This is a genomic window from Paenibacillus polymyxa (assembly GCF_001719045.1).
GTDB classification, from domain to species: domain Bacteria; phylum Bacillota; class Bacilli; order Paenibacillales; family Paenibacillaceae; genus Paenibacillus; species Paenibacillus polymyxa_B.
On sequence record NZ_CP015423.1, the window covers coordinates 4,198,186 to 4,255,856 of the forward strand.

General features: G+C 46.4%; 58 protein-coding genes (2 of these 58 only partly in view). 46 read left to right on the forward strand and 12 right to left on the reverse strand.

Features of this window, described 5'->3' with window-relative positions; all coding sequences use genetic code 11:
* The 12 genes from gmd to AOU00_RS18825 all read left to right on the forward strand — a co-directional run.
* On the forward strand, nucleotides 1-274 hold the end of the coding sequence (gene gmd / locus AOU00_RS18770; protein ID WP_069291332.1) for a GDP-mannose 4,6-dehydratase. 716 nt of this gene lie to the left of the window's left edge; only the last 274 of its 990 coding nucleotides appear in the window; the start codon falls outside the window, past its left edge; it ends in the stop codon at nucleotides 272-274.
* A gap of 123 nt (nucleotides 275-397) precedes the next feature.
* Nucleotides 398-1,741: a flippase gene (locus tag AOU00_RS18775; protein WP_069291333.1), complete on the forward strand. Its 1,344-nt coding sequence runs from the start codon at nucleotides 398-400 to the stop codon at nucleotides 1,739-1,741.
* On the forward strand, nucleotides 1,728-2,990 hold the full coding sequence (locus AOU00_RS18780) for a hypothetical protein (RefSeq protein ID WP_061830266.1): 1,263 nt from the start codon (nucleotides 1,728-1,730) through the stop codon (nucleotides 2,988-2,990). The genes AOU00_RS18775 and AOU00_RS18780 overlap by 14 nt, the downstream gene beginning before the upstream one ends.
* 746 nt (nucleotides 2,991-3,736) lie before the next feature.
* Nucleotides 3,737-4,969, forward strand: a complete 1,233-nt coding sequence (locus tag AOU00_RS18785; RefSeq protein WP_069291334.1) for a glycosyltransferase family 4 protein — start codon at nucleotides 3,737-3,739, stop codon at nucleotides 4,967-4,969.
* Nucleotides 4,966-6,207, forward strand: a complete 1,242-nt coding sequence (locus AOU00_RS18790; RefSeq protein ID WP_069291335.1) for a glycosyltransferase family 4 protein — start codon at nucleotides 4,966-4,968, stop codon at nucleotides 6,205-6,207. Before AOU00_RS18785 ends, AOU00_RS18790 begins: the two co-directional genes overlap by 4 nt.
* Nucleotides 6,185-6,994 carry a WecB/TagA/CpsF family glycosyltransferase gene (locus tag AOU00_RS18795; protein ID WP_028543099.1) on the forward strand — a complete coding sequence of 270 codons (810 nt, stop codon included), beginning with the start codon at nucleotides 6,185-6,187 and terminating at the stop codon, nucleotides 6,992-6,994. The genes AOU00_RS18790 and AOU00_RS18795 overlap by 23 nt, the downstream gene beginning before the upstream one ends.
* 50 nt (nucleotides 6,995-7,044) lie before the next feature.
* Nucleotides 7,045-8,385, forward strand: a complete 1,341-nt coding sequence (locus AOU00_RS18800; protein ID WP_069292087.1) for a UDP-glucose dehydrogenase family protein — start codon at nucleotides 7,045-7,047, stop codon at nucleotides 8,383-8,385.
* Nucleotides 8,386-8,399: 14 nt separating this feature from the next.
* Nucleotides 8,400-9,377: an LCP family glycopolymer transferase gene (locus AOU00_RS18805; RefSeq protein ID WP_061830261.1), complete on the forward strand. Its 978-nt coding sequence runs from the start codon at nucleotides 8,400-8,402 to the stop codon at nucleotides 9,375-9,377.
* A gap of 132 nt (nucleotides 9,378-9,509) precedes the next feature.
* A complete protein-coding gene (locus tag AOU00_RS18810; protein ID WP_069291336.1) occupies nucleotides 9,510-10,001 on the forward strand; it encodes a hypothetical protein in 492 nt (163 codons plus the stop codon).
* A gap of 109 nt (nucleotides 10,002-10,110) precedes the next feature.
* Nucleotides 10,111-11,031, forward strand: a complete 921-nt coding sequence (locus tag AOU00_RS18815; protein WP_069291337.1) for an ABC transporter ATP-binding protein — start codon at nucleotides 10,111-10,113, stop codon at nucleotides 11,029-11,031.
* Nucleotides 11,024-11,806, forward strand: coding sequence for an ABC transporter permease (locus AOU00_RS18820; RefSeq protein WP_061830258.1), 783 nt, complete (start codon nucleotides 11,024-11,026; stop codon nucleotides 11,804-11,806). The genes AOU00_RS18815 and AOU00_RS18820 overlap by 8 nt, the downstream gene beginning before the upstream one ends.
* Nucleotides 11,807-12,048: 242 nt before the next feature.
* The gene (locus tag AOU00_RS18825; protein WP_061830257.1) at nucleotides 12,049-13,134 is read left to right on the forward strand and encodes an AI-2E family transporter; all 1,086 of its coding nucleotides are present in this window, start codon (nucleotides 12,049-12,051) and stop codon (nucleotides 13,132-13,134) included.
* 18 nt (nucleotides 13,135-13,152) lie between these two features.
* Here AOU00_RS18825 and AOU00_RS18830 read toward each other — a convergent pair whose 3' ends face one another.
* Both AOU00_RS18830 and AOU00_RS18835 read right to left on the reverse strand, forming a co-directional pair.
* Nucleotides 13,153-13,614 carry a bactofilin family protein gene (locus AOU00_RS18830; RefSeq protein ID WP_061830256.1) on the reverse strand — a complete coding sequence of 154 codons (462 nt, stop codon included), beginning with the start codon at nucleotides 13,612-13,614 and terminating at the stop codon, nucleotides 13,153-13,155.
* Nucleotides 13,615-13,659: 45 nt separating this feature from the next.
* On the reverse strand, nucleotides 13,660-14,691 hold the full coding sequence (locus tag AOU00_RS18835; RefSeq protein WP_023987449.1) for a M23 family metallopeptidase: 1,032 nt from the start codon (nucleotides 14,689-14,691) through the stop codon (nucleotides 13,660-13,662).
* A 146-nt stretch (nucleotides 14,692-14,837) separates the two neighbouring features.
* Between AOU00_RS18835 and cls the strand changes: the two genes are divergently transcribed.
* Both cls and AOU00_RS18845 read left to right on the forward strand, forming a co-directional pair.
* Nucleotides 14,838-16,268, forward strand: coding sequence for a cardiolipin synthase (gene cls, locus AOU00_RS18840; RefSeq protein WP_069291338.1), 1,431 nt, complete (start codon nucleotides 14,838-14,840; stop codon nucleotides 16,266-16,268).
* Nucleotides 16,269-16,463: 195 nt separating this feature from the next.
* Nucleotides 16,464-17,408 (forward strand): YitT family protein, encoded by a 945-nt coding sequence (locus AOU00_RS18845; RefSeq protein ID WP_081276708.1) that lies wholly within the window; start codon nucleotides 16,464-16,466, stop codon nucleotides 17,406-17,408.
* Nucleotides 17,409-17,477: 69 nt separating this feature from the next.
* Here the strand turns inward: AOU00_RS18845 and ligD are convergent, their stop codons facing one another.
* A complete protein-coding gene (gene ligD / locus AOU00_RS18850; RefSeq protein ID WP_013309189.1) occupies nucleotides 17,478-18,380 on the reverse strand; it encodes a non-homologous end-joining DNA ligase in 903 nt (300 codons plus the stop codon).
* Nucleotides 18,381-18,593: 213 nt separating this feature from the next.
* On the opposite strand from ligD, the gene AOU00_RS18855 reads away from it, so the two are divergent.
* The 8 genes from AOU00_RS18855 to AOU00_RS18885 all read left to right on the forward strand — a co-directional run bounded on the left by AOU00_RS18855 (nucleotide 18,594) and on the right by AOU00_RS18885 (nucleotide 27,351).
* Nucleotides 18,594-19,862 (forward strand): sulfotransferase family protein, encoded by a 1,269-nt coding sequence (locus AOU00_RS18855; RefSeq protein ID WP_155765249.1) that lies wholly within the window; start codon nucleotides 18,594-18,596, stop codon nucleotides 19,860-19,862.
* A complete protein-coding gene (locus tag AOU00_RS18860) occupies nucleotides 19,859-21,784 on the forward strand; it encodes an asparagine synthase-related protein (RefSeq protein WP_069291339.1) in 1,926 nt (641 codons plus the stop codon). The genes AOU00_RS18855 and AOU00_RS18860 overlap by 4 nt, the downstream gene beginning before the upstream one ends.
* A gap of 53 nt (nucleotides 21,785-21,837) precedes the next feature.
* Nucleotides 21,838-21,966 carry a paeninodin family lasso peptide gene (locus AOU00_RS26345; RefSeq protein ID WP_134902123.1) on the forward strand — a complete coding sequence of 43 codons (129 nt, stop codon included), beginning with the start codon at nucleotides 21,838-21,840 and terminating at the stop codon, nucleotides 21,964-21,966.
* Between the two features lie 191 nt (nucleotides 21,967-22,157).
* On the forward strand, nucleotides 22,158-23,201 hold the full coding sequence (locus tag AOU00_RS18865) for a dephospho-CoA kinase (RefSeq protein WP_069291340.1): 1,044 nt from the start codon (nucleotides 22,158-22,160) through the stop codon (nucleotides 23,199-23,201).
* Nucleotides 23,188-23,490, forward strand: a complete 303-nt coding sequence (locus AOU00_RS18870) for a lasso peptide biosynthesis PqqD family chaperone (RefSeq protein WP_025720436.1) — start codon at nucleotides 23,188-23,190, stop codon at nucleotides 23,488-23,490. The genes AOU00_RS18865 and AOU00_RS18870 overlap by 14 nt, the downstream gene beginning before the upstream one ends.
* 1 nt (nucleotide 23,491) lies before the next feature.
* The gene (locus tag AOU00_RS18875) at nucleotides 23,492-23,977 is read left to right on the forward strand and encodes a lasso peptide biosynthesis B2 protein (RefSeq protein WP_069291341.1); all 486 of its coding nucleotides are present in this window, start codon (nucleotides 23,492-23,494) and stop codon (nucleotides 23,975-23,977) included.
* Nucleotides 23,978-24,022: 45 nt separating this feature from the next.
* On the forward strand, nucleotides 24,023-25,519 hold the full coding sequence (locus AOU00_RS18880; RefSeq protein WP_069291342.1) for a nucleotidyltransferase domain-containing protein: 1,497 nt from the start codon (nucleotides 24,023-24,025) through the stop codon (nucleotides 25,517-25,519).
* A 20-nt stretch (nucleotides 25,520-25,539) separates the two neighbouring features.
* Nucleotides 25,540-27,351 (forward strand): ABC transporter ATP-binding protein, encoded by a 1,812-nt coding sequence (locus AOU00_RS18885; protein WP_069291343.1) that lies wholly within the window; start codon nucleotides 25,540-25,542, stop codon nucleotides 27,349-27,351.
* Nucleotides 27,352-27,373: 22 nt separating this feature from the next.
* Here AOU00_RS18885 and AOU00_RS18890 read toward each other — a convergent pair whose 3' ends face one another.
* Nucleotides 27,374-28,288 carry a non-homologous end joining protein Ku gene (locus AOU00_RS18890; RefSeq protein WP_069291344.1) on the reverse strand — a complete coding sequence of 305 codons (915 nt, stop codon included), beginning with the start codon at nucleotides 28,286-28,288 and terminating at the stop codon, nucleotides 27,374-27,376.
* Between the two features lie 210 nt (nucleotides 28,289-28,498).
* Here AOU00_RS18890 and AOU00_RS18895 point away from each other — a divergent pair, with 210 nt between their 5' ends.
* Both AOU00_RS18895 and AOU00_RS18900 read left to right on the forward strand, forming a co-directional pair.
* Nucleotides 28,499-28,738 (forward strand): hypothetical protein, encoded by a 240-nt coding sequence (locus AOU00_RS18895; protein WP_069291345.1) that lies wholly within the window; start codon nucleotides 28,499-28,501, stop codon nucleotides 28,736-28,738.
* Between the two features lie 57 nt (nucleotides 28,739-28,795).
* A complete protein-coding gene (locus tag AOU00_RS18900; RefSeq protein ID WP_069291346.1) occupies nucleotides 28,796-28,975 on the forward strand; it encodes an H-type small acid-soluble spore protein in 180 nt (59 codons plus the stop codon).
* A gap of 245 nt (nucleotides 28,976-29,220) precedes the next feature.
* Here the strand turns inward: AOU00_RS18900 and AOU00_RS18905 are convergent, their stop codons facing one another.
* From AOU00_RS18905 to AOU00_RS18925, 5 genes are all read right to left on the reverse strand, one after another.
* Complete coding sequence (locus tag AOU00_RS18905; protein ID WP_069291347.1) at nucleotides 29,221-29,877, reverse strand: 3-oxoacid CoA-transferase subunit B; 657 nt, start codon at nucleotides 29,875-29,877, stop codon at nucleotides 29,221-29,223.
* Nucleotides 29,874-30,539, reverse strand: coding sequence for a CoA transferase subunit A (locus tag AOU00_RS18910; RefSeq protein WP_069291348.1), 666 nt, complete (start codon nucleotides 30,537-30,539; stop codon nucleotides 29,874-29,876). Before AOU00_RS18910 ends, AOU00_RS18905 begins: the two co-directional genes overlap by 4 nt.
* 43 nt (nucleotides 30,540-30,582) lie before the next feature.
* On the reverse strand, nucleotides 30,583-31,323 hold the full coding sequence (locus tag AOU00_RS18915) for an acetoacetate decarboxylase (RefSeq protein ID WP_069291349.1): 741 nt from the start codon (nucleotides 31,321-31,323) through the stop codon (nucleotides 30,583-30,585).
* A gap of 55 nt (nucleotides 31,324-31,378) precedes the next feature.
* Nucleotides 31,379-32,563, reverse strand: a complete 1,185-nt coding sequence (locus AOU00_RS18920; protein WP_069291350.1) for an acetyl-CoA C-acetyltransferase — start codon at nucleotides 32,561-32,563, stop codon at nucleotides 31,379-31,381.
* A gap of 612 nt (nucleotides 32,564-33,175) precedes the next feature.
* The gene (locus tag AOU00_RS18925) at nucleotides 33,176-33,706 is read right to left on the reverse strand and encodes a cysteine hydrolase family protein (protein ID WP_069291351.1); all 531 of its coding nucleotides are present in this window, start codon (nucleotides 33,704-33,706) and stop codon (nucleotides 33,176-33,178) included.
* A gap of 133 nt (nucleotides 33,707-33,839) precedes the next feature.
* Here AOU00_RS18925 and tsaE point away from each other — a divergent pair, with 133 nt between their 5' ends.
* The 4 genes from tsaE to tsaD are packed head-to-tail and all read left to right on the forward strand — an operon-like array spanning nucleotide 33,840 to nucleotide 36,753.
* Nucleotides 33,840-34,319, forward strand: a complete 480-nt coding sequence (gene tsaE / locus AOU00_RS18930) for a tRNA (adenosine(37)-N6)-threonylcarbamoyltransferase complex ATPase subunit type 1 TsaE (RefSeq protein ID WP_069291352.1) — start codon at nucleotides 33,840-33,842, stop codon at nucleotides 34,317-34,319.
* A 3-nt stretch (nucleotides 34,320-34,322) separates the two neighbouring features.
* Nucleotides 34,323-35,159: a tRNA (adenosine(37)-N6)-threonylcarbamoyltransferase complex dimerization subunit type 1 TsaB gene (gene tsaB, locus AOU00_RS18935; RefSeq protein ID WP_069291353.1), complete on the forward strand. Its 837-nt coding sequence runs from the start codon at nucleotides 34,323-34,325 to the stop codon at nucleotides 35,157-35,159.
* Between the two features lie 17 nt (nucleotides 35,160-35,176).
* The gene (gene rimI, locus AOU00_RS18940; RefSeq protein ID WP_039269584.1) at nucleotides 35,177-35,692 is read left to right on the forward strand and encodes a ribosomal protein S18-alanine N-acetyltransferase; all 516 of its coding nucleotides are present in this window, start codon (nucleotides 35,177-35,179) and stop codon (nucleotides 35,690-35,692) included.
* Entirely contained in the window at nucleotides 35,689-36,753 is a 1,065-nt protein-coding gene (tsaD, locus tag AOU00_RS18945; protein ID WP_069291354.1) for a tRNA (adenosine(37)-N6)-threonylcarbamoyltransferase complex transferase subunit TsaD, read from the forward strand. The genes rimI and tsaD overlap by 4 nt, the downstream gene beginning before the upstream one ends.
* Before the next feature lie 561 nt (nucleotides 36,754-37,314).
* On the opposite strand, the gene AOU00_RS18950 is transcribed toward tsaD, so the two are convergent.
* Nucleotides 37,315-39,279, reverse strand: coding sequence for an ABC-F family ATP-binding cassette domain-containing protein (locus AOU00_RS18950; protein ID WP_069292088.1), 1,965 nt, complete (start codon nucleotides 39,277-39,279; stop codon nucleotides 37,315-37,317).
* Between the two features lie 270 nt (nucleotides 39,280-39,549).
* Between AOU00_RS18950 and AOU00_RS18955 the strand changes: the two genes are divergently transcribed.
* From AOU00_RS18955 to groL, 7 genes are all read left to right on the forward strand, one after another.
* Nucleotides 39,550-40,182, forward strand: coding sequence for a 5-formyltetrahydrofolate cyclo-ligase (locus AOU00_RS18955; RefSeq protein ID WP_061829612.1), 633 nt, complete (start codon nucleotides 39,550-39,552; stop codon nucleotides 40,180-40,182).
* A gap of 52 nt (nucleotides 40,183-40,234) precedes the next feature.
* On the forward strand, nucleotides 40,235-40,723 hold the full coding sequence (moaC, locus tag AOU00_RS18960) for a cyclic pyranopterin monophosphate synthase MoaC (protein WP_013309211.1): 489 nt from the start codon (nucleotides 40,235-40,237) through the stop codon (nucleotides 40,721-40,723).
* Nucleotides 40,724-40,836: 113 nt separating this feature from the next.
* Nucleotides 40,837-41,319: a MogA/MoaB family molybdenum cofactor biosynthesis protein gene (locus AOU00_RS18965; protein ID WP_013309212.1), complete on the forward strand. Its 483-nt coding sequence runs from the start codon at nucleotides 40,837-40,839 to the stop codon at nucleotides 41,317-41,319.
* A gap of 103 nt (nucleotides 41,320-41,422) precedes the next feature.
* Nucleotides 41,423-41,674, forward strand: a complete 252-nt coding sequence (locus AOU00_RS18970; protein ID WP_061829611.1) for a twin-arginine translocase TatA/TatE family subunit — start codon at nucleotides 41,423-41,425, stop codon at nucleotides 41,672-41,674.
* Nucleotides 41,675-41,785: 111 nt separating this feature from the next.
* On the forward strand, nucleotides 41,786-42,553 hold the full coding sequence (gene tatC / locus AOU00_RS18975) for a twin-arginine translocase subunit TatC (protein ID WP_061829610.1): 768 nt from the start codon (nucleotides 41,786-41,788) through the stop codon (nucleotides 42,551-42,553).
* A gap of 358 nt (nucleotides 42,554-42,911) precedes the next feature.
* Nucleotides 42,912-43,193 (forward strand): co-chaperone GroES, encoded by a 282-nt coding sequence (gene groES, locus AOU00_RS18980; protein ID WP_007429271.1) that lies wholly within the window; start codon nucleotides 42,912-42,914, stop codon nucleotides 43,191-43,193.
* A gap of 73 nt (nucleotides 43,194-43,266) precedes the next feature.
* Entirely contained in the window at nucleotides 43,267-44,895 is a 1,629-nt protein-coding gene (gene groL, locus AOU00_RS18985) for a chaperonin GroEL (protein WP_013369880.1), read from the forward strand.
* Nucleotides 44,896-45,054: 159 nt separating this feature from the next.
* On the opposite strand, the gene AOU00_RS18990 is transcribed toward groL, so the two are convergent.
* On the reverse strand, nucleotides 45,055-46,035 hold the full coding sequence (locus AOU00_RS18990) for a tyrosine-type recombinase/integrase (RefSeq protein ID WP_237166208.1): 981 nt from the start codon (nucleotides 46,033-46,035) through the stop codon (nucleotides 45,055-45,057).
* Between the two features lie 82 nt (nucleotides 46,036-46,117).
* On the opposite strand from AOU00_RS18990, the gene AOU00_RS18995 reads away from it, so the two are divergent.
* The 8 genes from AOU00_RS18995 to AOU00_RS19030 all read left to right on the forward strand — a co-directional run bounded on the left by AOU00_RS18995 (nucleotide 46,118) and on the right by AOU00_RS19030 (nucleotide 53,346).
* Complete coding sequence (locus AOU00_RS18995; RefSeq protein ID WP_231109421.1) at nucleotides 46,118-47,128, forward strand: DNA-methyltransferase; 1,011 nt, start codon at nucleotides 46,118-46,120, stop codon at nucleotides 47,126-47,128.
* 274 nt (nucleotides 47,129-47,402) lie between these two features.
* Nucleotides 47,403-47,909 carry a hypothetical protein gene (locus AOU00_RS19000; protein ID WP_061829609.1) on the forward strand — a complete coding sequence of 169 codons (507 nt, stop codon included), beginning with the start codon at nucleotides 47,403-47,405 and terminating at the stop codon, nucleotides 47,907-47,909.
* Nucleotides 47,910-48,203: 294 nt separating this feature from the next.
* Complete coding sequence (locus tag AOU00_RS19005) at nucleotides 48,204-48,503, forward strand: metal-sensing transcriptional repressor (RefSeq protein WP_061829608.1); 300 nt, start codon at nucleotides 48,204-48,206, stop codon at nucleotides 48,501-48,503.
* A 19-nt stretch (nucleotides 48,504-48,522) separates the two neighbouring features.
* Complete coding sequence (locus AOU00_RS19010; RefSeq protein ID WP_061829607.1) at nucleotides 48,523-49,893, forward strand: MATE family efflux transporter; 1,371 nt, start codon at nucleotides 48,523-48,525, stop codon at nucleotides 49,891-49,893.
* 108 nt (nucleotides 49,894-50,001) lie between these two features.
* The gene (locus AOU00_RS19015) at nucleotides 50,002-50,484 is read left to right on the forward strand and encodes a phage terminase small subunit-related protein (protein ID WP_061829606.1); all 483 of its coding nucleotides are present in this window, start codon (nucleotides 50,002-50,004) and stop codon (nucleotides 50,482-50,484) included.
* A 570-nt stretch (nucleotides 50,485-51,054) separates the two neighbouring features.
* Nucleotides 51,055-52,470 carry a helix-turn-helix domain-containing protein gene (locus AOU00_RS19020; protein WP_061829605.1) on the forward strand — a complete coding sequence of 472 codons (1,416 nt, stop codon included), beginning with the start codon at nucleotides 51,055-51,057 and terminating at the stop codon, nucleotides 52,468-52,470.
* A 176-nt stretch (nucleotides 52,471-52,646) separates the two neighbouring features.
* The gene (locus AOU00_RS19025; RefSeq protein ID WP_061829604.1) at nucleotides 52,647-52,850 is read left to right on the forward strand and encodes a hypothetical protein; all 204 of its coding nucleotides are present in this window, start codon (nucleotides 52,647-52,649) and stop codon (nucleotides 52,848-52,850) included.
* Between the two features lie 76 nt (nucleotides 52,851-52,926).
* Entirely contained in the window at nucleotides 52,927-53,346 is a 420-nt protein-coding gene (locus AOU00_RS19030) for a hypothetical protein (RefSeq protein ID WP_061829603.1), read from the forward strand.
* Nucleotides 53,347-54,108: 762 nt separating this feature from the next.
* Here the strand turns inward: AOU00_RS19030 and AOU00_RS19040 are convergent.
* Nucleotides 54,109-54,516 carry a MerR family transcriptional regulator gene (locus tag AOU00_RS19040; protein ID WP_023987566.1) on the reverse strand — a complete coding sequence of 136 codons (408 nt, stop codon included), beginning with the start codon at nucleotides 54,514-54,516 and terminating at the stop codon, nucleotides 54,109-54,111.
* A 228-nt stretch (nucleotides 54,517-54,744) separates the two neighbouring features.
* On the opposite strand from AOU00_RS19040, the gene AOU00_RS19045 reads away from it, so the two are divergent.
* The 3 genes from AOU00_RS19045 to AOU00_RS19055 all read left to right on the forward strand — a co-directional run.
* Entirely contained in the window at nucleotides 54,745-55,689 is a 945-nt protein-coding gene (locus tag AOU00_RS19045; protein ID WP_061829601.1) for an MBL fold metallo-hydrolase, read from the forward strand.
* Between the two features lie 878 nt (nucleotides 55,690-56,567).
* On the forward strand, nucleotides 56,568-57,449 hold the full coding sequence (locus AOU00_RS19050; RefSeq protein ID WP_069291355.1) for an AraC family transcriptional regulator: 882 nt from the start codon (nucleotides 56,568-56,570) through the stop codon (nucleotides 57,447-57,449).
* Nucleotides 57,450-57,549: 100 nt separating this feature from the next.
* Nucleotides 57,550-57,671, forward strand: partial view of a prolyl oligopeptidase family serine peptidase gene (locus AOU00_RS19055; protein ID WP_069291356.1) — the 5' portion only. It continues 1,207 nt past the right edge of the window; the window shows 122 of its 1,329 coding nt (coding positions 1-122); its start codon is at nucleotides 57,550-57,552; its stop codon lies off the right edge, out of view.

The following is a 57,671-nucleotide window of genomic DNA, read 5'->3' on the forward strand; positions in this document are numbered from 1 at the left end:
CGTCATTTCCACAGGAGAAATGCATTCTGTACGCGAACTGCTGCAAATTGCCTTTTCCCATGTAGGTTTAAATTATGAGGATTACGTCGTGATCGATCCTCAATTTGTCCGTCCGGCAGAGGTAGATTTATTGCTCGGCGATTGTGCCAAGGCGAAAGAAAAGCTGGGCTGGCGATTGGAAGTAGGCTTCGAGCAGCTCATTCATATGATGGTGGATACAGACTTGGAGCGGGTAAAAAGGCAGGCTGCAGTTGAAGCTTCTGTTGTCGTGTAAGAGATGGAGGGGCCACCCGCCTGAGCGGGGGTCTCTTCGCTGTACATTGATTGCAGCTGCATTGACAGAACAGCAGGTTATAAGGCTGTGCGAAAGGTCATTTTTTAAGATGGAGTAAAACCTATGACATTAGTCAAAAAACGCGCCAAACCGCGCAGAAGTTTGCTGGTGAATACATCCTGGCTGTTCGGTGACAAAATGATTCGCATGGTGTTTGGCCTGGCAGTCAGCATCATCATGGCGAGAGTGTTAGGACCAGAGGAACTGGGAAAGTGGAATTATGCGGAATCCTTTTTCGGGATGTTTCTGATTTTCACGACCCTTGGCTTTGATTCTATATTAGTACGCGATCTTGTCAAAGACCCCAAGGATGAGCATGAGCTATTGGGGACGGCGGTTCTGCTGAAATTGGTAGGTACTCTGATAGCCATTGTACTGTCCTATTCCTTCATTTCACTGCTCAGACCGGAAGATAGTTCAGTGCGGTTGATCAATCTGATTCTGGCTACGGCCTCGATATTTCAATTGTTTGATATCATCGACTACTGGTTTCGTGCGCAGATGTTGTCCAAATACACGGTCGTTGCCAAGAATACCGCTTTTGTTCTCGGCTCCACCATCAAAATCATTCTTTTGTTGTCCGGTGTTCCGATATGGTTGGTGGCGTTGTGTGCTCATGGAGAGTTTCTGTTGGGAAGCCTGCTGCTGCTGTATTTCTTCCATAAGGAAGGACGACGTGTGAACCGATGGACGTTCCGCTTAACCACAGCTCGGCGAATCATGAATCACAGCTGGCCGCTTATATTGTCATCCTCCGCTGTATATGTACAGGCACGGATCGATCAAGTCATTATCGGTGAACTGCTGGGGAATGCTGCGGTCGGGCAATACTCCGTTGCACTCCGACTCATCGAAGTGCTGGGCTTCATTCCGGTCGTTCTGACGACGGCTTATGCTCCGGTGGTGACGCGTTCCAAGCAGAAAGGAAGCGACGAATACAGACAGACATTGTCCAAGGTGTATCGGCTGATGTTTATATGCTTTCTTGTGACCTCGGTACCTTTATTTTTTCTATCGCAATGGGTAGTGGTTGTGCTGTATGGGAGAGAATTTACCGAAGCAGGTTCGCTGTTGTCTCTGTTTGCAATTCGTCTGTTTTTCACCAACTTCAGTGTTGCTAAAAGCTTGTTTATTACCAATGAAAATTTGTTTAGATACACGCTGCTGACCTCGGTGGTAGGGGCGGTTACGAATATCGCTTTCAATTACGCGCTAATCCCTTTGCTTGGTGTGCGAGGGTCGTTAGTGGCGACGATCTTGTCCTTTACGATATCTGTATTTCTATTAGATTTGCTGTTTAAGGAAGTTAAATCTAATTTGGGTTGGATGATAAAGTCCATCCTGACCTTTTGGCGTGTTCAAATTACAGTACCGAAAGTTGGAGAGAACAATCATGATACCCATTAAACCGTTTGTTCGGCATGAGGAACAGTGCCCGCATTGTGGAGGTAAGGTACGTGGTGGAGAGGTGCTGTGGCAGGGAATCCATGTATGTGTCAGTACTGCGTGTGAGGGGTGCGGACGCGAATATCTCGAGGACATGAGGGTCGGTCATGCCACGTATTCACCTTATCGTGTAGAAATGCCTGACTATATTCTGACCGGTGATGCGAAATCGAGAAAATGGCTCGGAGAGCCTTTGCGGCAATCGTTGATGAATCCTTCCTATGACTTAGCAGTCGGCATGACCGTGCATAAAATGAAAGCTTCTACACGTGTAATCATCGTCAACACTATGGATTATTTGTATGGTCATGCGTTGCTCAAGCTGCTCAATGTGCAACGCGAATACGAGCAATCCCCGGACCTGGGAATTATCGTTATTGTGCAAAAGTCGCTGGAGTGGATGGTGCCAGCATATGTGTCTGAAATTTGGACGGTTGATGTGCCATTCAGCAGGGCACGTAACTTTTATCCTGTACTACATCATCGGATGATTGAGGAACTGATGCGTTTTGATGAGGTGTATGTCAGCCCGGCATATTCACATCCCAATCAGTTTGATATTGAGCAGTTTACAGGTGTCTCCCGCTATGACGAGGGGCGTGAGTCGGAGCCGCGCATTACCTTCGTATGGAGGGAAGATCGCTTGTGGAGCGGCAGCCATCATATCGCAAGAGCGGTACAGAAATTTCCGCAGCTCAAACGTGGGCTAAAACCACTAATTTATCATCAGCGCAGTAAAATCATACGGCTGTTCCGCAGGCTAAAAGAAAGCTTCCCAGATCATCGTTTTACAGTCGCTGGACTTGGGCGTACCGGGAGCTTCCCGGCATGGATTTCTGATGAGCGTGTCACACGCTTCGATCGAGAAAGTGAGCTGCGGGTCTGCGAGGTATACGCAGCCAGCCAATTAGTAATCGGTATCCACGGCTCTAATATGCTGCTGCCCTCTGCGCATGCCAGCATGACCATTGATTTGATGCCCAAGGACCGATGGGGGAATTACGCTCAGGATATTTTATTTCACGAAACGGATCATCGGCTTACAGCCTACAAATACCGCTTTGTGCCGATGGAATCGAGTGTGACTCTAGTGGCAGATATGGCAGCTGCCCAGCTCAAAGGGGCAGATCATTTTAATATGCAGATGACGGAGGAAAGGCAGCGTGAACATTCAAGTTGGAGGGGAAAGGCCGCTTCGGGGCGGGTTTGATCCTGGAGCAACTATTGTGGATGGAAGGCCGCTTCGGGACGGATTTGATCTTCCGATCGCTGTTGACGTGGGATTCCTTTGTTTGAATAAAGCCCTACAGAGGGCGGAATCCCACGTCAAAGGCGAACGCTGACGCTTCTCCAGATTCAAATCCTTACCCTCCGCTACCCACCGCCGCCAAAAAGAATTTCCCCCAGCCTATTGGGTGGGGGAGGTAAGAGCCGCCTGGCGATAGCTTCGCCTTATCGCCGCGAACTTCTCGCCGGGCATGCATGCCAGCGAAATTAATGCTCTGTACCGTTCTCTGTCAGGGTGACAGCCGTTTGGTGGATAGCAATCTTTTAGCAGGCGACAATCTAGCCATCGTTAAGGTCTTGTGTCAGCCCAGTGGTAGTAGCTCTATGCTGTTCAATCATTTATCGCTAATGTGATCGGTATACAAGGTAGCGCGAAGTCAACGCCAGCGCGCATTCGCTCTCCGCGCAGCGGGGGGCACTTCATGCCCAGCATTCCCTTTTTTGAAATGAGGTGACTTTATAGACCCGGCGGTCAGTAGCGGAGCGGTCCATTTGAATCTGAAGAAGCGCTAGCGTTCGCCTTTGCAGTGGGATTCTTACCTCGGAATGTTTTATATATCCAGGAATCCCACTGCAACAGCGATCGGAAGATCAAATGGAACGTCCAGCGTTCTCTGAACCCTCCGTGCTCCATAACTCACCCAATATGAAATGGCAGGAGCCCTGATGATGATTCAAAAAATATTGTATCTCCGCAATTTTGCCAGCAAAGTGAACGGGGACTCATACAATTTACAGGAAGTCGGTTTGGGCAAAGCACTCGTTCGAAAAGGCTATGATTGCGATATTGTTTACTACAACGATCGTAAAGAAACCCATCTGGAACAGGTCTACCGTCACGAAGGATGCACCTTGCGTATTATCTGGCTCCACGGGTTTAAGTTCTTAAGCAACAGCATCTACAGAGATGTGCTCAAAGATTCTTTTCTGGATGCCTATGGTCTAATCATTACTACAGAATACAACCAGATCATGACCTATCTGCTTTCTCGCAAATGTCCTGATAAGCTGGCGTTGTATCACGGCCCATACCGAGATAACACGCACGCGCTGATCCGCAAACTATACGATATTATGCTGCTTCCGAGGGTAGCAAAATCTCTACGCCGTACCTATGTCAAATCCGATCTTGCCAAGCGCTATTTGGAGAATAAAGGTTTTGACAACGTGGTTACGATTGGGGTCGGACTGGATCGCAGTAAAGTAGAGAGAGCATTCGATAGTGGCACCAGTAACAACAGTGAAGACATAAGCGGAGAACGTGAGGAAAACCGTGAGGTCGCGAATGAGCTGCGTCGAATCGGAGATCGTCCGGTGCTACTGTATGTTGGTGTATTGGAGGAACGGAGAAATATACGTTTTATGCTGACTACGTTCAAAAGGGTACTCCAAAAGTATCCTAGCTGCCTTTTGTTAATGGTCGGGGATGGACGGAAGGCGGACACAGACCGCTATTGGACATATGCTCATGAACTGGGAATAACGGACAGTATTATTCATTTTTCAAGAGTGGAGCAACGTCATCTGTGGCAGGTTTACGGAGCGGCGGATGTGATGCTGTTTCCGACCCAATACGATATTTTTGGTATGGTGCTGCTGGAAAGCATGCTGTTTCGCGTCCCGATTATCTCTTCGGTAAACGGGGGCTCGGTTACCTTGATTGAGGACGGAGTGAGCGGAGTGATGCTGAGAAGCTTTTCAGAAGAGGAATGGTCTGGTCGAATAGGCGATTTGCTGGATAATGCTGAGCTGAGACGAAGTATGGCGGAGAAGGCCTTCCTTACGGTCGAGCGTATGTCGTGGGATCGCATTGCGGATGAAATAGTAAGCCATCAAGGGATCAAACCTACGAGTTCGAACCACGCTATGCAATCAACGCAGGAAAGAGGGGCAACCACGTGAGCCAACAGGTCAGCAGACAGATGAGCCCTCCTGTGAGCAAGGTGCTGATCATCCATAACTTTTATCAGCAAAGCGGGGGAGAAGACAAGGTTGTCGAGCAAGAATCAGCTATGCTGCGTTCCAGAGGAATAGAGACAGAGCATTACTATGTGCACAACGACAGCATTCAAAGCAGAGGGCTAGCGAACATGGCAAAGCTGGCGGTAGAGGCGGCATGGTCCCTGCCGGAATTCAAAAGAATCAAGAAGCTGCTTTTACAGGTGAAGCCGGATGTGGTACATGTGCATAATTTTTTCCCGGTTATATCCCCTTCGGTCTATCATGCTTGTGAACGGCTGGGGATTCCGGTTGTCCAGACACTGCATAATTACAGGCTGATTTGTCCGGCGGCAACCTTTATGCGAGGGAATAAGGTTTGTGAAAAATGTCTGCACGGCACGCTGCTGCATTCCATCCGTCATGGATGCTATCGAGGTTCACAGCTTCAGACGATTCCGGTAGCGGCGATGATTAAGTTCAACGATCTGATCGGCACATGGCAGCACAAGGTAAGTCGCTATATTGCGCTGACAGAATTTGCACGGGACAAATTTGCCGAAAGCGGTATTCCACTGGATCGTATCGCGGTAAAGCCGAATTTTGTCCATCATAAAACAGTGAAAACCCAGTATGACCCGAATGATCGTTATTTATTGTTCGTGGGGCGGATTTCAGCTGAAAAAGGGGTTCGCAATCTGCTGCAAGCTTGGTCACAGTTGGAAGATCGGGGGGGATTGAGACTGGTCATCATTGGGGATGGTCCGGAAAAGGCTGAATTGACCGCTGCTTATCCGCAGGAAGATGTTCGGTTTCTCGGTAAGCAGGATGGAGACACGGTACTGGATTGCATGAGCCGGGCCATGTATGTCATGGTGCCTTCCATTTGGTATGAAGGATTTCCCATGACCATTGTAGAGTCTTTTTCTGTTGGAACTCCGGTATTATGCAGCCGGCTCGGTGCACTGGAGGAAGTCGTGGAGGACGGGGTGACGGGTTTCCATTTTCAACATGATGATTTGGAAAATATAAAGACTGTGATTCGCTGTGCAGTAGCTTATGAAAACTATGCAGCTATGAGACAGAAGGTGTCGGAAAACTACGCTGCACGCTATACGGAAGAAGTGAATGTGAAGCAGCTGATGGCGATATATAGCGAGGCGATGGAGGAGCGTGATTATGAAGCAGCTGCCCCAATATAGAGTCGGAAGGATTGCGGATGCAGATATTGCAGCACTGACGTTTCAGGAGACGGTACACATGCTGGAACAATGGGCAGTCGAACGAAAGGACGGCTATGTTTGTATTTGCAACACGCATTCCATTGTCACAGCCGGGAATCATTCCGAGTTCCACGAAGCGCTCACTCAAGCCGATTTGTGTACTCCCGATGGTATGCCGTTGGTATGGGCGCTCAAGCTGTACGGATTTGAGCGTCAGGATCGGGTAGATGGTCCCAGTCTGATGCTCAAGCTGTGCGAACGTGCGCCACAGACGAAGGTAAGTATATATTTTTACGGCAGTACGCCGGATACGCTGGATAGCTTAAAAGAAAGAGTAGAACAGGATTACCCTGGAATCCGCATCGCGGGCAGCTTTTCACCACCATTTCGTGAGCTTCATCCAGATGAGGAGGAGCGGATCATTGATGAAATCAATGCGTCCGGCGCGCATATCATATTCGTCAGCTTAGGCTGCCCGAAGCAGGAAATATGGATGCATCGAAACAAAGACCGCATTCATGGCGTGATGATTGGAGTAGGGGCGGCCTTTGACTATATCACTGGAAAGGTTCGTAGACCGCCACTAGCGATACAAAAGCTGGGGCTGGAGTGGCTGTATCGTCTGATCTGCGAACCGAAGCGATTATGGAAGAGGTATGCCTATAACAATCCGATGTATGTATACCGTTTTCTAAAATCTTATCGGCAAAACAAACGGCTTACGCTTTATCATAATCGGCTTGCAGGAAGAGATATAGAGAAGTGAAGTCGGTAAAAGCGGATGCAATAAGACCGCATGTAAAAGGGGGAGTTGCTTTGAAGTTATGTGTAATTGGTGCAGGGTATGTCGGGCTAGTGTCGGGGGTCTGTTTTGCCGCACTTGGGAATACCGTCGTCTGCGTAGATCAGAATGAGGACAAAATTCATCAGCTGCGTGCAGGTGGGGTGCCGATTTATGAACCGGGATTAAAGGCTCTTATTAAAGATAATGTAGAACAAGGCCGACTAAGCTTTACAACAGATACGGCTGCTTCGGTGGAGGCAGCCGAAATTGTTATTTTGGCGGTCGGCACGCCTTCACTGCCAGGCGGAGAAGCGAACCTGTCCTATATTGAAGAAGCCGCCTGCGAGGTGGCAGACGCCATGAATGGCTACAAAGTAATTGTCACCAAAAGCACGGTGCCTGTCGGAACGAACGAACGTATTCAAAATTGGATTGCGAGCCGCACAAATTATCCGTTTGGTGTGGCTTCGGTTCCTGAATTTTTACGCGAAGGCTCAGCAGTCATAGACACCCTACAGCCAGATCGAATCATCATCGGAGCTTCCGATCCGCATGTGTCCGCTGTGCTGACTACTCTGCACGAGCCGCTGACGACAAATATCGTAACCACGGATATCCGTTCGGCGGAGATGATCAAGTACGCGTCGAATGCTTTTTTGGCGACCAAAATTTCGTTTATTAATGAGATTGCAAATATTTGCGAAAAGGTGGGCGCAGACGTTACACGCGTGGCACACGGTATGGGACTGGATCAGCGGATCGGTTCCTCCTTTTTGTCTGCTGGTATCGGCTATGGGGGTTCCTGTTTTCCCAAGGATACACAAGCTCTGATCCAAATTGCAGGTAACGTGGACTATGAATTCAAGCTGCTGAAATCTGTGGTGGAAGTGAATCAGGGGCAACGTTTTAACGTGATTCGTAAACTGAAAGAGGCGCTGGGTGATCTGGAGGGAGCTACAATTGGTATATGGGGACTGGCCTTTAAACCGAATACAGATGACGTAAGAGATGCCCCGGCGCTGGATATCATGCAGTCGCTGCTGGAGGCAGGGGCGCAAATTCGTGCATATGACCCGATCGCGACGGCTAACTTCCGCAAACTGCTGGACAGCTCGGAAGTAACGTGGGCAGATAGCGCACGAGAAGCGGCAGAGGGATGTGACGCACTGTGTCTATTGACGGAATGGGAAGAATTTGGTGATATCGGGTTGGGTGAACTGAATGAGCTTATGAAGTATCCAATTATGATTGACGGACGCAATGTGTACAGCGAAGAGCAAATCAGACAATCCGCCTTTGCATACTATTCTGTCGGCAGGCCACAGATGAACAATCTGGATGTAGATCGTCATCAGTCTGTAGTGAATCCGTAAAGGGGAGGCTGCGTATGAAACGATGGCTGAAGGTGACATTGGGGGCTGCGGCGTTAATGGTCGTAGGGGCTACTGCCTACACCGCTTATGTGTATCATTCCTTTAAAACAGCGGCGAATGCGATGTATCATCCGCGCAGCATCGTGCAGCCTGGGGCGGTTTCTACCCTTGCAACGGGCGGAGCAGGGCGATCTGTAGGTACAGACACGGGATCAAGTACACCCAATCCGGCAGCCATCTCCCAGTTCAAGCCGTTCACCGTGCTGGTGCTGGGCGTAGATCGGCGGCCTCACGATCCAGGACGATCGGATACGATGATCGTTTTGTCTGTTAACCCTGCCGAAGGCTCTATGTTGATGTTCAACATTCCGCGTGATACGCGAACAGAGTTGATCGGCAAGGGGCGTGAGGACAAAATCAATCACGCTTTTGCTTTTGGGGGCGTGGATATGTCGATTCGTACGGTTGAGCATTTTTTGAACCATCCGATAGATTACTATGTGCAGATGAACATGGAAGGGTTTGCGAAAATGGTGGACCTTATGGGGGGAGTGGAGGTTCATAATCCACTTGATTTTCAATATGAGGGCCATCATTTTGCGCAGGGTAATTTGAACTTGAACGGGGCTGAGGCGTTGGCCTACGCTCGTATGCGATTCGATGATCCACGTGGGGATCTCGGAAGAAATGCCCGCCAGCGGGAGCTCCTCAAGCAAATTCTGGCCCAGTCCATCAGCAAGGAAGGGCTGTTGAGGGTAAAGCCGATACTGGAGGCAGCGGGGGAGCAGATTCGCACAGACATTACCTTTGACGATATGACCACTTTCCTGACCCGGATCGGTCCGTCCCTCAAGCAGATGGATACCGTTGAACTGAAGGGACAGGGGCGTAAAATCAACGGTGTATATTATTACATTGTGGAGGAGCAGGAACGCCAGCGTCTCCATGGAGTGCTGGAGAAGCACATGCTTACCACGGCCATATCGCCTTAGGTAAGCTTTATGTAGACGGGTGCCCTATTTGGGAGGTCACCCGTAATTTTCTTCTAAAGACTTCTAAACAAGGCTTGTCCCACATACATCTGTAGAGAATTCGGTATAGTCCAACAGAAGGAGGGGCAATGTGTGCTGTTTAGAAGGAGAGCGGCTTCGGCGTTCGTCCGTAAGCTATTATATTTTGCCATCATATGTGGATTGTTATGGCTACTGTGGTTGGGTCTGCGTGGGGTGATGTCTACAGGCGAGGGCGATCAAGCGGCAGAAGCACTGAACGAGTTCTACACTATGGAGCAATCGGGAAATTTCGGAGGATCATGGGAGTTTTTTCATTCGCAAATGAAAAAGAAATTCGAGAAATCTACGTATGTACAGCAGCGTGCGCACGTTTTTATGCAGGATATGGGGACGGATACGTTTACGTTTGAACTGGGGGAGCCGCAGGCTGAATATGACATTCGTACCGATCCGAATGGAGAAGAGTTAGGGAAGGTTTACCGTATTACGGTCACTCAGCATTACAAGACCCGATTCGGTAATTTTGATATCGTACAGCCTTGTTATGTGACACAGGAAGATGAGAAATGGCGGGTGCTTTGGATATACAAGGACAAGGAATAGAGGTTGCGTAGTGTTTCTAAAAGGTTAAATATGGTACAATACTTCCAAAACCGGAAATGTAAAGTAAAATGGATAACAGCTTCACTCCGGGTGGAAGGAGTTTCATAGTATGCAGCAAGCGACAGGACAGGTTCCCGTCATACGTATGGAGGGTGTGAGTAAAATCATTTCCTCAAAAGCGATCGTGGATGATCTGACGCTGGAGGTTCCGGCGGGCCAGGTATTTGGTTTCCTCGGACCCAATGGTGCGGGAAAAACGACTACCATCCGTATGATGGTTGGCCTGATTTCGATCAGCAAGGGCGATATTCATATTTGTGGAGACAGCATTAATACCGATTTTGAGAAGGCCGTTTCCCATGTCGGCGCGATTGTTGAGAACCCGGAGATGTACAAGTTTTTGACAGGCTATCAAAATTTGCAGCATTTTGCGCGAATGTCTCCTGGGGTGACCCAAGAGCGCGTGGATGAAGCGATTCGTTTGGTGGGACTCGGAAACCGAATTCATGACAAAGTAAAAACCTACTCGCTCGGGATGCGGCAGCGACTTGGGGTAGCTCAGGCAATTTTGCATCGACCGAAGCTGCTCGTGCTGGACGAGCCGACCAATGGCTTGGACCCGCAGGGTATTCGAGAACTGCGAGATTATTTGCGTCAATTGACCCGTACGGAAGGAATTACCGTGTTCGTATCAAGCCATTTGTTGTCCGAGATGGAGCTGATGTGCGACCGTGTAGCCATTATTCAGAGCGGACGGCTGGTTGATATCAAGCAGCTGAAGAATACAGGGGAGGAAGTGCAGACGGCAGAAATTGCTTTTGAGGTAAATGATGCCGAGCAAGCTTATGCGCTTGCTGGAGCAGGGCGCGTCGAAGGCAATCAACTGCTGCTTCACTTGGAGCGGGAACAGATCGCAGAGATGAACAGCCTGCTGGCTGCAAACGGAATTAAAGTATATGCGATTCGCCCGATTGCCCGTACGCTGGAAGATCAATTTTTGGAAGTGACGGGAGGCGGGTTCATTGGCTGATTTTTTCAAGTTGGTACATAACGAAAATCTGAAAATTTACCTGCGTGTGCGCACATGGATTATGCTGGGTCTGCTGGCGGTCATCACGGCTGCGATTCCGATGCTGATTTCCCTGGTTTCCGATCAGGTCAGTGTGTGGGATGGAATTGCGTTGACGACGTTGTTTACATTTTTCCTCAATACGACGTTTACGGTCATTGTAGCCGCTGATTCGGTGGCTGGTGAATTTACTTGGGGAACGATTAAGTTGTTACTCATCCGACCTTGGACTCGCAGCAAAATATTGTTGTCCAAGTATATATCCGTGATTTTGTTCAGTTTGCTCGGAACGATCATTTTGATCTTGATGGTTACGCTGTCCTCATGGCTGATGTTATCCAAAGATGCACCAGCGGGTTCTGTTCCGCTGTTCAGTGATCCGATATCTTATGTAACGCTGAACTTCTTGTATAGCTATATCGCCTTATTCGTGACGATGGCCTTTGCATTTATGCTATCCGCAGTTTTCCGTTCCAGTGCCTTGGCGATTGGGCTGTCGTTGTTCATGATGTTCACCAAAACAGTCTATAACTCTATTGGCTTGTTCAGCACAGATCGTTATGAATGGACCAAATACGTACTATTTACACATATGGATCTGAAAAAATATCTAGATATGCCGCCGGGAACAGTAAGTTCCAGTCTAACCTTTTCGCTCACCGTGCTGGCCGCCTATTATGTGATTTTTATCGCCATTGCCTGGGTGGTTTTCGTAAAACGGGATGTTTCGACCTAAATGGAAGTGCCATAGAGTAACACAAAGGACGTTCAAATGCCTAGCATTTGGACGTCCTTTTTATTATTTCAGGAATTTGCAAAATATTCATTTTACGCTATTTTATCCTGTATCTATGTTATTTTTGCTGCACATTCTGAGCGTAGGGGTATATTGTAATCTATTTTCAGCAACAATCAATCAATAGGGTCATTTTGCGTTTAAAGAGGTAGAGAGAACAGAACAGAGGGGGGCCGCATGATATGCTGCAAAATAATCGTTTTTTTCGTCTGACTACTGGTATTGTCATGCTATTACTCATCATTTACTTGGGTACCAAAGTAAGCTTTATATTCAGTCCTCTCGTATCGTTGGTCAGCTTGCTGGTTGTACCGTTGATGCTATCTTTTTTCCTCTATTATTTATTGAGGCCGATTGTAGATGTAATGGAACGTAGAAAAATCAAACGATCTATCTCCATCTTGCTGATTTATTTGGTCATTGGAGTGTTATTGTTTGTTTTCTCATGGGGTGTGTGGCCTACGCTGCGTGATCAGGTAACCAATTTATTTGAAAATGCGCCGAAGCTCATTAAAAGTCTGGTTGATCAATTGAGCCAATGGCGGCATAATCAATCCTTGAGACAAGTGCTGCCTCCGGGTGAAGACCCGCTGTCACAACTGTCAGATACGTTGAACGAAGCTTTTTCGACACTGTCTGATTACTCGGTAAAGCTGGTATCGTTCGTATCCTACTTTTTTATCGTATTGGCTACTTTTCCCATATTGCTCTATTACATGCTGAAGGAAGGAAGCAAGTTTGGCCCTAAAATGCTAAACTTCTTTCCTAAAAAATATCACAAAGACGCGTTGGAGGTCATGGAAGATATCGATAGCGCGCTCAGCAGCTTTATCGTGAGTCGGGTGCTGATCAATGTCGCGTTGGGTGTGATGATGTTCCTTGGATTTTTAATTATAGGTTTGCCTTATGCCTTGCTGCTCGCCGTTATTTCGATTTTTCTTAATTTTATTCCCTATGTGGGGGCAGTGGCTGCTTCTATACCTGTAGTTATTATTGGATTTCTCGAATCACCTTCGATGGCGCTCTGGTCGCTGGTCGTGGTGATTGCTGCACAGCAAATTCAGGATAATTGGCTGTCACCTATAGTTTTTGGCAAGCAGCTGGATATTCATCCGTTGACAGTCGTTATTTTACTGTTGGTTGGTGGCGACCTGCTCGGGATTCTGGGCATCATTTTGGTGATTCCATTGTATATGTGCGGAAAAATTGTCATACGTAAGGTGTACCAATTATTTTTGGAACGCAGAGTGGAGGATATTATGGAATGAATGGAGTGTATACTGATTTTATCCTGCTTCGGATTGCAGATCGGCTTGGCTGTCCTCCCTGTTTTTGCTGAAACTAGATTGGGTTTCGTCGTTTGACTCATCCGTAGAAGTTGACAACTCTACATCCTTTGTTCGGTTCATTTGACTTGTGCCGTCCAGTACACCGCCTTCAGATATGACCAATGCAGCGGTCGCCGTATTTCCGTACAGTTCACCTGTCGGCGTAATGGTCAGTCGTCCTTCTGTAGTAATGCTGCCGAACACCTTACCGGCAAGAATGACGTCTTGTGCGATGATGTCCGAACGTACCACAGCAGATTCTCCAATGACGACAGTACGAGTGCTGCGGATATCGCCCTGAAAATGACCGTCAATCCGAATATTGGCCTCTGCCTCAACTGTACCTTCAAAGCTGGTGCCATTAGCGAGCAGTGTATCCATAGCTGGGGCGGAGAGCTTTTTTTTGGATTCCTTGAACATGATGGTTTTCCCCCAATCTTTTATTGTAAGGATTTTGAAAAGTCCTCATTGTACATACAGTAATGGATCGACAGGTTGGTTATGCTTGACGATCTGAAAATGAAGATGAGGTCCCGTGCTTCTCCCGGTACTTCCTAACAGACCGATGGTCTGTCCTTTGTGGACACGATCTCCCGGAGCCACCTGCATGCCGCTCAGGTGCATATACCAGCTCTGGAGTCCGTCAGGATGCTGGATGATGATGCACTTGCCGCGGGCTCCGCTAGAAGCAGCCTCCAAGACGGTACCTGCTCCTGCTGCATAGACTGGATCACCGGTTTGTCCGGCAATGTCCACGCCTGAATGAAAGGCAGATCTACCCGTAAAAGGGTCGCTGCGATAGCCGAAGCTGGAGGTCATTCGCCGTGAACCTACAGGCCAAACGGAGGGATTCCCTTGTTCGGCAAGAGCCAGCCTACGGGTCTGGAGTAGCTGTGCGGCTTGTTTGCGCTCCAGATTCTGCTGTACGGCATTTGCTTGCTGAATAGAGCGGGGAACCGTACGTTCCACCGTGTCCAACAGAGATTCGATCTCCTGAAAATCATCCATTGCCTGGCGAGTTAGGAGGGCAGTATTTTCATGCACTGCGATCAGTTCACCTCCAATATGGCCGGAAGCATCCCAGGAGAGCGGCGTCATGGTCTTTTTATGGTTACTTGTGGCAGATGAGTTTCCGTGTTTACGAATGAATTGCTGCATTTGTTGTTCCAGCTCTGTTACGCGCTGAAGGCGTTCACGAATATTGGTGGCTTGATTCGTCAGCTCCATGACTTCCTGCCGTAGTCGCCCAATGGCTGCATCCTTGTCCGCTACCGTGACCTCCATCTGCAAACTCTGGACAGCAAGATTCGTTTCCATTTGGGAGATAATATGGGAAGAACGGATTTGCAGCCCGATCACGAGTGTAGAGATAGACGCGATCACAAGAGTTGGGACGAGAATGACAGCGGCTGTAGAGCATTGTAGCTGCTTGGGCGGTTGCTGTGCATCCCGAATAACAAGCAGGGTCATCCGGCGATTTAGGCTTCCTTTTTTCATAATCGCTCCTTTCCGGACATCGCTCCTATAGTGCTTGGTTACTATCTATTCAGCTTAAGAGGCAAACATGTCAAAAAAATTGGAGCTTAGTATAAAACGTAGATGAGGATTTTGCAAAATCCTAAGATATATAAGGAGGCTTAGAAATGCTGTGGTTGCTGTTGGTTTTAATTGTTTTTATTTTTCAGACCGGGACGATCCTGCTCTTTGAATTTCGCAAGCCGTCCAAAGCGGTAGCCTGGCTCTTTATTTTGTTTTGCTTCCCGCTCATTGGCTTTGTCGTGTACTACTTTGTTGCACAGGATTATCAGAAGCGCAAAATGGTCCGAAAAGGGGGATCACAGCTGTTTCGTGAATTTCGCGAGCGTCTGTGGGCGCAATCCAAAGTGATTGAACATGTGGAGCAAATGCATAATCCTCATTTCAAGCATCAGGAGCGGCTGTTTAACCAGTTAATTCGCATGTCGGAAAACCCGTTGACTGGATGTAATCGCACACGTGTGCTGACGAACGGGGAGGAAACCTTCGAGGCTATGCTGACAGCGATGGAACATGCACAGCATCATATCCATGTGGAGTTTTACATATTTCGGGCCGATGAAATCGGAAGAAAGTTTCAAGAGGTCATGATCCGCAAGGCACGTGAGGGAGTAAAGGTACGATTCGTTGTGGACGGTGTAGGAAGCTATAATTTGCCTTATTCCTTTATTCGTACCTGTAGTGAGGCGGGAGTGGAATTTCATTATTTTCTACCTCCGTTTTTCGCCACGTTGGATCGCCGGATTAACTATCGCAATCACAGGAAAATCGTGGTGGTGGACGGCATGATTGGATTTGTGGGTGGGATTAACATAGGCGACGATTATCTCGGAAAATACCCCAAAGTGGGATTTTGGAGGGATACGCATTTGCAGATTGAAGGAGATAGCGTCTATTTTCTGCAAAATGCATTTCTTAGCGACTGGAAGCTGGCCTCAGGGGAGAGATTGATGGATGTGAATTTATTTCCTCCACATACCTGCACCGGGGATGAGGAAGTACAGATTTTGAGCAGTGGTCCCGATCAGGTATGGGATACGATTCAGGAAATGTGTTTTGGTGCGCTCACGGTTGCCAAAAAGCGGATTTGGATTACGACGCCGTATTTTATTCCCGATCCGGGGATTCATGAGGCGCTCAAGCTGGCAGCAGTCAGTGGCGTAGATGTGAAAATTATTATTCCCTACCAATCTGATTCGAAGCTGGTTCATCTGGCGTCTTTATCCTATGTGCAAGAATTGTTGGAGACAGGGGTGGAGTTCTACCAATATCGAAAAGGATTTATTCACGCCAAAGTGGTGATTGTCGATGATTTACTCGGCTCGGTCGGGACCGCCAATATGGACATGCGCAGCTTTTTCTATAATTTTGAGTTGACCGCTGTAGTTTTTGCTAATTCAGCGCTGGAACGGCTTTCGGCAGATTTTGTAGAGGACATTTCCAACTCCTCACGCATTGATTTGAACGTGTTCCGCAGACGGCCTCGATCTCAGAAAACAGCTGAAATTCTAACTCGCATGCTCTCTCCACTCCTTTAAAGGCGATTTTCGACGTTTTTATCGCTATAATCCCACTTTATTGTGATTTATGTGCTCTTTGCTAACTTTTTTGCGCAAAATCGCAGTTTTATGGTATACTATTCATATAACACAAGCGCGGTAAAGGAGAGGGGACTGCGGATAGCAGCCCCTTTTTCGGTCCAATATACCATACTGTAACGGGGGGATTTATATATGAGTGTAGTGAGCAAGGAAGTCCAAAATCTGTCTGAGATCACAGATGTGACCGGAGAGTTGACCAAGATCAGCAAAATTCCAGCTAATCCGAAGAACAAAGTAAAACGCCTGTTTCAGCGTGCAGCCATGATTGTGGTTGGTGCAGCTTTGATGGCAGTGGGATTGGAAATATTTCTGGTTCCTAACGGCGTTATTGACGGAGGCGTTACAGGTATTTCCATCATGGCCTCCAAGATTACTGGCTATCCGCTCGGTATTTTCCTGACCCTGTTGAACCTTCCATTTTTACTTATCGGCTACAAACAAATCGGTAAAACCTTCGCTTTATCCACATTATTCGGTATCGTCGTTATGTCCATCGGAACCGCGTTACTTCACAATGTAAGTGCATTGACTCCTGGCGAACCGCTGCTCGGCGCTATTTTTGGGGGCGTTATTCTCGGTGTTGGGGTGGGTCTTGTGATTCGGTCCGGCGGCTCGCTGGATGGGACAGAGATCGTAGCTATTCTCGTCAGTGAAAAAACTCCTTTTTCGGTCGGTGAGATCGTACTGTTCGTTAATATCTTCATTCTGGGAAGTGCAGGTTTTGTGTTCGGTTGGCCGAATGCTCTGTACTCCATGATTGCTTATTATATCGCCATGAAAATGATTGATATTACGATTGAAGGTCTGGATCAGTCCAAATCGGTCTGGATTATTAGTGAAAAATACCGTGATATCGGGGATGCCCTGACAGACCGTCTTGGACGGGGCGTCACTTATCTGGAAGGTGAAGGCGGCTTTACGGGTGAAAGCAAGAAAGTGATTTTCGTCGTCATTACCCGACTGGAGGAAGCGAAGCTGAAGAGCATCGTTGAAGATTGGGACCCGCACGCTTTCGTTGCGATCGGTAACATTCACGATGTGAAGGGCGGACGCTTTAAGAAAAAAGGAATACACTAGCGCAAGGGGACAATTTCTCAGCCTAATGGCTGCGGAGTTCGTCCCCTTTTTTGTTCTTCCAAGCATGGATCAGGTTCGGTGTGCCTTGGTGCGCATATGCTTGAGGACGTCTTCTACAGGCTGGGGAGGAACCTTGTCGATCAAGTCGCCTACCTGGTTTAGTCGTTCCTCAATATTCAGCAAATGGTAGTCAAGTGGTGATACATCTTGCCGTACCTCTTCCCAGGTTAGTGGAGTGGAGACCGTAGCGCCAGGGCGTGCCCGCGGGGTATAAGGAGCGGCCAGAGTTTTCCCCTGATAATGCTGCAAGTAATCAAAATAGATGGCTGTTCCACGATCCTTCTTTAACCGTTCGAGTGTGAACAGATGCGGGTGCTTTTCTGTCACAAACTGCCCGACTAATAGCCCGATGCTGCGAAGTTCATCGAAGGTTATGCCTGTACGGATCGGAACGATAATTTGTACACCTGTAGCCCCGGATGTTTTGGGGACGGAATCCAAACCAAGCGAAGCCAGTACTTCTCCGACAATAGAGGCGGCCTCCATAATACGTGGCTCCACCTCTCTGGATGGATCAAGGTCTATCATCCATTCACAGGGCAGCTTGCTTCCCGCTTCATGTAGAGAGGGGTGGAATTCCAACGCAGCCTGATTACCAAGCCAGAGGAGTTGTGGCAATTTGCCGAGCACGATATATTCAATACCATCATGCAGAGCGGTTTCAATATAGTCTGGCCGAGGACGTGGGGCATTTTTTTGATAAAAAAAATCACCGTGAATCCCATGTGGCCAGCGGATGACGGTCAGCAGACGATGATGGCAATATTTGAGCAGGAAGGGAGCCAATACCGCGAGCTTGCGAAGATATAGCGCCTTAGTCACGCCTGCTTCAGGCCACAGCGGTTTATCTGGGTTTGTGATAGGAATTTCCTGACCTTCAATGGTAATTGTACCTTTAACAGCTTGTCCCATAGTGCTATCCTCCTTTGGTTAATATACAGCAAAATCTTTATTTACAGGCTGATTGTTGAGCTCATAGATCTACATATGGTTTAACATGAACGTGAAGTGCTGAATTTATCCATCAAAGGGATTGACAAGATACACTATGTATCATAAATTTATAATAAAAATACGATATGTATCTATCAAAGTGTCTTGAGCAGAGGTAGAGGAGGAGTTTGCTTGATTGAAAAGCAAGGCGGAGGGCTGGTATTCCTGTTAAGTGTCCCTCGGAGTGGAAGCTCGCTGCTTACCGCCATTTTGCAAAACCATTCCCGCCTGTTTGCCACGCAGGAAATGTGGTTTCTGCTCAGTTTATATGATCTTCCTCAGTCACATGCACGGCCATATGGAGGAACAGGGATACTTCGGCAATTTTTTGAAGGTATGGTCCCCCCCGACGTATTGGAGCAGGCCTCCCGTTCGTATGCACTTGAAATATATAATGGTCTGCTTCAAGGAACAACAGCAGATATGCTTATCGACAAATCCCCGCGTTACTATACGGTTTTAGAATTTATAGACCGTTTATTCCCTGCTGCCCGCAGGCTGTGGCTTATCCGGAATCCTTTGGCCATTGTGGCCTCATTCAAAAAGGTTAATCAGCTACGGCATGGACGTTTTCAACTGCTGGAGGAACTGGGGGGGCCGCATTTTAATATGAAAATGACGGATATTACGGTTGGTTTATTCCGTTATGCTCATTATTTTGCTACACCTCATCCACTTGCATACCCGCTTAGGTATGAACAACTCGTATCCAATCCAACGATGGAGATCGAGAAGCTGTGCGATTTTCTGGGAATCAAGTATGAGCTGGGGATGGAAAAGTACGGGGACTTTGCGGATACGCCCAAATCCAGTCTTTTTTATAGTATGGGAGCGGGTGATCCCTTCGTAGGAGAGCATGAGCAGGCGCATCAAGATTCGGTACATAGCTGGCAACACTTGTTGAGTAAAACGGAAATTGAGCTGTATTGCAGAAGCATTGGGTCCCGCATGTTTAAGCAGCTTGGTTACGCGGAAGAGCTGGAGCAGGCTGAGCAGATGACTGGAGTCCGCTTTGAGGATGAGCCGGATATAGAGTTGCTGAGTCGACGTACACAACAATTCCTCCAGCAAAGCGGCTTTGAATGGAAGGCAGCTTATCGGATGCTGGAAGAACAAGATGCAGATAACAGAGAACTCGTGATAAATGCAACCCGTCATGCTGCATCTCAAGATCCGGCAAGGATGCATGTGGACCAGATCGTGAACGATCGGCGGATTCAATCCCTGGAAAACAGGTTGGCACATAGCTATGAGGAGCGGAACCGTCTTATCGCTCAGCTCCAAAGCTATCAACGCCCAAATCAAGGTCTCCGATATCGCAGCCTCTTTGCCCGTAAGCTCGGGCGCTTGGCGTCTGTAGTGTTATCAAGTATAGGAAAAGAAAAAGGGGGAAGAACGTGAGTGCGATTGCCGGAATCTATAGCTTTGGGCATGAGTCCGTATGCACCGAAGAAGGCGGGAAAATGATGCAAGCTCTGCGAAAATATCCCGCTGACCGCGTATGCGCTTGGTGTGAAGGCTCTATTTTTTTGGGTTGTCATGCCCAGCATGTGACCCCGGAATCTGTTCATGAGCGTCTTCCCTTCTATGATGAGCTAAGAGATTTGGCAATCACAGCGGATGCAATTATTGACAATCGTTCCGAGTTGTTTGAACGGCTGGGAGTTGAGCAGGAACGGCGACAAGATATCACGGACAGCGAGCTGATTTTGCTGGCATATGACAAATGGGGAGTGGATGCAGCCGGTTATCTGATAGGTGATTTTGTCTTTGTTATTTGGGATGCCAAGGAACATCGATTATATGGTGCTCGAGATATGACAGGCAATCGTACGTTGTACATCTACCAGCATGACCGAGGATTCGCGTTTAGCACGGTAGTCGCTCCGCTTTTGGCCCTGTCCTCTCTGCGAAAAGAATTGTATGAGCCATGGCTGGCCGAATTTTTGTCCATCCGCACCATGCAGGAATCCGTCGATATCGGAACGACCGCATACAAGCATATCAACCAGCTTCCCCCTGCACATTGGTTCACTATGGAGGAGGGAAAGCGAACCCTTCATAAATATGCATGTCTGGATGAGGTAGAGACACTGCGGCTCAAAACAGGGGGCGAGTACATAGAAGCTTTCCGCGAGGTGTTCACACAGGCGGTCACTGCCCGACTACGGACGCATCGCGCTGTAGGGGCTGCCTTAAGCGGAGGGCTGGATTCTGGAGCGGTTGCCAGCTTTGCCGCGCCATCACTGCACTTGCAACAAAAGCCGCTGCATGCCTACAGCTATGTTCCTGTTCAAGATTTTACAGACTGGACACCGCCTACATTGCTGGCGAACGAACGAAGCTATATTCAGTCTACGGCTCGCTATGTGGGCAACATTCACGAGAATTATATGGATTTTGAGGGGAAAAGTCCGTTTTCAGAAATTGATATTTGGCTGGAACTCATGGAAGCACCCTACAAATATTTTGAAAACTCCTTCTGGATCAGAGGTTTTTACGAAAAAGCACAGGAGCACAATGTCGGTGTACTGTTGACCGGGGCACGAGGCAACTTTACCGTATCGTGGGGCCCTGCACTAGACTATTATGCCCGGCAGTTTCGTCGTTTGCACTGGTTGCAATCCTTTCAGGGATTGTGGCGGTACAGCAAGCTTACGGGCAGGCGCATGTCACATCTACTCCCCGTAATGTTGAGAAAAGCGACTTCACTTGAATCTCATTCATGGTTGCGGCGTAGCAATCGAAGTCCCGTTCCTCCCCTGATTCACCCGGAATTTGCCAAACGGATGCATGTAGAAGATATTCCTGCATTGAGCGGAACAGGTTGGATAAAAAATGCCGATCAGACGAGAAAAGAGAAGTTCTCAAATTTGGCGATTGCCAACAAAAATGGTGTGGTTGCGACCAAACTTTCACTACGTTATGGCCTATGGGAACGTGATCCGACCGGGGACAGCCGGGTAATTCGTTTTTGCTTATCGGTGCCTTTTGAGCAGTATGTGCAAAACGGTCGGGATCGTGCCCTCATTCGTAAAGCCATGCGTGATCATCTACCTGATGATGTTCGGTTGAACCAGCGGGTACGCGGCGTGCAGCCTGCCGATTGGCTACATCGTATGCTTCCTTGCTGGGATACGTTTATGGGGGAGCTTCAACTGATGTGTCATGATTTACGAGCGGCTGAATATCTCAATATTGAGTTAATAAAGACGGCTATGGCGAAACTTCGCCACCCCCGCCCTGAACAGGCGTCTGATCCAAATATACGACTACTAATGCATAGCCTGATCGTGTACCGTTTTCTCTGTGGATTGAACTGATTCAGATTGATCTGGGCGGACAGTTCGTCATTCGTTGGAGGGGAGGTGATGAAATGAGTAAAAAAGAATGGCAGGAACCGACGATAGAGGTGTTGGATATTAGCCAGACCATGGCGGGGAAAGGCTGGAGACAGATTGATTGGGTGTCCGACCACGATGCCGATATTTATAATCCAAGCTAATAGATGGTTATACATGCAGCCGATGTTGGACTGGAAGCCAGACAGCTCGGCCGATAACGATTGAATGAACGAAAATAGCATAATCCATTGGACTCGTATTCAATACAGAGCCGTCTTTATTTCTTTCGGGTTAGAGGTTTTGCCCAAGAAATAAAGACGGGATTTTTAAGGACAGAGGAGTGAGTCCTACCGTGCATGACAGGAGTGCAAATGTTAGTTGGACGAAATATACAGCCTTTGGACTCAGGATTGCCAGTGAACTGAATCTGCCTGAGCTGCTCCTGGCAGCACCGGAAGCAGTAGAGGATGTAGTCATTCGACAGGCTGATTTGACTGCATGGAGTGGTCAGCTGGAACAGGCCAATTTTGTGATGCTGGATGAACGATTTATGTTCCAAATACCAGGTACGGCCATTTATGCCGTCAGGGAAGGCAAGGAAATCGAGGTAAGCATATTCTCCGGGGCCGATCCTGACACCGTGCGGCTATTTGTGCTGGGTACATGCATGGGTGTTCTGCTGATGCAAAGACGAATATTACCTATTCACGGAAGTGCGGTCGTCATTGGGGGGAGGGCATACGCATTTGTGGGTGAATCGGGTACGGGGAAATCGACACTGGCGGCTACTTTTAGGCAGGCAGGTTATCAGATGGTTAGTGATGACGTGATTGCTGTAGAAGCTACGGCTTCCTCAGCCATCGTGTATCCAGCTTATCCGCAGCAAAAGCTGGGGCTGGATAGCTTGCTCCAACTGGAGGCTTTACGGGAGAACAAGCATGCACGCACAATAAACCACATACGGTCCCTAACGGATGGCGATTCTGTAATGCCACAATACAGAGATTTTCGTATGCTTGCAGATGAGCTGAATAAATATGCCGTACCCGCCGTAGATGAATTTTTTAACGATCCGCTGCCCTTAGGGGGCGTATTTGAGCTAGTGGCAGATTCTCCAATCCGTGCGTTGATGCGCGAAGGGGAGCTAGTGGCAGTTACGGAGCAGCCCTTGAACGTTCTGGAGTGCTTGCATACATTACTACAACATACATATCGTAGGGTGATTATTCCGCGAATGGGTTTGAGTGAATGGTCGTTTGATACAGCGGCTAGGATGGCTCGTAAAGTAGAGGGCTGGCGGCTGCTGAGGGATAGTTCCGTCTTTACTGCGTCCGAGGTTGTACAACGGGTACTTGATATCATTCGTAAGGAGGAAAAGAGTTATGGCAGCCACTAATCCAGCTAAAGACCATTATCGCGTCATTTACGGTGAAGAGGTCTACGTCAGTGATATGGACGGGGAAAAAGTGATGATGAGTATTAACACTGGTAAATATTACAACTTAGGCTTCACAGGAGGACGAATCTGGGAACTGGCAGAATCCGGTCCTTCACTTGGCGATATCGTAACTGTCCTGACGAACGAATATGAGGTGGACGAGGAACAGTGCAGACAGCAGGTACATACCTTTGTGGCTGAGTTGGAGCGGGAAGGACTGTTAAAGCTTCTACGGGAGTCGGTATAACATGCGGATACAACGGCTTTTTCTCCTGTCTCCAGAGGTCAGGAGATTGTTGCCGGAAGCTTGGCTGGAGCTGGGATGGGCGAGGCTGCGCCAGCGTCGTTCTTTTGGGGATTACTCAAGGGTTTGGGGTATATGTACGGAAGAAACTCCATGGCAGTGTGATGTCAGGCAGGAGAAGTCCATTCAGCAGATTTCGCACGCTGTGGAGCTGGCAAGCCGTTATACTCCTTGGTGCAGTAGTTGTCTTGTACAAGCCGCTGCGGCGATGACGTTGCTGGGACGTAGAAAACTGGACTGCACGCTGTATCTGGGCACAGCCAAAAATGCCGCTGGCCGCTTGGCCGCACATGCATGGGTACGTAGCGGACCGATTTATGTTACGGGGAAACGGGAGATGGAAGCATTTACGGTGGTGGGGATATTCGGGAGACGTGCTGTGACGGATACAAATACAAAGATGGCAGATAAAGGTAGTTCTTTACTTTAACGCGATGAGACAAAAGAAGTCCAAAGAATCGAAGGAGAAGAATGCATGCCCACCAAGTCTGTTTTGGAACTTGCGAATTGGAATGAGGATCAGGAATTAACGTTGTTACTCTCTCTATTGGGGAAAGACTTTTCTCATTGGCAGGATAAGACTGCTGCTACCCAGCTGCGTGAGATGGATTGGGTCCGCTTTTTACGTCTGACCGAGCACCATCGAGTGGTACCTACGGTGTATCTCCAACTGAAAACATTGAATCATCCGTTCATTCCCGCAGAATTGTTGCGAAACCTTCAAGCGCAATATCATCGAAACACGCTTCGCATGCTCCATCTTCAAGCAGAAGCTGGACGTCTGACCAGGCTGCTCATAACTCATGGAATCCGTGTGCTTATGCTGAAGGGTCCTGCTCTGGCGCAGCAATTGTACGGGGATGTTTCTCTGCGTACCTCCAAGGACATCGATTTACTCATTGCCCCTGACGATATGGATGAGGCTGAGCATTGGATGAAGGAAGCCGGATATGCGCCCAAGAGCGGAGAAGTGCGTGTCCTTGGCAGTTGGAAATGGAAGGACCATCATACATCCTACCTCCATCCGCAAAAACGGGTAGAGATAGAGTTGCATTGGCGTCTTCACCCGGATGGGGGTGGGGAACCCTCTTTTGACGAGCTGTGGAGCTGTCGGCAAATGGGTAAAGCTACAGGAGCCAGTCGGATGGTACCGTTGGCACCTGCCGACAACAGGACTGCGATGACGTCCTGTATGTATACGCTTGGCAGCGAGCATCAATTTCTGTACTTGAGTGCGCATGGTGCGCGTCACGGATGGTTCAGGCTGCGCTGGCTGGTTGACATCGACAGGCTTGCGGTATGTGCTGTCGATTGGGAGGCGCTACTGCCGATGATGCGCCGCTACGGGGGCCTGCCTGCTGGCGGGCAGGCCTGGGCGCTCGCCACTGCGCTGTTGGGTACGCCGATACCAGAGCCGATGCGTCCGGTATCGGCTACCCGGCAGGCGCACAGGCTCGCGCTGAGCGCGCTGGCCTTCATGCAGGCCAGCGTTCCCGCACCATACCCGATTGCCCACGGGTCGGGTACAGGTAGGCTTGCTCCATCAGAGCTGCTGCACAGCAGAGCTTTGGCGGAGCAAGCGGAGGCCGCCCCTCCGGATGGCGGTCCTTCATTGTGTAGTACCTGTGGCGAAGCAGCCATGCTTGCCACCAGTGGCGTTCTCAGCATCACAGAAGGTGCCAGTAACGACGACTATAGCCCGATGAGCACCGCTACCAGTTGTGCCCCCATTACTCCAGCTGTCGCCTCCAGCCAAGTCATGACCAGAAACACGGCGGCTGCCCATCAGCCGGTCAGCCGCACTTACTTGCTTTCCTTAAAAGAGCCAAGACACAGACTAAGTTACCTCATCAGCCGTTTATTTCCTTCTACGGGGGATTCGGCCGTTTTTCCACTGCCTCGCCAGCTGCATTTTTTGTATATCCCTTTACGTCCATTTCTTTGGCTGAAGCGGCGATTTTCAAAGCACTGACTCGATAAGGAGTGTGCATTATGGTTCACCTGCGATTATATATGACAAAGCTGTATAGCGTGAACGGCGGTGCGTTATTTCTCAATATTGGATGTATGATCATTGTTAGCCTGCTGGAGGGTTTTGGCATTTATATGCTTGTTCCTATGCTGGCGGCCATCGGCGTATTTGTCGGTCATTCAGGGATGCCATTTCTGTCTGATGGATTGGATCATTTTTTGGCGTTCATTCCTAAAATCTGGCTGTTGCCGGGGATGTTGATGGTTTTTGTAGTGCTGCTTACAGGGCAGGCTTTGCTTCAGCGTTACCAAACTATCCTGAATTCGCGGATTCAGCAGCGTTTTATGCGTTCTCTGCGTATAGACGTGTACACTTCCTTTATGAAGGCGCAGTGGGCTTTTTATTTGCGTCAGCGTAAATCTGATTTTAGCCATGTGATGACGACTGAGCTGGCGCGTGTCAGTCAGGGAACGAATTTGCTTCTTCAACTGACTACAGCCGTCATGTTTACGCTGATCCAGATTGCGCTGGCTTTTTGGTTATCCCCCTCTTTAACCGGACTGGTATTTCTGAGTGGATTGGGGCTGTTTGTCGTGTTCCGCCGCTCCATTCGAAATGCCAAACAATTAGGTGATCGTACGACTGAGCTGTCGCAGGTTTATTTTGCTGGAATTACGGATCACATGAACGGCATGAAAGATATTAAAAGCAATCTGTTGGAAGCGGCGAATATCCATTGGTTTCGCTCCCTGACACAACAAATGGAGGATAATACGACCCAATTTGTCCGGCAAAATGCGTCCACACAGTTTTTTCATCGTACAGCGGCAGCTGTTTTTGTCGCTTGTGTCATATTTATATCGTTGCAGTGGTTGCATGTTACATCTGAAAAACTGATTGTGTTGATTCTTATATTTTCCCGCTTATGGCCCCGATTTGCCCTTATTCAAGCGAGTCTGGAATACATCATGTCTATGATCTCCGCTTTTGAAAGTGTCACCAAGGTGCAACAGGAGTGCGAAGCTTTCTCCGATCCATCGGTATTCAATCTATCATCTGCAGCTGTACGGCAACCCCTGTCCCTTCGTCATGGAATTGAATGCAGCCATCTGGGTTATCGCTACGATGGTGCAGCAGAGCCTGCGCTGCATCGTATCAATTTGTTCATACCCGCCCGGGGAATGACAGCCATTGTAGGGAAATCGGGAGCAGGTAAAAGTACAATGGTCGATGTCCTGATGGGTTTTTTACGTCCAACTGGGGGGCAGATTACAATAGACGGGCTTGTTCTGGACGACGAATTGTTGCCCCAGTGGCGGCAGTCGTTTGGCTACGTGTCACAAGACCCATTTTTATTTCATGCGACTGTCCGCGAAAATTTGATGCTGGCAGATAAGGATGCTAGTGAGCAGCAACTATGGGAGGCGTTACATTTTGCAGCCGCAGACAGCTTTGTATCCAGACTGCCCGAAGGGCTGGACACGGTCATTGGAGATCGCGGGATTCGTCTGTCTGGAGGAGAACGTCAACGGCTAGTATTAGCACGGGCTGTCTTGCATCATCCTCCAGTACTTATACTAGATGAAGCGACAAGTGCGCTGGATGGTGAGCATGAAGCCGCAATTCAGGCAGCACTGGAACGGATGAAAGGTCAAATGACGTTGATCGTCATCGCTCACCGCCTGTCAACCATCAGACATGCAGATCAAATTGTCGTACTGGATCAAGGCGAGGTCATACAGCAGGGGAACTACCGCCAACTGGAACAAGAGGAGCGGGGGGCGTTCAGTCAGCTACTATCGTATCAAAGCAGTCTCACCGCCACCCCTTAGCAAGACTTTTCTGTAACTCAGCTTAAGTTTCTTTACGTTTGGCAGTGCTTCTTTTCTTTTTGACTGGAGTCGGAGAGATGTTCTCGCCTGCAACAGCCTGTTGTGCTGTTGGGGCTGCTGGTTTACGCGCAGGGCGTTTTTTCGCAGCAGGGCCGGGATCGGTAACGACAGGTTGCACTGCCTCGATGCTGGCCTGAAGGGCGGCCATTAAATCTACTACGTTGGTCTGAGGTTGTGTTGGGGCGATTCGCACCTCTTCACCAGCCACTTTATGCTGAATGAGATCCAGCAGACGCTCGCGGTACTGATCCGTATACTTCGCTGCATCAAAAGGTGTAGATAGCTGCTCGATCAGCATTTTTGCCATGGTCAGCTCCTTATCTTTAACCTCCTCCTGCCCCGGTAAGTTAGGAACTTGAGCAATGGGGCGAATTTCATCGGGGTAAAACATCGTCTCCACCGCCAAACATTCATCCAACACCCGAATAGCCGCCAGGCTGCTTTTAGAGCGGATGGAGATTTGGGCAATCCCGATTTTCCCGGTATCCTTCATCGCATTCATGAGCAGCTTATACGCATTGGAGCCAGCTTGATCCGGGGATAAATAATACGTTTTCTGAAAGTAAATCGGATCAATTTCCTGCAAATCCACAAAATCCAAAATGACAATATTTTTATCCGCTTGTCCGCTAACTTGCTCCAGTTCCTCCTTGTCGAACATGACAAATTTTCCTTTTTCATATTCGTAGCCTTTTCCAATTTCCTCCCATTCGACCTCCTTGTCACAAACGGGACACTTTCGTACATAGCTAAGTGGGCTTCCACACTCCTTGTGAATATAACGCATGGAAATGTCCTTATCCTCCGTCGCTGAAAACATTTTAACGGGCACATGAACCAGCCCGAAGCTGATTGCGCCTTTCCAGACCGTATGCATACCGCCAGTCCCCCTTTTCTTAAATCCTCATTTTGTATCCTTCGATTCCAACGCTCGGCTGTGAGCATATCCATTTTTCACTTAGTATGCTTCGTACAAGTGATTGTATGAGGTACAAATGAAGGCTACGAATTACTTCTGCTTGCGCATGGTTACAGCAATTTTGGTGCATAGTAAGGCATATCCGATTCAAAAGGAGGTACACAATTTATGTCCAGAAAATCCTTTCCTCGGCAAATCAGGCATCGTGTGGGTCAAAACCATGTCGCCTTTCGGGGACCCGCGGGAGGCGAACAGGATGCATTGCCGCCAGAGTTTGCCCTTTCCCATGGAATCCAACCGCCTTTTCCCATAGCTGTGGCTCATGTGGATTTGGAGGCTGTAGTTTCAACTTCGCCTTCTCATAGCATCCCTTCATTAGACGTTGAACGGATTATAGATGAAGACTAGGTAAACTATATTTCTGAATGAAATGCACACAACAACAATCAGGAGGGGAAAAATAGCATGAACGTGGAACGAGCAAAAGCGATTTACGATTCGCCCGATACCATTGCCGTACAAATGGATGGAAAACCGATCTGGATTGAGCATGTAGACGAAGCGAACGGTATGGCCACTGTACAGATAGGCAGCAGACCCACCAATACCCAAACCGTCCGTGTGGATCGTCTGGAAGAACAATAGAAGAGGAGCACCAAAACAGATTTTTTTCCATAGTATGGGGTATAGCTGTAGAAAGATCTTGGACAGCTGTAGTCTTTCATCGCAGAATGCTACTTGAAAGGTCCCACTCCAACAAAAAAAGGCTCGCAATTGCTCAATGAGCAATTAGCGAACCTTATTTGTAATAATAAATGCAGTCGAGAGAGCATGTTAAACGCCAGATAAGTTAATTTGAAGGTGCAGCTGGTTCCTTTCTATGATGACCTTTATACTGCTATGGCCCTCAAATGTGGTGAAACCATCAGTTTAGCCTCTGTTGCTAATTGAACATCTTCCACCGACAAACCCGGAGCAATTTCTTTTAGCATCAGCCCTTGACCCGGAATAACATCGATGACAGCCTTTTCGGTTACTATGGTCTTTACAACATTTACAGCGGTCAGGGGCAGTTTACATTGTTCCAGTATTTTCGGAGCTCCATTTTTGTTCACATGCTCCATGGCTACAATCACTCTCTTGGCTCCGACCACCAAATCCATGGCTCCCCCCATGCCTGGCACCTTTTTCCCTGGGATCATCCAGCTTGCAAGGTTGCCTTTCTCATCGACCTCCAGAGCACCCAGCACGGTGATATCCACATGCCCTCCGCGGATGATGGAAAATGAAAGTGCACTGTCAAAAAAGCATGCTCCTTCCATAGTTGTAACGTAGTTTCCGCCTGAATCGATACAATCGAGCCTTTCTTTTCCCTGAGCCGCTTTGGGGCCTACACCGAGGATTCCGTTTTCAGCCTGCAGCATAATATGAATGTTTTCGGGGATATAGTCCACTACCATTGTAGGCAATCCGACACCAAGGTTGACAACTTCACCATTTTTGAATTCCTGGGCTATTCTTCGAGCAATGAATTCTCTGTTATTCATTCGTTTTCACCCACCTTTACTATTGCGTCGACAAATATTCCGGGAACGTTGACATGATTGGGGTCAATTTCTCCCGTCTTTACGTATTCGTCTATCTGAGCAACTACATACTCTGCCGCTGTAGCCATAACCATATTGAAGTTACGTGAAGAGCCGTTGATGACAAGATTCCCCGCTTCATCAGCCTTATGGGCTCTGATTAGCGCCACATCCGCTTTGAGCGGCAGTTCGAGCAAGTATTCCTTTTCATCAATTTTGATTTTCTGTTTTCCTTCCTCTACAACGGTGCCTACACCTACAGGTGTTAAAACACCGCCCAAACCGGCTCCTCCTGCGCGTATTTTTTCAGCGAGCGTGCCTTGCGGGAAGAGTTGAACCTCCGCTTCTTTCGTCATCAGGAGCCTTCCCGTTTCTGGATTGGAGCCGATATAGGATGCAAAAATCCGCTTTACTCTGCCGCTTTTAACAAGTCTATAGATAGATAATTCCGGTGTGCCTGTATCATTGGAAATAATCGTAAGATTGTCGGCGGAATTTGTGTCAACAAGCGCACGAACCAGGTCCTCCGGAAAGCCTCCTGCCAGAAAACCTCCGACCATCACCGTGTTTCCGTTTTTGACCTTCTTAACTGCTTCTTCAGCGGAGATTACTTTGTTATTCATGGTTCCTTCTCCTTATATATATATATTTTTAGGAAGGCAAACTTTATTGGAGATAATCGTAGAGGACTCTTCCATATGGAAGCGTTAAATCAGCAATAAAATGTTTTCCGCCAATATAAGCTTTAACCGGCAAATCTGCTACAGGAGCGTTGACATGGGGGATCAGGCTTAACCTAGCAGGCCCTGACCAGGCGCCTTTTACCGTAATGTTCTCGAGATTATACGCTACTAACTGAGCGATTTTGGGGGTACCGTCAACATCAGGAATTAATTTCAAATTAACTTGCGTTTTTGCGATGGCTTTAGCCGTTTCTTTTTCATCAAGAATGTTATATTTGAAAGGCATAGTTCCCGTGGCCACCAGAACGTGATTATAATGCAATGTACCCGTTAGCGTCTCCGTTTCCTCCACGCTCAGGCGAGGCTTTGCCCATTTTTTCGGAAATCCCCAGACTTCACGTCCCCCCAGAATAGCAGGCGCGTTATCCAAATACATTTGGGCAACAAAATTGCAGGGTTCTCCATGAAAAGTACACGGAATGACAATACCACTTTCCTCATAGCATCCTAAACCGGAAGAATCGGGCATCTTGATCCATTCATAGGAGACCGTATTGCTTCCATCCGGCTCAAGAGGCTCTGGGACCGCCTGTCTAATCGCAGAGGGATCGGTCTCATAGGTAATGATAAAAAATTCCCGGTTGATGAAGCGGTATGGTGGGCGCCCGTAGCTGCCGCTAGCCGCAGGCATAGATTGGAGTGAAAGTACATCTTTTTGATTCATAGCGATCTCCCTTCCTTTTAAGAGATAGTTCTAAAAGTCATCCTGAACACCCACTTTAAATGAGCGCATTTTCAACCAGCATCGCTATTCCCATTCCTGTTCCGATGCATAACGAGGCGATGCCGTAGCGTGAAGATCTTCGCACCATTTCGTGAACCAACGTAGTCAATATCCTAGCACCGCTGGCACCGACAGGATGCCCGATCGCGATTGCGCCGCCATTGACATTCACCTTCTCCGGACTGACCCCTAGCTCTTTCACTACCGCTAATGCTTGTGAGGCAAACGCTTCATTAATTTCAAAAAGATCAATGGCATCGATGGATATACCTTGCTGCTTAAGAAGTGTCGAAATGGCTTTCACTGGCCCCATTCCCATATATGCAGGGTCAACGCCAACAAGTGAATAACCCTTGATATATGCCAATGGCTTTAATGCATGTTCCTTGCATTTGTCTTCCGACACTACAAGCACGGCCGCCGCGCCATCATTGATTCCTGAAGCATTTCCGGCGGTAACCGTCCCGTTCTCCTTAAACGCAGGTTTTAATTGAGAAAGTTTTTCTTGCGTTGTATTTCCTCTTATGTGTTCGTCCTCTGTGAAAGAAATAGTTTCTTTTTTGGTTTTGATCATGACCGGAACAATTTGCTCTTCAAAAAGCTTCTTGTTTTTTGCTTCTATGGCTTTTAGCTGGCTTTGATAGGCAAATTCGTCCTGTTCAAGTCTTGAAATTCCATATTTCTCGGCAACATTTTCTGCGGTAATTCCCATATGGTAATGGTTGATCGGGCACGTAAGGCCGTCGGCCACTAGGGAGTCTACCAACTCACCGTTGCCAAGTTTGTAGCCGTTTCTTGCATTCCTTAGCAGGTAAGGGGCATTCGACATGCTCTCCATGCCTCCGGCCAAGACGATGTTGCCTTGTTCAGCCAATATTGAATTGTAAGCTAAAGCAACGGCATGAAGTCCTGAACCGCAAACCGTGTTTATCGTTGTTTCGGGTACATCAATAGGGATACCGGCTTTTAATGCCGCCTGTCTGGCAGGATTTTGTCCATTGCCCGCCTGAAGAACATTTCCCAAATAAATCTGATCAATCAAAGAAGGCTCTAATTTACTTTGCTGAAGGCATGCTGTCATCACAGTTGCCCCCAGTTCGGAAGCGCTTAGAGGCGCAAGGGTTTTGTTAAAAGAGCCGACCGCTGTTCTCAACGGGCTTACTAAAGCTACTTTTTTCATTAAAAACTCACATTCCTTTCGCTGTGTTCAAAACACAATACATCCATGATTGCACTTCAATTCGTAATTTCCGCTCTTAACCTACGAGATGTAGCGACTGCAAGATACATTTGCATGCGGGCATATCATGGTGCCTAAGACAGTGAGTGTGACGGTTCGATCGCCTTCTCTCATTGGAAATTAAAACCATTTTTATCATAGTTCTAATGCAGATTTTGCTCAATGTCCAAATATTTACACATATCTATGTACGGATGTTTATAGGGCCATATAGTCCACAATAAATAGGCCATTCTAACGTTTTCTGTTAATTTCTTAATTTTTCTGAAAATTATGATCATAAATTGAATTTTCTGTTAAAAACGAAAGTTCCAATCCATAGGTGAAAAAGTTTTCTTCGACCAATATCTTCTAACTCATCGCTGGGTAATAAAAAAAGCCTCCAGAATTTTCTGAAGACGGCTTTGCCTTTCAATATTCATGATCTTCGTTATATTGTGCTAACTCGCTTCTTGTTAACAGTGTCACCCGAAAGTGCGCTTTTTTCGCATGAACAAAAAAAGAAGCCGACTTGCTTGAAAGCAATCGGCTTGGAACATAAAACTTCAACAATTACGAAAAATGTACATCTTCCGTCGCAAGTAAACGCACAAAACGATTGCCAAGCATACCATTATGATGAGCTACGATTTGTTCACCGCTTAGCACCTTGCTATCAAATGTACTATGCGCATCCAATACGAGTACGTTGTTCTGATATCCCAGACTATAGGCGCTTCGGCAAGTCGTGTCGAGGCAAAACTCGGTCTGCATCCCCGCGATTACGAGTTGATCGGCCCCCAGTTCCTTCAGTACATGGCCCAATTCGGTTTGGTAGAAGCTGTCCCAGGATGATTTACGGACAATTCGTTCATGAGGAAGAGGACGCACTACGTCGGCGATGGCCCAGCCTACACTGTTTTCTCGGAAATCCTCATCCGCTTCATCGGTATGCTGTACAAAAATCACCGGTGTACCTGTAGCTCTGGCTTTGTCCAAAAGCTGCTGCAAATGCGTTACAACTTCCTGCTCACGATACAGCTTCTCATCATACATGAACATAGCCTGCTGAACATCAATCATGAGTAAAACGGTTTGCCCCATCGTTTCAATCCCTCCCTGTGTGTATCACTAACTTACAATAGCATGTCTTCATGCCTTGCGGCGACATAAGGTGAACTATATAATAAAGAACAAGTTGGAACGGTCCGATTCGGACGAAAGGTGATTAAAATATATGACAATTTCGCAGGAGCAGTTTACGTTCCGTTCTGTCTCAGAGGCACAGACCGGGTCATTGGCTGGTTTTTTGGCAGCCAAAGCGGTTCCCGGAACGGTGATTGTGCTGGATGGAGATCTGGGAGCGGGCAAAACTGCTTTTTCCAAAGCTTTTGCCGGCCATTTAGGTGTGCCGGGTATCGTTACTAGTCCAACCTTTACCCTCATTAAGGAGTACGAGGGCCGATTGCCTTTGTATCATATGGATGTGTACCGGATTTCCCAGGACGAGGCGGAGGATCTCGGGCTGGACGAATATTTTTACGGGACAGGAGTATGTCTGGTGGAATGGGGTAGTATTATACCGGATATATTGCCGGAGCAGCGGCTTCACATGTATATAGAAACAACGGATGTGGGGGAGCGCTTGATTCACCTGACCGGGTACGGCGAGCCTTATGAACAATGGTGCCGCAGTTTGCGGGAGAATGGAGTTTGAACCATGCAAAGAGAGCATACAGATGTGAATGTAAAGCCGCGTGAGCGGTTTTTGACGTTAGATACAGCGACGACCGTGATGGCGGCCGCTCTGATGAACGGAAGAGAATTGCTGGGAGAAAGCAACGTCTATGGCGAACGTAATCACTCCGTGCATGTGATTACCGAGCTGGAACGACTGCTGAATGAAGAAGGGCTGACACGAGATGATGTAGATGGTATTGCAGTTGGTGTTGGACCGGGGTCTTATACCGGTATCCGGATTGCGGTGACTGCAGCCAAAACACTCGCTTGGGCCTGGGGTATCCCGGTGACGTCCATATCCACTTTGCATGCTTTGGCGTGGGGGGGTTGGAATGGCGGCATCGAGACGAAGGGACAAGAAGATAAAAATGAGTCTGTGAATAACGGTTCGTCCGGAGCGCAGGCAGCAGACTGGATTGTGCCTGTGCTGGATGCGCGCCGTGGTCAGGTTTACACGGGGCTGTTCGGCGTGAATACAGTTGACGACACCGAGAGCCCTCAACGGCTGGAGCCAGATGCAATTCGCTTGATGACTGCTTGGACCGATGATCTGCTGCAACGGCTGGAGGCTTTGCCTTCTGAAGAGCGTCCTCCGGTCATTTGGCTAGTCGGTGAAACGGCGGTTCACGCCGAAACAGCCGAGCGCCTGCGTGCTTGGAGCGAGCTGCGTATCGTACCTTATGAGCTGGAGGGAAGATGGGTTGGCCGCCTTGGGGCGGATAAGCTGCTTCGTCAAGAACATGACGAGCTACATACGCTGGTTCCTAATTATACCCAGCTGGCGGAGGCGGAAGCCAATCTGCTTCGTCAGCGCTGAAGAGAGCGGTGAACAACATGGCAAAGAACATACAGCGGGAAGAGAAACTTGAGTTTCGCTTGATGCAACTGGATGATATTCCCGATGTGCTGGAGATTGAGCATGAAGCGTTCACGCTGCCGTGGACGGAGGAAGCATTCCGCAATGAGCTGACGATGAATCATTTCGCTAAATATATGATTATGGAACTAGACGGACGAGCTATTGGTTACGCAGGCATGTGGACGATTATGGATGAGGCCCATATTACGAATATTGCGATTCGTGAGGCTTATCGCGGACGCAAGCTTGGGGACAAGCTGTTGGATGAGCTGATGCAGACCGCCTCTTATTTAGGGATGGAACGTATGACGCTGGAGGTGCGGGTAACGAACCGGATCGCTCAGGGCTTGTATGAGAAAAAAGGCTTTAAGCCCGCAGGTGTGCGCAAAGGCTATTATTCGGATAATAACGAGGATGCCGTGATCATGTGGGCGGATCTTCCCGCGCATGGGGCATCTGGTGAACAGGAAGGAAGCGTGCAGAAGCAATGACGCAAGAGGAAAAAGCAGGTACAGGCTCCGCCTCCGGCGAGCCTTGCTATATACTGGCAGTGGAAACGAGTTGTGATGAGACGGCTGTTTCTGTCGTGAAAAATGGTACAGAGGTGCTCTCAAATTTGATTTCCAGTCAGATTGAAACACACAAAGCCTTTGGTGGTGTTGTGCCAGAGGTGGCTTCACGCAAACATGTGGAGAGCATCACCTACATGCTGGACGAGGCCATGCAAACATCGGGAATTACCCCTCGTGAGATTTCGGCGGTTGCCGTGACACAAGGACCAGGACTGGTTGGCGCATTGTTGGTTGGAATTGTCGCTGCCAAGAGTGCTGCCTTGGCGTTCGGCAAGCCATTAATCGGGACGCATCATATCGCGGGACATATTTATGCCAATCAGCTGGAGCATGATATCGTATATCCGTGCATTGCTCTCGTTGTGTCAGGAGGACATACAGAGCTGGTGCTGATGGAGTCCGAAGGTTATTTTCAACTCATTGGTCGTACAAGAGATGATGCGGTTGGGGAAGCCTACGACAAAGTAGCGAGAGCGATTGGGTTTCCGTATCCGGGTGGCCCGCATGTGGATCGTGTGGCTCATGAATCGGAGGAAGTGGTTACTTTGCCGCGTGCATGGCTGGAGCCGGATTCTTATGATTTTAGCTTTAGCGGTTTGAAATCTGCGGTGCTGAATGTAATTAACCAGACGAAAATGCGCGGAGAAACCGTTCATGTGGGAGCGATCGCAAGAGGCTTTCAAGAGTCGGTCGTCGAGGTGCTGGTGGAAAAGGCGATTCGTGCCATGCGTGAATACGGTGCGAAGCAGCTTCTGCTTTGTGGCGGTGTGGCTGCTAATCGCGGACTGCGTACAGCATTGCGGGAGCGCTGTGAGCGCGAAGGAATCGAGCTGCTTGTACCATCGATGAAATATTGCACAGATAATGCAGCGATGATCGGCGCTGCGGCCTACGCCAAATGGAAGCGCGGGGAATTTACCTCATTGGATATGAAAGCTGATCCAGGGCTGTCTCTGGAAGAATGGTCTGTCCAAACTTAATTGAAGAAGAATAAGCAAGACACGGCACAGTTGAGTCGTGTCTTTTTTGTCCGCTCCAAAACTATCATAAAAATATAAATTCAAGAGGATAAAATACAGGAGGATAAAATACAGGAGTTTGAGCAAATGAATGGCAGCATCTTATTCATTCGCATTATTCGTCACAATTGTTCACGATTTTTCATGATCCATCAAAAAAATCTGGAATTTTGATATTGCCCGAATAATGATGTGATTTGTCAAGTTGTGAACAAAGTTATCCACATATACCGCTTTGAATGTGGATAACCGAGTCCGAAGCAAGCAGGCTAAGACTTTTTGGAGATAGCAAGTTGGGGGATATGTAACACCTTTAGTTCTTGTGAAATCTGTGGATAATGTGGATAAAAAGGTGGATAAATTTGGTTTTCATTTGAAAATGGCTTTTTATCAATAAAAAAATGGCCCAAAAGGCCATTTTTTAATCTCATTCATACACATAAGCTGTGGATAATCTTGTGTACAAAAATATAGAAGAGGAAAATGTGAAATTTTTAAGGCTAAGATTTTATGCAGTAGTTTTTATTCTTCTAACAGCTCTTCCCAAGAGGTATAGGTTTCAGTCAATTCCTGTTTATGGGTGTCGAGTTGTGCCTGAATATTCTGAAGCGCTGTGTAATCCTGATAAATCTCAGGCAGGGTCATTTGTTCCTCCAGCCCTAAAATTTGTTCTTCCAGCGTTTTGATCTGGTTTTCCAATGCCTCCAGCTTGCGTTGACGGCTACGTTCCTCGCTTTTGGCTTGTTTGTCTGCCGCATAGGTGGCGGCGCGTGATTTGGATGTGGTCTCGTCTGTCACGGATGCAGAGGTGGCCGATGTTTTGCCGCGTGTGGCCTGATTTGCCTCCAGAGCTTCCTGTGCAATTTCCTCTAACTCCTGCTTTTTGGCTACATAGTCATCATAATTCCCCAGGAAATGTTCTATCCCCCCAGGATGAAGCTCGATGACACGTTCCGCCATTTTGTTCAGGAAATAACGGTCATGGGAAATGAACAACAGCGTACCGTCATAGTCCATCAAAGCCGCTTCCAGCACTTCCTTGCTAAACAGATCCAGATGGTTGGTAGGCTCATCTAGAATTAACACGTTGGCTTCGCGCAGCATGAGCTTGGCCAGGGAAACGCGGGCTTTTTCCCCTCCGCTTAATGCAGCTACCTTTTTTAGTACATCGTCACCGCTAAACAGGAAATTACCCAGCACTGTACGAATACGTGCTTCTTCCATATGAGGGTACTCGCTCCATAACTCCTCCAGTACGGTATTGGCGGGGTTCAGGTTCGTCTGCTCCTGGTCATACAGACCGATTTTGATTTTCGTGCCCCAGTGGATGGAGCCAGCAGCAGGTTTAAGTGATCCGGTCAGACATTTGAGCAACGTCGATTTTCCGATCCCGTTCGGACCAATCAGTGCCACGGTATCTCCACGTTTTAAATCGAACGATGCATGCTGGAATAAAGGCTTTTTACCTTCATACCCCACAGAGAGGTCACGTACCTCCAGTACTTCCTTACCTGACATATGGGCTGTTTCAAAGGAAAAATGAGCCTTTTTCAAGTCTCCCATGGGCCGATCCATACGCTCCATTTTATCTAGCTGCTTGCGCCGACTTTGAGCGCGTTTGGTCGTGGAAGCCCGCACGATATTACGTTGTACGAATGCCTCTAAACGGGCAATTTCTCCTTGCTGCTTTTCGTAATGTTTAAGATTCGTTTCGTACTCGGCGGCCTTCAGCTCCATGTAGCGGCTGTAGTTGCCTGTATATCGAGTAGAACGATGGCGTTCAATTTCAATAATCGTCGTTACCAGTCGGTCCAGAAAATAACGGTCATGTGATACAACCAGCAGAGAACCGGAGTAGCCGCGCAAATAGTCCTCCAACCAGGTCAGTGTTTGAATATCCAGATAGTTGGTAGGCTCATCGAGCATAAGGACATCTGGGGCGAGCAGTAGGATGCGCGCTAGCGCAAGCCGGGTTTTCTGTCCTCCGCTCAGAGTAGCTACAGGCGTCTCAGGTGCAAATGATCCAAAGCCCATACCGTGCAGCACGCTGCGAATACGGGTCTCCATTTCATAACCTCCGTGATCCTTGAACCAGTCTGAACGACGTGCATAGCGTTCCAGCAGATCTGCGTAGCGTTTTTCGTTTTGAGCATTGGCCAGGTCAGCGATGTCCTGTTCCATTTGCCGCAGTTCCCGTTCCGCTTCAATCAGAGGAGTGAACACCAGCATCATTTCTCCCCAGATAGACCGGTCAGAATTCAAACCGCTGTTTTGCGCCAGATAACCGATGCTGGTCTCCTTCGCCTTGAAAATTTGTCCACTGTCATAGGATATTTCACCAGCAATGATTTTGAGCAGGGTCGATTTGCCTGCACCGTTCACACCTACGAGTCCAATACGTTCACGTTCCAATATTTGAAGGTTAATCCCGTCCAGAACGGGCTCAATTCCATAAGATTTAGCAATTCCGGTTACTTGCAATAGCATAGCGTATCGTTCCTCCATTACATTTTGCACAGTTCTACCTGCTTTCTTCACAGGTACCTTCCTTCCAGTTTACATGAAATTACCCACTATTGCACTGCTTTCACCCTGTAAACCCTTGAGCCGCGTGTAGTCAATTTGTATAAACAATGATAAACTTAAACGAGAAGTGAAAAAGAATGAAAAAAACTTGCAACGTACAGCACTTACTGACAAATGGGACAATAGTAACGTTTTAAAGATTATCGACGATTGTGCGGGAGGGCGGATGTGATGGATGTCTGTAATGTGAAGAACGCGCTGCGTTTGCAGCAACGGGAAGCGCGTGACTCCATGGACCCGCTGACAAGGCAGAAGGCATCGGCTGTGGCCTGTCGGCATGCAATCGAGGCATGGGAGCAGCTTAGAATAGACAGAAACGGAGATAAGCTAACCTTATTTAGTTATCTCTCTTTTGGCAGCGAGATTTCGACGACTCCCCTCATTGAGCATTGCTGGTCACAGGGAGATCGTGTCCTAGCCCCAAGAGTGGATCCGGTAACTCGGACTATGGAGCTGAGGGAGATGGATCAGTACGGAGATATTGTACCCGGCATCTGGAACATCCCTGAGCCTGCTTTGACATGCAAGGAATGGTCGCCTGAAATGTGGACGGAAATTGACTGGGTTGTTGTGCCCGGCTTGGCCTTTGATCGTCGTGGGGGCAGGATCGGCTACGGCGGAGGCTATTATGACCGCTTTACCGTACAGGTAGAGGCAGAGAAGCGTAACAACAGCCATGTAGGTCCGCTTTATGTCTCGCTGCTGTTGCCGGGACAATTGCTGACACAGGTGCCCATGGAGCCAAGGGATTTGCGAGTGGACGTGCTGTTTACTCTGGATGGACGCTTAGATTGTGATTATTGACAAATGATGAATGAAGTAAAGTTGGGTATGTGAAAGGAGTTGTGAGGGAGTCGTGGATTCCTTTACTCATTTTAACGAACAGGGACGGGCTCGGATGGTAGATATTTCGGGTAAAACGTCTACGATTCGTACAGCAGTTGCCGTGACTCAGATTACAATGAATCCGGCTACATTGACGGCTGTAAAAGAAGGAAGAATCGGCAAGGGTGATGTTCTTGCTGTGGCCCAGGTCGCAGGGATTCAAGGCGCGAAAAAAACGTCAGACTGGATACCGATGTGTCATCCACTGGCCCTGACAGGCGTGAACATTACTTTTTCCGATAATGGACATGATGTGCTTCATATTGAAGTTGAAGTGAAGACCGAGGGTAAGACAGGTGTAGAAATGGAAGCTTTGACAGCGGCTTCAGCCGCAGCGTTAACCGTGTATGATATGTGCAAGGCGCTGCAAAAAGATATGATCATCGGCCCTACCATGCTGCAATCCAAAACAGGGGGCAAGCATGGGGATTTTCAAAGGGAGGACCACCGGGAACCTTGACATAGACAACATTGTCGCCGAGAGGGTACTGTGATGTGATGGAGGATGCAGCGTGGCTGTTTCTGATTTTCAGAAGAGAAAGTATTCTTTCATGATAGGAGAAGGGTGATCTTATGGTGTGGAAAACGGCGATCCTAACTGCCAGTGATAAAGGGGCAAGGGGAGAGCGCGAGGATACAAGCGCACAGGTCATCCGGGAACTCATCGAAGAAGAACTGGGCGGAGAGATTGTGGAATACCGGATCGTTCCCGATGAACCGGATGAAATTATTGCAGCTTTAATCGAAATGACCGATTATTTTCATGCAGACCTGGTACTAACTACGGGTGGAACCGAGCTGGCGATCCGTGATGTGACACCGGAGGCGACTAGGCGGGTTGTGGAACGGGAAGTGCCAGGCATGGCGGAAGCCATGAGAATGATCGTGATGCAGAAAAATCCAGCGGCTATGCTATTCCGTGGAATCGTAGGAATACGCGGACGTACACTGATCGTCAATTTACCAGGAACGCCCAAAGGTGTGCATGAAAATTTGGCAGCGATAATGGACCAACTTCCAGAAGCGCTGCTTATGGTGACAGGCCAGTTCCGGTAGAAGGCAGCACATCGTGTGTGGTATGATACCTATAAGAATTTATAAGGCCGTATACGGACAAAGATTCTTATTTTGTCCGTCAACATAAGGAGGATTACTACACATGCCCAATATTGGAGCACCGGGTTATATTTTGTTAATTATTCTGGCGCTGCTGCTATTTGGTCCGAACAAGCTGCCTGAGTTGGGTCGAGCTGTAGGGCGTACATTCCGTGAGTTTAAAAACGGGGCACGCGATATTTTATCAGAAAATGAACGGACTGAGCGTAAAGACAGCAAAGATAGTGTGGTCAAAGCATCACAAACGACGTCTTCAGAAGTTCAACCTCAGCCTGAGGATAAACGCTTGTCATAGATTTAGTGATCGATTCTTGATCTTGTACAATAAACAAAAGCCTCTTCTTCAGTGAAGGGCTTTATTTTTTAGGAGGCGCTGCTGCGTTCCGTTCAGAAAGGAGGAGTGGACTTGACCCCACCAGAGCATGAAATGCCGCTAATGGAACATCTGGGAGAGCTTCGCCGCAGAATTATCTATGTGCTAATTGTATTTGTATTGGCACTGGCTGGTGGTCTGTTCGCGGCGGGTTCTGTCTATGACTGGCTTATTCGCTCCGGTTCGGCGCAAGCTTTTCAGTTAAATGCGTTTTCCTTTTGGGACGGGATCGGTATCTACATGAAGATCGCCATGATCATCGGGATTGCGGTGGCGCTACCGTTTGCTTGCTACCAACTGTGGAAGTTTGTCAGCCCGGGCTTAAGACCACAAGAACGAAGTGCGACTTTGCGGTATGTGCCTTATGTGCTGCTTTTGTTCATCATTGGGACAGCTTTTGCTTATTTCATTATTTTCCCGATGGCGATTCAATTTACATCGTCGGTCACCAAAAGTATGGGATTACAGGAAACGTACGGGATCGCACAATATTTCACCTTTATGTTTAATATTGTACTACCTGTAGCGCTGCTGTTTGAGCTCCCCCTGCTTATCATGTTTCTGACGGGGATTCATGTTTTAACACCAATGCGGCTTCGCAAGTGGCGGAAGATTTCTTATTTTCTGCTTGTGTTCGTTGCGGTTGTCATTACCCCGCCGGACTTTATTTCCGATTTTTTGGTGGCGATTCCGTTGCTGGTGCTATATGAAGTGAGCGTGTATTTGTCTTCGGTCGTGTACCGCAGGCAGCTGCGTGCACAGGAGAAACGTGAGGCCCAATTGCGTGTAGCTTCAGAATAATAAGGCAGGACCTGAATGGCTCAGTAAACAATTTATTCGGGTCCGCGCTACATGGCAATTGCAGATAATGAATGGCATTTGTATATCATGGCTATTTATAGAGCATAACAGCAGCAGCTTAGCTGCCTTAAAAATAACCATTAGCCTTGAGTTAACGGTTATTTTTCAGATAGATGGATATAATCGGGAAGGGCTGTCCATAAAAATTCCCATAAAAAATACATTAGGGACTTGAAATTCAATCCCAAGTTGAGTATCATAAAGTTGGTTGTTAGCACTGACGACTGTCGAGTGCTAATACATACAACATAACAACCAAATTACAGGATAAAACACTTAATAAGGAGGCTATTTTTTCATGATCAAACCTTTGGGTGAACGCGTATTGGTGGAAGCAATTGAGCAAGAGACAACGACTTCCTTCGGGATCGTACTTCCTGACTCTGCCAAGGAAAAGCCGCAAGAAGGCAAAATTATCGCGGTTGGCGCAGGCGCATTGAAAGACGGTGCCCGTATTCCTCTGGAAGTAAAAGAAGGCGACCGTGTCATTTTCTCTAAATACGCTGGAACGGAAATCAAATATGAAGGTAAAGAATATTTGATTATGAAAGAAAGCGATATCCACGCGATCATCGGTTAACCGGAACCCGGACAAGACCTGAATATAGGAATTGAAACAAATCATTCATAATCCATAGGGAGGTTTATCACAAATGGCTAAAGATATTAAATTCAGTGAAGACGCTCGTCGCTCTATGTTGCGCGGGGTTGACGCATTGGCTAATGCTGTTAAAGTAACACTCGGACCGAAAGGCCGTAACGTTGTACTGGAGAAAAAATTCGGTAGCCCGCTCATTACCAATGACGGTGTAACGATTGCAAAAGAAATCGAGCTGGAAGACGCGTTCGAAAACATGGGCGCTCAACTGGTTAAAGAAGTAGCAACCAAAACGAACGATGTAGCTGGTGATGGTACGACTACTGCTACTGTTTTGGCTCAAGCCCTCATCACAGAAGGCCTGAAAAACGTAACTGCTGGCGCAAGCCCAATCGGTATCCGTAAAGGGATCGACAAAGCGGTTAAAGCGGCTGTTGCTGAACTGCAAGCCATCTCCAAACCAATCGAAAGCAAACAATCCATTGCTCAAGTAGCCGGTATTTCCGCTGCTGATGACGAAGTAGGCGAACTGATCGCTGAAGCTATGGAAAAAGTGGGCAAAGACGGTGTAATCACTGTCGAAGAATCCCGCGGTTTTGCAACAGAGCTGGAAGTGGTTGAAGGTATGCAATTTGACCGTGGCTACATTTCCCCGTACATGATTACAGATACGGACAAAATGGAAGCTGTACTGGACAATCCGTATATCCTGATCACAGACAAAAAAATCACAAACACACAAGAAATCCTGCCATTGCTTGAAAAAATCGTACAACAAGGCAAGCCACTTGTTCTGATCGCTGAAGACATCGAAGGCGAAGCACTGGCTATGCTCGTTGTTAACAAACTGCGTGGTACATTCAACGCTGTAGCTGTTAAAGCTCCAGGCTTTGGTGACCGTCGTAAAGCAATGCTGCAAGATATCGCTGCCCTGACAGGCGGTCAAGTGATTACAGAAGAACTGGGTCTGGACCTGAAAACAGCTTCCGTAGACCAACTGGGTACAGCACGTCAAGTGCGTATCACTAAAGAAAATACGATTGTGGTTGACGGTGCTGGAAACAAGGCCGACATCGACGCTCGTGTTAGCCAAATCCGTACGCAACTGGAAGAAACTACTTCCGAGTTCGACAAAGAGAAACTGCAAGAGCGTCTGGCTAAATTGTCCGGCGGCGTAGCAGTCATCAAAGTCGGTGCGGCAACTGAAACAGAATTGAAAGAACGCAAACTGCGCATCGAAGATGCCCTGAACGCAACCCGTGCTGCGGTTGAAGAAGGTATCGTATCCGGTGGTGGTGTAGCGCTCCTGAACGTATACAAAGCAGTTGCAGCTGTTGAACTGCAAGGCGACGAGCAAACAGGCGTGAACATCGTGTTGCGCGCTCTGGAAGCTCCAATCCGCACCATTGCTGCTAACGCAGGTGAAGAAGGCTCTGTAATCGTTGAACGTCTGAAACGCGAAGAAGTTGGCGTAGGCTTTAACGCAGCTACTGGCGACTGGGTAAACATGATCGAAGCTGGTATCGTGGACCCTGCGAAAGTAACTCGTTATGCATTGCAAAACGCTGCTTCCGTAGCAGCAATGTTCCTGACTACCGAAGCGGTTATCGCTGACAAGCCAGAACCAGAAAAGGCTGCAATGCCTGACATGGGCGGCATGGGTGGTATGGGTGGAATGATGTAATAAAGGGTATCAAAACCCTGTAATACCGCTATTTAAAAGGCTCCCGAAAGGGAGCCTTTCTTCGTTAAATCACGAAAAAATCACATTTCTTGCAAAGGGAGATGATCTTTCGTGAAATTGAAGTTCAATATATCTGTAAAGTGAATTCTTATTTTCTCATTAGTATCCTTTTTCATCTTTTCTGTGACGTGTGTGTAGATCTTTAGAGTTGTTTCTGGGTTCATCATGTCCAACGCGCTTCATAATCGTTTTTAGGTCTACTCCAGCCTCTGAGAGCATGCTTATGTGGGTGTGTCTAAAGATATGGGGAGTGGCTTCTTTTTTGATTGATGTTTTCTTTAAGATTCTATCCATTCTAATCAAGATATTTTTTTGGATGAATGGATATCCATTGTCACGACAGAATACGAAATCCTTGTCATGATAGTCAGGGTACATTTTTCTGTTTTCCTGAACTATTTTTTGCTGCGTATTTCTATAATCGGCAAGCAAGTCCATAATGGTTTCGTCCAAGTCGAAAGTGCGGATAGACCCTTTAGTTTTAGGTGGGGTGAGTTTATATAGCTTCATATTGTTTTGCTCATTATAGAGAGTCTTGGTCACTCGAATTTCATTCGTTTCAAAATTAATATCCGTCCATTTTAAGGCACATAGTTCCCCTGAACGCATGCCTGAAAAGGCGAGAAGATAAAAACGCTCTAAATCCATTGGTAGGCCATGCAGGTATACTGCCTGAAGGAATTCCGTTATTTCAGGCTTTTCTAAAAATCCGTCTTCAATGGTCGTATTTTCAATTTCTTCTACAGTCAGCATTTTGGCTGGTATGACTGCACCGGTGCAAGGATTGTCCAATCGCATTTTATTTTTTATTGCATATTTCATAATCATATTCGCAGTGACATGTACCCCTTCAATTGTGGTTCGGGCATATTTTTTATCATCGAGATCATTGAGTTTGTTTTGATATTGCTTATGCGTTATCTTGTCAATATTTACTTTGGGAATGTATCTCACCAAAATTTTAATTTCTTTGCTTCTGACTCTGACGGTGCTTTCTTTGACCTCCCCTTTAGAGTAGGTCTTAAGCCAATCCCATGCAACTTCCTCGAAAGGGAGCTTTTTTACTTTCTTGGCATCCACGCCATGTTTAACAAGATCATCTAGAACTCTTTGAGCACGAGCAAGAGTTTCCTTCTGCGTGTCTCCCCTACGAGGTATCTGCTTGCGCTTCCACGTCACAGGACTAGGTAGGCCGTCTACTCAGGAAAGCGGAGCTGATCTGGCCATGTCCGGCTTCGATTTGGAAGAGTTCGAGGATCTGGCGGCAGAGTTTGCTGTCCCACAGGATGAAACCTTGGACCTTCCGGTTACCGATGATGACTTTGACGTCCAGCGTGCTCTAGATGGAATCAAGGAACCGGAGACGAGGCGCGGGGATGTATGGCAGCTTGGTCGGCATCGATTAGTGTGTGGAGATGCGACCAATCCTGATGATGTAGCACTTTTAATGGACGGAGCCAAAGCAGCGTTGGTCGTTACTGATCCACCTTATAATGTGGCTGTTGAGAGTGTTTCAGAGCGTCTGGCCGCTGATGGCCGTAGCAGCATAATGAACGACAACATGCCCGCTGAGGACTTCGGGGGCTTTTTGTATGCCGTTTTTTCCAACTATGCAGTGGTGATGCAGCCAACTGCAGCTATATATGTATTCCATCCTTCGACCTATCAGCGGGAGTTCGAGGATGCGATGAACGCAGCTGGCATCGTCGTCCGGACACAGTGTGTCTGGGTTAAGAATGCGGCTACCTTCGGCTGGGCACAGTACCGTTTCAAACATGAGCCTGTCTTTTATGCTCATATGAAGGGCAAATCTCCTGCTTGGTACGGCGATCGGACACAGACAACAGTATGGAAGGCTGGCCTGCCTGTTGAGGACCCGCTCCCCGAGACAGTATGGGAGGTTTCGAGGGGCGATGTGAACAAGTACGTTCATCCCACTCAGAAGCCTCTTGACTTGTTAGCCATCCCATTCAAAAATAGCAGCCAGCGCGGTGACGAGATCGTTGATTTCTTCGGCGGCAGTGGCTCCACGCTTATGACCTGTGAGCAGATGGACCGGACATGCCGAACATTGGAACTAGATCCGATCTTCTGCGATGTGATCAAAAAACGATTCATGGAGAGCACTGGTATTGAGCCAGTCCTGTTGCATCGAGCTGAACCCGAAGCATAGTGAATTTCAATTAGATAGGCTTCAAAGTGAACTTACTAAGCGATTAACTGAACTGATTGACCTTACTGAAAAGTATGAAAAATATGCCGTCTCTGAGAAAGAAAATGAATAGTGAAGGACGAGCCGTGAACACGTTTAATAATACTGTTAGTCAATACATAAATATGTATTTATTAAACATCAATATGATTTTATTGTAAAAGAAATTAGAAAGATGGAATCTTTTAGTAGTATGAAGAGGTAGTTTAATATACAAATATAGGAGGAAAAAGCTTTGAAGAAAAAACATTTTATTGTACCGGCCCTGGCTCTGGGTCTAATAGGGGGAGCTATTGCAGTACCCAATGCGATTTTTGCAGATTCAGATGTTGCTGTAACTGATTCTGCAACATCGACTGCGGTGACTCAAGATGCTGGTAAAACAACTACTGGTGACCATGTAGTAACGCCTCAAAGAGCAAGAGATGTTTTTGATGACACGTTCGACAGAAAGGACCCAGTATCACGCTTTGTATTAGACCCTGGATACGGGCATCTTAAAATTTCTGCGAAAAACACAGGTGATTCAACCATTACTTTTAGTGTGGTGCATACAGACAGCAATAAATTATATGTTACTAAGACTATAGGCGCTCATAGCAGTTTGAACTGGGATAGTTTAAATTCTTTTTCGTCAGGTCTGCGTTCAGGAAATTATGAAATTCAATGGAGAGCTGGCGGCGATATTGTGCACGTCTCAGCATATGGTGTGTCAGGTCAATACCCAAGCGATATTCAATAAGAAAAACGCGACAAGCGAAACAAAGAAAGCTCCAACCTTTTCCGGTTCGGGGCTTTCTTTGTTTTGTATCTCAAAAGAGCGTAGTTTAAATGAGTCCGGTATCTTTATATTTGTTGGGGTGGTGATTGTGTAGCATAGCCAGAGAACGAAGCGGTTCAGGACTTGGACCGTCTCATTGAATTGGATATTAAGCTTAAAAGGACGAATTTAGGTAGCATTCTTTGTGAAAAAATCACTTGAATTAACCCCCTGGGGGGGATACTATTATCCTAAACCAGTGTGGAGGTTAAAACTATGAGTGATCTTAATCAAGAACATCATCATGACCACGAGCATAAGTATCGCAAACAAATCGTGAACCGATTGGCACGAATCGAAGGTCATCTCAGGTCTGTTAAGGAGATGACAGAGAACGGGCGTGACTGTCCTGATGTTCTTCTGCAAATTGCAGCAGTTCAAAAGGCATTAGACAAAGCGGCGAAACTTTTACTCAAAGACCACTTGGAGAACTGTGTCGTGAAAGCAGTTCACCATGGGAATGAAGATAAAGTTATAGAGGATCTCAACAAGGCGCTCAACAATTATATTCGCTAAGGGCAAGGAGGACGGCTCTGTGCCTAAAGGACTTGAAATTAAAGACACAAGCGGTAAACAAAAAATAAAAATTGTATTGGCCTTGGGAATACCAGCGATGATTGAAAATCTTCTGCAGACTGTCGTTGGCTTCGTGGATACTCTATTCGTTTCTAAAATAGGTCTTTTAGAGCTTACCGCTGTTGGCGTAACTAATGCCATAATGGCTGTATATTTGGCAGTATTTTTAGCTATGGGTATCGGTACCTCTTCATTGATTGCGAAAAGTGTAGGTGCTGGAGATATTAGTAAGGCTAAAGCAATTGCAAAGCAATCGACGTTAATTGCTGCTATTTTAGGGATTATTTTTGGTCTGGTTACGTTTTTCTTTGCTAAACCAATATTGCAGATCATGGGGGCCGAGCCGGCTGTGCTAAGTAGCGGAATTGTTTACTTCCGCATTGTTGCTGTGCCCTCAATATTCATCTCTTTAATGACGATTTTTGGGAGTATATTAAGAGCAGCAGGTAATACCAAAACACCGATGAAAGTTGGCCTATGGATCAATATTTTGCATATAGGCCTTGATTATATTTTGATTTTTGGACTTGCTGGTATTCCTGCTATGGGAATTGCAGGGGCCGCCTGGGCAACTGTTATAGTTAGGATAGTTGGCGCAATCGCATTATTTATGTATATCCGAAAATCGGAATTATCTTTCTCTTTCAGGATGAAAGCTGGAGACTACACTCTTCCGTTGCTACAATTATCTATTCCTGCGGGTATTGAACGCCTGATCATGCGTTTTGGGCAGGTGTTGTATTTTGGTCTGATTGTACGTATTGGAACAGAGGTATACGCAGCGCATACGATAGCTGGGAATATTGAGATATTTTCATACATGCCAGGTTATGGAATGGCGGTTGCTGCGACCACATTGGTGGGACAGTGTTTAGGCGCTGGTCGTAATGACGATGCGTATAGGTACGGACTTTATACGACAGGTGTTGCAGTTGTATTCATGTCCTTTGTGGGTGTGCTGTTATTTGTTTACTCTCCTGTGGCGGCTACCTGGTTTACAGATGATCCAACCGTTATAAGCATGGTTACGACTGCACTAAGAATAGATGCCTTTGCACAACCATTCCTTGCTATAGGGCTAGTGTTGACTGGTGCTTTGCAAGGAGCCGGAGATACAAAAGGTCCCATGTACAGTACAGCTATAGGAATGTGGGCAATCCGAGTCATTGGTGTCTATATTTTATGCATTCATTTTAATTATGGGATTGCTGGAGTATGGCTATCCGTTGCTTTTGATATTTTTGTTCGATCTATTTATCTTTTTGCTCGTTTCAAAAGTAGGTTAACCAAAAACCCGTTGCAAAAAGGTAAGCAAGCATCTTCATCTTGATGCATATAAAACAAAGCCTTATGAACCATAAAAGCAATAGGAGTAAAGAATATACCATTAGACGAGCTGAGTTGGGCTCGTTTTTTTGTTGGGGGTGGTGATGATGTAGTGGCAAGAGAGAGAAGTCCTGACCGGGACAAGGCAAAAAAGATGTGGCTGGAGAGCGGCGGAGCGATGAAGCTAAAAGACATCGCCGCCGCTCTTTCTGTTGGCGAGACTCAGGTCCGAAAATGGAAGTCACAGGACAAATGGGCAGACGATCTGAATAGTAACGTTACCAATGAATCCAAAAGTAACGTTACTAAACGAGGAGCGACCAAAGGGAACAAAAACGCTGTCGGCAATCGCGGCGGTGCTCCCCCAGGTAACCAAAACGCCAAGGGGAATAGTGGCGGGCCGGGTGGGCCGTTTCGTAACAAGAAGGCACTAAAACATGGGCTGTACGAAACAATCTTTCTGGACACGCTGGATGAGCAAGAGCAGGCGCTTTTTGATTCTATTGAAGTTAAGCCCCTTGATCAGTTGGAAACTACTTTGAAGACACTGATTCTCCAAGAGCGAAAATTGGGAATGCAGTATCGGATGCGTTAGATTCAATGATAAAATGGATAGAAAAAACTAAAGATAATAACTCGATTGCTGATGAGAATGAGTTGATTTGTAAATTTAATAAAATCTTGTCAATCCGAATCGGAGTACAGTATCATATGTTCATATGCTTTGTTTAGTGATGATAACTACTATGAAGTTAAGAAACATATGATTGACAAGAACATTTGGGATAGCGACTTAGAGGATTTAGAGAAGAGATGTTTAGAGCATTGTTTAATTAAAGATATGGTATTGAATTGAATCAGTGTAGTGTTCAAATTTCTGTCCATATATCAAAAGGGTGCTCAGACGTTGTGTATTTGCAACTTATTCAGCCAATGTATACCTATAACAACACATACGGAAGCGTTGTTGTGCATCCCGAAGCATCGTGGTACCCTGCTGGCTTAATGCCGGTGGGGTGTTTTTTGTTTACAGGAGTGCTCTTATGACAAACGCAGTATTTCTACATAATTCGCAAAAAAAGATATTGACAACTGGTTAATTGCTGGTCAAAAATAGTAAATGATTATAAAATTCTGGGATTTTTAAGCGAAGGGTGGCTATGGCATGAAGCATACACCTACGATTCGAGCAGAATTAGATAGATACTTACAACAAAAGGGTTTGAGCATAGCGCAATTTGGACAACTTGCAGGCATGAATAGGGGAATAGTAAGTGCTATTGTGACAGGGAATAAGTCAATGTCTGTTAACCAGCTTGACCTAATCACTGAGGCTATGGGTTTACCAGAAGGGGATTTTTACGATCTGTTTATAGAAAACTACATTATCGACCATCCCCCGAATATGAGGCGAATCGAGCCATTTTTGTTTCGCTGTGCGGAGTTGGACAAGCTGGATGCGATCCGTCGAGTGGTGGGAGCTATCATGGACAATCTACTATATTCACCCAAGCTATTTGAAATTGCAGAAGAATTGTTGGCGCAGGGACGACATGAGGCTGCGCTACTGCTCTATGAGGGTGTGGCTGAAGCGGAGAAATATCAACATTCTGAGCGTTTGGCAGTCTGTCAATATCGTATATTCACGATTCAAGTTGGAGACGATCAAAGTCGGAATCTCAAGGTAGCAACGCTATTTGAACCCTTCGTGGAACGTCTGGATGAAATAGAACAGCTTGACGCGCTGAAGGATTTGGCTAACGTGTACAGGTCTTTGCGTAAATGGGACAAGGTAGAGGAAGTAGCAAAAATAATGAGGACTAAAGCGGAAATTCAATATAATTTGAAACATGAACACAAGAGTCGAGAATGTAATGAATCTACTAAGAAGCTGACTCGTCCTTTGTTTGTATACATTTCCTATGCTGACCTGCTGTGTGCAAGTGTCTATGAAGCCCAAGGCGATTATCAACAAGCTCTACAATATACATACGCCTATGCTAATTTAGATTGGGTTAAAGAAACAGATGAAGATACCCAACACTGGATTGGCTTGTTTAAGCACTGGGCAAAAGCTAATGTTATTGTGAATAAGCTTTTATCCGGAGATACTAAGGTGCTACAAGATTATGTTGAATATATTGATACGGCCGAGGATACAACTCAGGAAGACAGGGTCATCCAACTGCTGAATATTATGATAGCGGCTAACCGATATGATATCGATGTTAGTAATATAATTAAACGCTTTGAAGCGGACATGGTATTATTATTGCAACACTCATCAAGTGATATGTATACTCAACAAGTGGTACCAGACTATTTTGCGTGGTGTGGTTACGAGTTAGCTCATTATTATTTACATCGAAGCTTTTACGATGATGGTTTTAAACATTTGATGTATTCAATGGTAAGTTATCATACACTAAGTAATGAGACTTACTTCATAAATTGTATGGGGCTGTTTTTACATTTTCGGGAGTATGCAGTTCCTGAAACCAAAGCAGCATTTTTAAATCTCATTGAAAAGGTGTGGATGAACAATGTTAAAAAAAATGGTACTGTTGATCATCGCGGCTAGCTTTTTATTTATCGTTACTGCACCCGTTCACTCGCATGATATACGGCCTCAAGTACAGCATGGGGGCGCTTAAACGTAAGCAGTGCAAATCCCCGCTAACCTTAACTGGTGGGTGGGGATTTTTTATTGAAGGAATTACCACACCGTTCACCGAATGAATTATCGAGGTGATCAGCATGAACCATACATATAAAGTGTTAAACTCAGATATCGAACTATTTGCAGCTGCATTAACCCAGGTAAGAGTATACGTTGTTCAGTCATTGGGAGAAGACGTGGTATCGGTTGTAGACTATGGAGGGACAGTAGGAAAGTTTTCGCCCGATACGATTAAGATTGCCGGAGCGTACTATATGCGGAATCAGTTTGAATTAGAGTAGATATGAAAGGACCTACCAGATTGTAGACGGTAGTCTCTTTAAGGTAGACCATATCAAAAAATAGAAGGGGAAAATGATGAAGAAAAGAATATTTCTGTTCTCGGTTTTGTCTTTAAGCATGGCGATTACGGTAGGGGCTACTTCAGCTTCAACAAGTAAAACTAGCGAAAACATCATAATTAATCAAAGATCGAGCGGAGGTGCAACTGTAGGAGAGTCCTTTGATGTCCCTAAGGGATGGGGGCATGTTAAACTTTGTATGAAAAATCACTCTAATCATCCGGTAAAAGTAAGTTTAACTCATAACGGTTCAAACAAACTATATATTGAAGCATTAGTAATTGCTCCTCATGACACAGTTATTTGGAAAAGTACTGATGAAGGTATCACCAACGGTTTGCGTTCTGGAAACTACACACTTCAGTGGAGAGGCAGTGATTATAAAGTTAATGGGGAAACATGGGGAATAGCTGATTCACAGCCTGGAAACCTCTAAATTACCCTGCTATACAACTTGTCCTTAGCCATTTGGTGAGGAAGGTTAATTATGTGTTTGTTCAAGCCAGCAAGTGAATTAATCCCCTTAATTGGTCGGGAGAGCTTTTTTCATTGATCAGTTTGAATTTAGAGTAGATATGAAGAATTAGGTGTCGAGATGGTTAGCTGATATTATTGCTAGAGCTATCGAGCTATATTCCTTTAATAACTGTGATTAACAACGATTAATGACGGAGGAAGAATGAAAAGAAAGTGGTATTTAAGACCAATGGTCATAATTTTAATGATCCTCATAACTCCACCGATAGGCTATTTGATTGTGTTCTTCAATAAAAAGAAATTTGAACCATCTGAACGCTTAGGCTATTTGACAATAGCCACAGTATTCGCTGCCCTATGGTTAACAAAATTTCTACCGAATCCATGGCGAATTCCCGCTATAATAGTTGTTGCACTTATTGGGATGTTCATATTCAGAAAAAATAAATAGTCGAGTAATAAAAAAGCTCTGCAAACCTTAATTGGTCGGCAGAGCTTTTTAATTAAAGAAATTGTTTACAGACGGACATTCAAGGTCCTATGAATCCACTTTTTAAATGTTCGATGAAAATAAAGTTTTGATAACTACAACAAAAGAAACAATGGTAGCCTAGGACGGGAAAATAGAGCCCTAGACTATCGCTATTTCAATGAACTAACGTTTCCCGTTAGTTCATTGAATTCTGTTGACATCGTATATGCTGGTGGTGAACCAGCTCTTCTACATTACTATATCGTCTTTCGTAAGTTTTTGGTACAGGGCTATCTTCTCGTTGGCAAGGGAAATCATGCACTCAAGTTCCTGCCGCTTGGATTCCAGTTCCACCAGATGCTTTTCCAGAATTTCTATCCGTATGTGTAAGGCAGGAGTAAAATTAGCAACTTCTTCCCCTTTTTGAATTTTATCCAGTACACATCCGTCACGAGTAAATTCCGTAATCTCCTCAAGCGACAATCCCAATTTTTTTAATCTAATTAAACATTGTATATATGAAACCTCACTTTCGGTATAAATGCGTGTCCTTCCATTTCTTCGATTTGGTTCCTGTAGCACTCCAATTTTTTCATAATAGCGAATCGTATAAGGAGTTAGCCCCGTTCTTTCTGATACTTGACTTATAGTAAGCATTGTTTTTTTGTCACTCCCTTTTTCTAAACCAAAATTTAAAACTATTATACATCTTTAAGTCAACTCGAAGTCGATATTTGCACCTCAAACTTCATTTCAAAAATTTGTGCTTGATTTCTAGTTGACTCTAACTTGTAAGCTAAAGTTGCTAATTAATATACATGAAACATAAAAAAACTAAAGATAAAAGGAAATGGTGTCAAACTTATTTTGATGGAGGCATAAACATTGAACAACAATTATTTCACGATTCAACAAGCAGCGGAAGGTATCTGGGGTGCTATTTCGGTACCTGGTAGTGGTTCGCTGGGGAATGCAGCAATTATTGACATTGGGGATTTGACCGTTGTTGTGGACACAACCAACCTACCGCATTCTGGTGCTTTGTTACGTCAAACCGCAGAACAATTAACGAATAAACCAATTAAATATGTGATCAATACTCATTTCCATGGAGATCATGTCAACGGCAATCAGGAATTCATGGAAAGTGATTTTATATCTACCGTTTGGACAAGAGATTTGCTATCTGAAATGGGTGAAGTGAATATTGATCTAATGCAACAAAACATTCAGAAGTTAATAAATAGCCTACATCAAGTACGTTCACAAGAAAAAAATCCGCACATGTTAACCGAAATCGGCTATGATCTTTCCGTGCAGAGAGCCTTGTATGATGCTATCCCTTCCCTTCGTAGGGTGATACCCACGATAACTTTTGACGATAAACTAGTTATAAAAGGAGCAAAACGCACTGTCGAAGTTTTATCCTACGGAGGCGGCCATTCTTTAAGCGATGCCGTTATTTACGTGCCTGAAGAACGAACCTTGATTGCTGGTGATTTAATAACCAACAAGACGATTCCGGTCATGCCATACGGTAATCCCTACGCTTGGATACGCATCCTTAGACGCATTCAAAGAGATCTGAAGGTAGATACTGTCATTCCCGGGCATGGAGATGTGTCCACTCCAGATAGAATCCTAGATGTCATTCGCTTTTTAGAAAAAATGATCGCTTATGTGTCTGAAGCTGCGACGAGCGGAAAACCAGAGTCTTACTGGTTAAATGAAGGTGTATTAAATGGCTATGAAGATTGGCATCTAGCTCAGTATTTCAGATGGAATTTTCGCTGGCTCTTCAATACAATGCTTGTTCAAAATAATAGATGAGACACAACTAGCACTCCCTTTAACTCCACCAGATTCACAAGGCCAGTTCTGAATGTCAACCCGGCAGCACGTTTGGGTATTTTCAAACGTAATTGGCAGTCTGCTTGTTAGGTTAACCTGCCACGTTAGCTTAACATCGCCGTTCAGTCTACAACTTTTCAGCAGGTTGCCGTAATATGTTAGATCTGGAGATAAAGACGCGGAGGTGTACAGAAAGCTTAAAAGTTAGTTGCTTGCTTTAGAGCAAAATAACTATATTATGGGGCCGGATAAGTCTACACTACGAGATATCGTCATTCTGGAGAGTTGGAGCGGGATAGAGCATACCTATGCCGCCAAGAGAAGGTGAGATATTTTAGAAAATTAAATTCTCAGAAATATCATTGCTACTTGTATACCCCATTATACAATTGTAAGGAAGTTGTTGATTAGAATGAATTATGTCGGGGGCAAAAAAACTTATGCATCAAGGGCTTCTATGATTAGACGCCCTGTTTGACCACATAGCGTAAAACAAAAGGCTGATTATGAACACTCTCATAATCAGCCTTTTATAATGATCCAAATTGCAGTGTTATATATAGATTTACGCATGATCTATAAGGTTTTTTCGTTTCATTACGTTTAAAATGAAAGCGTTGACATGGATTTCAACCCACTATATACTTAGCTTAATTAAATGAATAGCACTAGGATTGTTACTGTTACGCAGGCAAAACCTAAGGAACAAAATGTTAAGATCTAAGGATCTTATGTATTTTGTTATACTTAGGTTTTTTTGTTTATAGAGAGAGGAAGGTTAAATACAAGTGGTTTCGGCACTTTGCTGAAGCCATTTTCTTCTATTTATGAGTTCACATCTGAGAGGAGCGACAAACTTGGAATACAAATATGAGCTGGTCCAGGCAGACAATCATTTTCCGTTAAAAATTATAGTTCATTCCTCCAATGAACCAGCGTACATACCTAGGCATTGGCACGATAGCATTGAAATATCCTATGTGCTTTCAGGAAAAATCGATAATATCTATATTGATGGCGCGAGTTATAGCTCCAAAGAAGGAGATATTGTGCTCATTAATTCGAATGCTATTCATTCCTTCTCTGTGGCTAAGGGAAAAGGGAGAGAGGCTATAACCGTTCTGATTCCTTCTGAATTTATTAGAGCAAATGTTAACGGCAGTAATCCCATCTCATTTGACTGTATTTCCATTTTCGAAACTAACGAGCAGAGATTACAGCATTTTGCGGAGTTGCGTGATTTGTTAAACACCTTATTTGTGGCTTATCTCAACCGGCATAATGACTCTTTAGCACATATCCATTTAACATCACTATCTTATAAACTGGTGTATCTGTTATTAATGCATTTTACAATGGATCATGAATCTATCCGCGGCTTTAAATCCGATAAATATTTGGAGCGGCTGACGTTGATAACCGATTATATCAAAAAGAATTACGATCAAAGTTTATCCTTGGATTCGATAGCTCAGGTTTTTGGGTTGTCTCCCGAATATTTGTCCCGTTTTTTTGTGAAGCATGTAGGGATGACCCTATTTCAATATATCAATGCCATCCGTCTGGAGAGATCTTTTCGAGTTCTCATGAATACGGATCATTCCATCATACAAATTGCGCTGGAGCATGGATTTCCGAACGAGAAGTCTTTTGCTAGGGTATTTAAAAAGGTTTATCAGGCAACACCGCATCAATATCGAAAAGAGAACAAGAGGTATTCTGGAGCAAGGAGTCAGTAATTGACCTGAAATAGGCTAATAAAAGACAGGATACAAATAAAAAAATCATTAAAATAAATAATGTAAGCGTTTTATTAATGGACCCGGGAGGTAAGACATCATGCTTAAACGGTTTCAAAAGGCTGCTAAAACAACTATGTTATTCACTTTAGCTATCGGTACGACCCTTGCTTTCAATTCCGGTGCATGGGCCAAGGATGTAAAGATACAGTCCACCTCGTA

Coding starts and splice junctions, on each gene's coding strand:
- AOU00_RS18775 (WP_069291333.1), top strand. CDS start 398: ATGACATTAGTCAAAAAACGCGCCAAACCGCGCAGAAGTTTGCTGGTG.
- AOU00_RS18780 (WP_061830266.1), top strand. CDS start 1,728: ATGATACCCATTAAACCGTTTGTTCGGCATGAGGAACAGTGCCCGCAT.
- AOU00_RS18785 (WP_069291334.1), top strand. CDS start 3,737: ATGATTCAAAAAATATTGTATCTCCGCAATTTTGCCAGCAAAGTGAAC.
- AOU00_RS18795 (WP_028543099.1), top strand. CDS start 6,185: ATGAAGCAGCTGCCCCAATATAGAGTCGGAAGGATTGCGGATGCAGAT.
- AOU00_RS18805 (WP_061830261.1), top strand. CDS start 8,400: ATGAAACGATGGCTGAAGGTGACATTGGGGGCTGCGGCGTTAATGGTC.
- AOU00_RS18815 (WP_069291337.1), top strand. CDS start 10,111: ATGCAGCAAGCGACAGGACAGGTTCCCGTCATACGTATGGAGGGTGTG.
- AOU00_RS18825 (WP_061830257.1), top strand. CDS start 12,049: ATGCTGCAAAATAATCGTTTTTTTCGTCTGACTACTGGTATTGTCATG.
- AOU00_RS18830 (WP_061830256.1), bottom strand. CDS start 13,614: ATGTTCAAGGAATCCAAAAAAAAGCTCTCCGCCCCAGCTATGGATACA.
- AOU00_RS18835 (WP_023987449.1), bottom strand. CDS start 14,691: ATGAAAAAAGGAAGCCTAAATCGCCGGATGACCCTGCTTGTTATTCGG.
- cls (WP_069291338.1), top strand. CDS start 14,838: ATGCTGTGGTTGCTGTTGGTTTTAATTGTTTTTATTTTTCAGACCGGG.
- AOU00_RS18845 (WP_081276708.1), top strand. CDS start 16,464: ATGAGTGTAGTGAGCAAGGAAGTCCAAAATCTGTCTGAGATCACAGAT.
- ligD (WP_013309189.1), bottom strand. CDS start 18,380: ATGGGACAAGCTGTTAAAGGTACAATTACCATTGAAGGTCAGGAAATT.
- AOU00_RS26345 (WP_134902123.1), top strand. CDS start 21,838: ATGAGTAAAAAAGAATGGCAGGAACCGACGATAGAGGTGTTGGATATT.
- AOU00_RS18870 (WP_025720436.1), top strand. CDS start 23,188: ATGGCAGCCACTAATCCAGCTAAAGACCATTATCGCGTCATTTACGGT.
- AOU00_RS18875 (WP_069291341.1), top strand. CDS start 23,492: ATGCGGATACAACGGCTTTTTCTCCTGTCTCCAGAGGTCAGGAGATTG.
- AOU00_RS18880 (WP_069291342.1), top strand. CDS start 24,023: ATGCCCACCAAGTCTGTTTTGGAACTTGCGAATTGGAATGAGGATCAG.
- AOU00_RS18885 (WP_069291343.1), top strand. CDS start 25,540: ATGGTTCACCTGCGATTATATATGACAAAGCTGTATAGCGTGAACGGC.
- AOU00_RS18890 (WP_069291344.1), bottom strand. CDS start 28,288: ATGCATACGGTCTGGAAAGGCGCAATCAGCTTCGGGCTGGTTCATGTG.
- AOU00_RS18895 (WP_069291345.1), top strand. CDS start 28,499: ATGTCCAGAAAATCCTTTCCTCGGCAAATCAGGCATCGTGTGGGTCAA.
- AOU00_RS18900 (WP_069291346.1), top strand. CDS start 28,796: ATGAACGTGGAACGAGCAAAAGCGATTTACGATTCGCCCGATACCATT.
- AOU00_RS18905 (WP_069291347.1), bottom strand. CDS start 29,877: ATGAATAACAGAGAATTCATTGCTCGAAGAATAGCCCAGGAATTCAAA.
- AOU00_RS18910 (WP_069291348.1), bottom strand. CDS start 30,539: ATGAATAACAAAGTAATCTCCGCTGAAGAAGCAGTTAAGAAGGTCAAA.
- AOU00_RS18915 (WP_069291349.1), bottom strand. CDS start 31,323: ATGAATCAAAAAGATGTACTTTCACTCCAATCTATGCCTGCGGCTAGC.
- AOU00_RS18920 (WP_069291350.1), bottom strand. CDS start 32,563: ATGAAAAAAGTAGCTTTAGTAAGCCCGTTGAGAACAGCGGTCGGCTCT.
- AOU00_RS18925 (WP_069291351.1), bottom strand. CDS start 33,706: ATGGGGCAAACCGTTTTACTCATGATTGATGTTCAGCAGGCTATGTTC.
- tsaE (WP_069291352.1), top strand. CDS start 33,840: ATGACAATTTCGCAGGAGCAGTTTACGTTCCGTTCTGTCTCAGAGGCA.
- tsaB (WP_069291353.1), top strand. CDS start 34,323: ATGCAAAGAGAGCATACAGATGTGAATGTAAAGCCGCGTGAGCGGTTT.
- rimI (WP_039269584.1), top strand. CDS start 35,177: ATGGCAAAGAACATACAGCGGGAAGAGAAACTTGAGTTTCGCTTGATG.
- tsaD (WP_069291354.1), top strand. CDS start 35,689: ATGACGCAAGAGGAAAAAGCAGGTACAGGCTCCGCCTCCGGCGAGCCT.
- AOU00_RS18950 (WP_069292088.1), bottom strand. CDS start 39,279: ATGCTATTGCAAGTAACCGGAATTGCTAAATCTTATGGAATTGAGCCC.
- AOU00_RS18955 (WP_061829612.1), top strand. CDS start 39,550: ATGGATGTCTGTAATGTGAAGAACGCGCTGCGTTTGCAGCAACGGGAA.
- AOU00_RS18965 (WP_013309212.1), top strand. CDS start 40,837: ATGGTGTGGAAAACGGCGATCCTAACTGCCAGTGATAAAGGGGCAAGG.
- AOU00_RS18970 (WP_061829611.1), top strand. CDS start 41,423: ATGCCCAATATTGGAGCACCGGGTTATATTTTGTTAATTATTCTGGCG.
- groES (WP_007429271.1), top strand. CDS start 42,912: ATGATCAAACCTTTGGGTGAACGCGTATTGGTGGAAGCAATTGAGCAA.
- groL (WP_013369880.1), top strand. CDS start 43,267: ATGGCTAAAGATATTAAATTCAGTGAAGACGCTCGTCGCTCTATGTTG.
- AOU00_RS19005 (WP_061829608.1), top strand. CDS start 48,204: ATGAGTGATCTTAATCAAGAACATCATCATGACCACGAGCATAAGTAT.
- AOU00_RS19020 (WP_061829605.1), top strand. CDS start 51,055: ATGAAGCATACACCTACGATTCGAGCAGAATTAGATAGATACTTACAA.
- AOU00_RS19025 (WP_061829604.1), top strand. CDS start 52,647: ATGAACCATACATATAAAGTGTTAAACTCAGATATCGAACTATTTGCA.
- AOU00_RS19030 (WP_061829603.1), top strand. CDS start 52,927: ATGAAGAAAAGAATATTTCTGTTCTCGGTTTTGTCTTTAAGCATGGCG.
- AOU00_RS19040 (WP_023987566.1), bottom strand. CDS start 54,516: ATGCTTACTATAAGTCAAGTATCAGAAAGAACGGGGCTAACTCCTTAT.